Here is a 57,671-nt window from a genome sequence, read left to right on the forward strand (position 1 = left end):
AAGACCTGATCGCGAAGATTGATTGCTTCGTGCAGCAATACAACAAACACTGCAAGCCATTCATATGGACCGCCACCGCCGACTCGATCATCCAGAAACTGGAACGGCTTTGCAGGCGAATTAACGGGACGGCACACTAGCTGTTGGCTTTCTCCGGTTCCTCCAGCATTGCATTCGCCCGGGCGGTTCCGTAAACGATGGGCCAGGCACGCTCGAAATACGCCTTTGTTCCACGCCTCGCGAAACATGCTGACATCGCTTTGGCACGCGCTACGCGTTCCAGAGCGCTATTCATGAGTACGTCGGCGCGAGACATGGAGTGGGCAGCGGCAGCGACGCGGCGCTCGATTTCTTCGGCGATAGCTCGTTCTTCTTCGGCTCTGGCCTCATGGTTGGCGACGTCTGCCTGCAGCAGCAGGTCGCGGAGCTTCGCTGCGAGCTGCAGTACATCTCCCTTCACGAGAAAGCAGCTCGCGCCGGCGCGAAGGGCACGGGCCTCGTCATGCGGCCTCGTCGCGTCGGTATAGAAGAGCAGGGGCACGTGAGGATCGGTTTTTCGCATCTCGCGGCAAAGCGACGGCCCACTCCAATCAGGCAGCCAGTACTCCATAACGCATGCGTCGAAGCTTCTGGAATTCCACTGCCGCAGCGCTTCGCCTGCGTTAGCGGCGAAGACCAGTTCATAGCCGGCTAGCGCGGCCTGCAGGCGCCGTTGATCGTTCTCGTCGTCCTCGACGCAAAGCAGGGCGTGACGAAACAAGGCTTTTGGCATGGGAGCTTTATCCCGTTTGAATGCAACGGACGGTGCGTTGACCGGCGTAGTGCACGAGTCCTCGGCGCGAGCGATATCCGCGCGCACTCGCGCTCGCCACACATTGCCCGAAGGTCTCATAGCTATCGAGCGTTTCCTCATGCAGTCTGTCGTCGCGATAGCGCTCCCAGCGCCACCCGGCGAACCATTCGTACAGAAAGACCCACTCGTCGCCTGTGGCGCCACGCTTGCGCACGGAGCGCGGCTCGAAGCTCACGTCCGCGCGGCCCGGCGTGCGCCGGCGGCACGTTTCGCGGCTTTCTTCGAAGCCCTGGTGTCCAGAGCGACCTTGCACTCGTACCCCGCCTTGCGTGCGTCCTGGCAGCACTCGAAAAAATACTCGAAAGCGTCGCTGAGCGTTCCCGTGCCGTCTTCCGGACGCCATTGCCATGCAAAGCGATCACCGCCGGTGACAGCAACCGACACCACGAGCGCAACTTTCATCGGATCTCCGGGAGGAACCAGCCAGGCGACGTGTGTTCAGACGACAGTCGCGGCGGCCGTGAGGACGGGACGCACTATGTCACCGCAGCAGGACGCGGGCGACTGGGAAGATGGAAGGGGTAGACCGGGAAAATCCCGGGTGAGGCGAGTCGGAGGGGCGCTTACTCCGGTGCGTCTTCGCTGACCCAACCCTGGGAGAGGGCGTAGCGCAGGATCTCGGTGCGGTTTCGCAACCGCAGCTTTTCCGTGGCCGTGGCCTTGTACGATTCGACCGTTTTTATGCTGAGGCCAAGCTCGTTCGCGATCTCCTTGTTGCTGCGTCCCCACGCGATCGCGCGCAGCACCTCCTCTTCGCGAGCGGTCAGCATGGCCCGCTGCGACGCCGAGCGCTCCGATCCCTCGCGCGCGAACGCACGGTCGACGATGCCTCCGGCGAGGCTCGGCTCCACGTAGGTGCCTCCCGAGGCCACGACGCGAATCGCCCGAATCAGAGCTTCCCCGGCGCTTCTCTTGAGAACGTATCCCTGTGCGCCCGCCGCCAGCACGCTTCTCACATAGCCCGGACCGCTGTGGCGCGTAAGCGCCAGTACGTGCACGCGAGGACACCGTTCCCGAATGTTTGCCGTGGCCTCGGCCCCGCCGATATCGGGCATCGTGATGTCGAGCACTGCCACGTCCGGCTCGCGCTCGCACGCGAGTGATACGGCCTCCCGGCCGCTCCCTGCCTGCGCGACCACTTCCATGTCGGGCTGCGCATTGATGAGCATGGCAAGCCCGTCACGCAGAATGGCGTGGTCGTCGGCCAACAGTACGCGCAGCTTGCTCATGGTTCCACCGGCTGTGAGGAGCGAGGAAGCCGTACAAAAACTGTCGTGCCCCGCCCGGCTGCGACTCGATAGATAGGGTGCCGCCCGCGAGCGCCGCCCGCTCGCGCATCCCGGTAATGCCCAATCCTGTTCCGATGCCCGCTTCGCCGGCCGCAGGATCGAAGCCCCGGCCGTCGTCTTCGACGATGAGCGACACGAGGTCCGCGCGGCGCTCCAGCAGCAGACCGACTTCGTGCGCCCGCGCATGTTTCGCTACGTTGTTGAGCGCTTCCTGCGCGATGCGGTAGAGCGTCGTCTCGATATGCGGCTCGAGTCGTATCCTGTCCATACCCTGTGTCGTCAGATGGACCGCGACATCGAAGTGCCGCTGCCAGGTTCCAATGTACTCGGACAATGCGTCAACGAGCCCCAGATCGTCGAGCGCCGTCGGCCGGAGCTCCCAGACGATGAAATCGACATCCTGCTCGAGCTGCTTCCAGATGGACGCGAGGTCCGCGAGCTCCCGCTGCAGGGGCGCCGGCAGAAGCGGTGCCTCGCCCATTGCCGCGATCTTCAGCCCCAGCGCCGTCAGCTGCTGTCCGAGCTGATCGTGAAGCTCGCGCGAAATACGGCGGCATTCGCCTTCCTGCGCCTGGACGAGCCGGCCGAGAAGGCGCACGCGCATCTCCTCGGACTGCTTGCGCTCGATGATTTCACAGCGCAACGCTTCGTTGGTTTCGGCAAGATCGCGGGTGCGCTCCGCCCAGCGCACCTCGAGCTGCTCGCGCGCCTCGCGCAGCGACTCTTCGGCGCGCCGGCGCTCGGTGAGGTCCTGCGCGATCTTGGTGTAACCCAGCAGCCGCATCCCGTCCAGCAACGGCGCCAGAACGCCGCTGGCGTAAAAGCGCGAGCCGTCGCGGCGCATGTGCCAGCGCTCGTCGAGCGCCCGCCCCTGTTCGCGCGCCATTTGCATCTCCAGCAGGTGCGCGTTGCGCGCGCGATCCTCCGGCGTGAAGAGGATGGAGGCGTTCTGTCCGATGGCCTCCGTCTCGGCGTAGCCGAATATGTTCTCGGCGCCGGCGTTCCAGCTTTCGATGCGGCCGCTCGTATCCGTCGTGAAGATGGCATAGTCGGGCACGCTTTCGACGGTGAGGCGAAGCCGCTCTTCGCTGCGGCGTAACGCCTCCTCGGCGGCGCGGCGGGCCGTGATGTCCGTGAAAACGACCGCGACGCGGTCGCTGCCGCGGCCGCCGATTCGGCTCGCGTAGACGTCGAACCAGCGGTCGAGCGCGGCGGCGCGGCCTTCGAAGCGCACCGGCTCGCCCGTGGCAGCCACCTCGCCGTAGATCTGGAACCACTCCTCCTCGTGCCCGGGCGCGACCTCACGCATCAGCCTCCCCGCGGCGTTCGCGATTCCGCTTTGCTTGGCGAAAGCGGCATTGACTTCCCTGAAACGATAATCCAGAACCTTGCCCGCGCCGTCGCGGATGAGATCGAGGATGCAGAAGCCCTCGTCGATCGAGTCGAAGAGCGTCCGGTAGCGTTCCTCCGAATCGCGCAACGCGGCGTCGGCACGCGAGCGTTCGGTGATGTCGACGGCCATGCCGACGATGAAACGACGACCGTCGAGCAACGTGCCGGGCGAAGACGCGCTGAAGCTCCAGCGGCGATGTTCGCCGCTCTGCGTCGCAATTTCGAACTCGACGTCGAGCGAGCGTCGCGACCCGGCGAAGAGATCGTGCATATGCGCGCGAACCGCGTCGGCGCCCTCGCCGTAAGCGCGGGTGAGCCAGGCATCCACGGTGGGGACGTCCCGCAGCGCGTAGCCCGTAAGCTCGGTCCAGGTGCGGCTGATCTGCAGCACTTCGCCGTCCTCGGCATGCATGATCACGGGCACCGGCGCCTCCTCGATCGCCCGCCGGAACTGCTCCTCGCTCGCCCTCACGGCCGCCTCGGCACGCCGCCTCGCGGTAATGTCGACGAAAGTCAGCACTACGCCATCGATACGGTCGTCGGAGGTGCGATAAGGCATCAGGCGCGCGATGTAGGCGCCGCCGTTTGCCGATTCCACTTCGCGCTCGATCGTCTGCAGCGTTTCCGCGACGCTCGCGATGTTCGCCTCGAGCTGCGGATAGCGCAGCCGGTGGGTGATGTGCTCGATCGGTCGCCCGACGTCGTCCGGAATCAGATTGAACAGGGCGCGCATGCGCGGGGTGTAGAGCCTGATGCGTCCCTCGGCATCCAGAAACAGGGTCGCGATCTCGGTCGCATTCATGAGATTGCGCGCGTCGTTGTTCGCGTGCATCAGCTCCCGGACCTTGGCCTCGAGCTCCTCGTTGACCGTCATGAGCTGTTCGTTGAGCGATTCGAGCTCGCGCTGGCTGGCCTCGAGCTCTTCCGTGGTCACCCGCAGCTCCTCGTTCATCGCCTGCAGCTCTTCGTTCGAGGCCTGCAGCGACGACTCCGCGGCTGCACGGCTGACGAACGAGTCGTCGCGTTCCGAACTATCCTTCGACGCCATGGCGCGCCTTCGCAAGGTGAGGGGGTATCATAAGACAAGCACACAGCGCCGCTCGTCTGGGCGCTCTCAGCGGCCACAAGAGAACCGATATGGCAGTCGCGGAAGCCCGGAGGACCAGGATTCTTTGCGTGGAGGACTACGAGCCGACGCGCGGTGTGATGGCGGCGACACTGCGCGAACTGTACCCGGATTTCGCACGCGACGGCGAAGAGGCGCTGATCAGGATCGGATCGGCTGCCTACGACGCGTACGTGGTGGACCAGTGGCTGCCCGATTACAGCGGAATCCTGCTGTGCCGCGACATACGTCGGCTCGATCTCCACGTATCGATCGTGTTTTTTACCGTTGCGGATCGCGAAGAGATGCGGGACCGGGCGATGAAAGCCGGAGCGACCGCGTGTCTCACCACGACCGTCGACTACAGCGAGCTGCGCGAGCAGATCGCGAATTTGATTGCAGTCTCCGATGGCAAAGCCGAACCCGCGCGAAACGCCGCGGACGAAGCGCTCGCAGCCCTCAGGCGTCTCGGCAGGGCCGCCGACAAGGCGCAGGTGCGCGACGCCTACGTCGCGGCCGGCGGCACCTTGAGCCGCTTCGAGCGCTGGTGGAGCGAGTTGGCGGCGCGCCGTTAGCGCGCCGCGTGCGCACACGAAACGGCAGAGCGTCACGAGGTCAGCCGCGCGCGCCGAGGACCGCTATGGCTGGAACCGGACGAAATGCATGCCGGGCAGCCGATCTCAGTCGTAAACTGCTGTCTCACACTGCAGGAAGACGGCCTCGACGCGATGGATCATCACGACAGAAGATCCGACTCAGTGCGCCTGACGTGGGAGCACGCGGTCAGCGTGTGGAGTGATGCGCTATCGACATGGCGCCTTATTGCAAGGGCCGCACAATACCGCGGCAATCTTGCGGATGCGAAGCGTGCGCAAAACGAGATCGATCGATGCATCGCACAGGTCAGCCATGCGCAGGCGCTGCTACGCACCCTGAGCGCTAATTCCTGGGCCGAACGGTGCTTTTCCGCAACTCAAGCGGTATCGCCGCCCGAGTTACGACATGATTTCGCAGTTGTGGACGACGATCCGTTGGTATCGAAGCGATATCGCGCCTGCTCAGGACGAGCGGATATGCCATAGAGCAGCACGGCAGCGGCGCTGAAATGCTCGCCTCGCTTTTTCATTCGACGCCGCGTTGTGTGGTGCTCGACATCAACATGGACGGGCTTTCGGGCTTTGATGTTCGCGACGCACTTGGACGTGGCGGTTACCGCATCCCTATAATTTTCGTCTCAGCCGATCAGGTCGATTGGACCGCGCAACACGCCTTCGGCGAAGACGTCGTTGCATGCCTGCGTAAGCCTGTGGACGACGTCGTTCTGTTGGAAGCTGCCTCCACCGCGCTTCGGCGCACGAACTTCGCTGTCGGCAGGTACGCGAAGTAGCGCCAATCCGAGGCGGACACTATCTATCGCCGGCGGCGTCGTCTAATACCCGCGGCGTAGACGCCGCAGCGGAATCGCCCGTATAGTCGCCGTGACTGCAACTCGGATGCCTGCACGAGCGTGGATCGCACAACCGGCGAACTCGCCTGGATCGGAGGCGGCGCGCTGTTCCGCGCGGTTCTGCTCGCGCTCGCGCTGCTCCTGGCGCTCGTGCCGTCCGCGACGGGCGCCGCGAGCAAGGTCCTGATCGTCTTCGATGAAGACAACGATCTGCCCGGGCTCGCCGTCATCAATCGCAGCCTGCGCGAAGGCTTCACCGCGGAGCTCAAGGGCGAGGTCGAGCTCTACAGCGAATCGCTGAACCTGTCGCAGTTCACGTCTCCTGACCACGACGCTATCCTGCTCGAAAACTTCCGGCGCAAATACGCCGGCACGCGGCTCGACCTCGTCGTAGCGGTGCTCGGGCCTTCGCTCGATTTCCTGCTGCGCCATCGAGACACGCTGTTGCCAGGCGTCCCGATCGTCTTCTGCGGTGTGGAAGCTTCGGAACTGAAGGGGCGACTTCCCGCGCGGGACGTGACCGGTGTGCTGCTGCACCGCAGTTTCGCGCCGACGATCGACATCGCGCTCAAGCTTCAGCCGCAGGCGCGTCATCTCTACGTCGTCGGAGGCAGCTCCGGTTTCGATCGGCATCTCCAGGACACCGCCCGCCGCGAGCTCGCCGCGTTCGACACGCGGCTGTCGATCGAATATCTGACGGCGTTGCCGATGCGCGAGCTCATCCACACGCTTCAACGGCTGCCACCGAACAGCGTCGTGCTGTTTCTCACGATGCTCGCGGACGGGGAGGGCCGGTCCTTCATACCTCACGATGCGCTTGCAGAGATCGCGAGAGCCGCAAACGCTCCGGTTTATGTCGCGGTCGACCAATTCGTGGGGCGGGGGGCGGTCGGCGGGCACGTCTACAGCCTTGCAAAGCATGGGCGGTACGCGGCGCAGATGGGCGTGCGTATCCTGCGCGGGCAGCCCGCGGCGAACATTCCGATCGTCGAGCCGGAAGACCACGCCGTCGTCTTCGATTCGCGTGCGCTCGAGCGCTGGGGACTCGACGACGAGCGGCTGCCGCCGGGAAGTCTCATCGCCTACCGCGCGCCATCGGCGTGGGAGCAGTACAAGTGGTATGTCGCGGCCGGGATTACGCTCATCATGCTCGAGGGGGTGCTGATCGCCGGTCTGCTCGTCAATCGCGCGCAGCGGCGACGCGCCGAGGCTGCGGCGCGGGAAAGCGAAGCGCGCAGTCGGAGGGCGGAAGACGAGGCCCGGACACAGCGCGAGGAGCTGGCGCACGCCCTGAGGGTGTCCACGCTGGGCGAGCTCGCGGCGTCGATTGCCCACGAGCTCGCGCAGCCGCTGACCGCCATACTTGCCAACGCGCAGGCGGCGCGGCGACAGGCAGCGTCAGGTCATGCGCACGCGAAGCGGGATCGGGACGAGGCGCTGGACGACATTGTCGAGGCCGCCATGCGTGCCGACGATACGATCAAGCGATTGCGCAGCCTGTTTCGCAGGGAGCGCACCGAGCGCGTGACCGTCGACGTCGACGCTCTCGTGGAGGACGTGCTCCGCCTCCTGCGCAGCGACTTCATCAGCCGTCAGATACGCGTGCGATTCGTGCGGGGGCAAGAGCCGAGCCCTGTGTCGGGCGATCCGGTGCAGCTGCGACAGGTCCTGCTCAATCTGCTGGTGAATGCCGCGGACGCGATCGGCGCTGCGGGCGCGGAGCCGCGGCAAATCGAGGTCGAGGTGGCCGAACGGGATGGAGCCCACATCGTCATCCGGATTCACGACACGGGCGCGGGCGTGCCGGACCACGAGCTGGAGCGGATCTTCGAGCATTATGTGAGCAGCAAGCCGCACGGGCTCGGCATGGGGCTCGCAATCAGCCGGTCGATCGTCGAAGCGCACGGGGGCCGCATCTGGGCGACGCGCAACACCGATCGCGGCCTGACGCTGCATGTCGAGCTGCCTCGGCTGCGCAGCGCGCCGAGCCTAACAGGCCACGCCACTACGGGTCCCGAATGACCAGGACAGGTGCTTGGCGGTGACCCTTCGCACCGCGCGCTCGCGGGGTTGGGCCGTGCGACTTTCGCGTGCACGTCGCTGACGTGTGCTTTTGACCCGGCGCGGCGGGGTAACTTCGGGGGTAACTCGTCCCGAACGTGCGGTAATAGAATTGCTGCATCAAGTGCTTGTGGGATGAATTGGATTGAGACCCCCGCCTCCAGTCAGATCAGGGCGCTAGCACGCCTCTGCTTATCAGCGGCTTTGTTTCCGTCGAAGGCACACTCGACTGCGGAACATCGCTCTCGTGATCGGTGCGGCTTGCGTTGGCTATGTGGCGCGAGAAGTGCCTCCCGTTCTGTTGAACCGTGTTCTTCGCCTCGATGTGAGTATTGTGCTTGTCGCCGAGGCATGTTCGAGCTGCGTCTACGCGACACCATGTAAAAGCCCCCGATCATCGGCGGGTTTCGAGTGGCGCGCGAAGTGCGGGAGGCTCGAGCAGCGATAGCGCTGCGACATGGTTCGGCACTGCGCCATCCGAGATGCTGCCGTGAAGCGACGGCGGTAGGGCAGCGCGAGGCTTCGGATGCCACCCTCTTCGCCATCACTTCCCATAAGTCATTGCAGTCACAAGCTTCTTGTTCGCCACCAGTGCGTGACTTACAAATTGCCCTACAACTTTTGTGGCCCTTTGTGACCGTTATCGCTAGACGGCTCATATCTATGTCCCGGTCTCATCGGCGAAATCGATGTCGAGGAACAGGCTGTTGCGGACCGCAAACGGCCACATGTTCTCGGACTCTTCAATGACGCCTTTGATCGCGCGCGCGAGCAACGCCCATGCGTTTGCATCACGCTTCTTCCAGCTGACGATCAGTAGCGTGTACACGTCGAGGTGCTGCAGCCTGGTTACGCGGTAGGCGACCAGGTCGATCTCTCGTACAGTCTCCTCAGAATCGTCTACGTAATACTTGTTGCTAATGACTGTCCACGCCGCTCGCTTCAAAATCTGAGGGATCCCGTTCTCTAGAACGAAGCCTGTCTTCCGAATCTCTGCGGCGAACGGAAGAATGATCATCTGCGACGCGTTACGAGAACACTACGGTCAATCTTCCATGATCCTTCGTTCGAGCCCGTTCTTTCACCACAATTTCGACATCGCGGCCAAGACGGGTAAGACAGTCCAACAGCCGACGCTCAGGGACACCGCGAAAGCCGCCGCGCAGGCTTCGACAAGCTGGGTTGCGTTAAGCCTAGCAGAGTCGCTACCTCAGTTTGCGTGAGTCCTCTGTGATCGATGATCTCGGCAATCTTGCTGACGAGCTGCGCCTTGATCAGCATCTCGTTGGCATCGTCGTAAGCGAGCGCGCATCAGCGTATGTCTGCTAGCGTACAGACGCCGGGCCGGTAGAGGCATAAAGTCGGGAGAGTGTGCCTCGGCGCACACTACTTCCTGTAGGCCGGGCCTCCCCTCGCGGCATATCGCCACGCCGCCAAGAACTCCTCGAGCGGAGTTCGTCTCCATCTCGATCCAGCATCTTCGCCTGCGCAAATTTTCGCGCAGTGATCTTATTCGCGCGCGCTATAGCGATGCCGCGGCATATGCATGCAACGCGTTACGGGAGCAAAGACATTGCGACAACCAGTACCTGCTTCAAAGCCGGCGATACTCTGCGTCGACAAAGATCCGATCACAATAGCTGAGTACGAGGCGCTGTTCGGCGAGCACTACGAACCCGTCATTGCGCATTCGGCGAGCGAAGCCATGACCCTCCTTTCTCGACGGACCTTCGATCTTTATATTCTGGAATTCTGGCTCGACGGTTGGACCGGGCCGGCATTGTGCGGCGACATACATGATAGTGATCCTCACGCGCCGATCCTGTTCTGTACAAGTGCGCCGAGTGAGCGTGACCGGGACCGCGCAATCCGTGCCGCGGGGCCGCGCGCAACCGTGTGTTGAAGGGGCGGCGCGGCCGAGCTGCGAGCATTAATGGTGCAACACTAGTGGTTCGCGCGAACGCACATGGCCGCTATGCGCGCTTTGTCGCGTGTCGCGTCGCGCCAGCATGAGGACCGGGAACTCCGGTCTCGCACGTTTGGTGCGTGACGGACTCGTCACACGGCAGGCGTCTGCCACCATCGCTCGAATCTCGAGCGCGTGCCGCCTGCCTGCAGATACGCGGTACGAACTCGATTTTCAGCGAGTCTCCTGACCGTGTCGGGGTTGTTCCCGCCCCTTGGCGCCTTGGAATAAGCCAGCTTGATCGTTTGCCACGCCTCGGCAGCGGCTGCGACTGCGTCCGCCTGGCGCGAGGCCATAGCGCTTAGCACCATGGCCAGCGTGTCACGCAAGACCGAATAATCGTCGCTTTTTCGCAGAAACGCGTTTCCGCCCGCGTAGCGCTCGCTCTTCGATGGCGACGTCGTCCGCGACGGTCCAGAACACGATCGGCACGTGGGGATCGTTCCCGCGTATCTGGCGGCAGAGTAGGATTCCGTTGTAATCCGGCAACCAGAGATCGAGCACGTACGCGTCAAATGCCGAGGCATTACTCGCGCGTATGGCGTCCTCACCACTGCGGGCCTCGACGGCGGCATAGTCGCGCAGAGCGCGCGCCAGCACGTGCCGCGTGGCTTCGTCGTCATCTACGTAGAGAACGCGCGCACGTGAATCGACCGTCGAGTCCATTAGCCGCTCTGGGCCGCCACAGCGCCTCGCCCGCTAATTGCACCCGGCCCGGCAGGGAGGTCAAAAGATGTCGACTTGCAAGAATTGCGCGCGGCAGCGGGGAAGGCCCGCGCAAACGACACCGCAGGCGCAAGAAGCGACGCTGTGGCGCACCGTTGCTCACTTGCCACGCCCGATTTAAGCCTCGCAGTGCCGACGGTGCATGGCTCAGGCCGTGCTGTCGGGGCGCGGCTCAGTGGTCGATGCCGGCGGCGCGGCCGCTTCACCTGCCGCGGTGTTGCCGCTGCCGGACTTGCGAAGACGTTTTTCTTCCTTCTTCTGCTTCTTGGCAAGGTCACGTTGGCGTTTAGCGAATTCATAATTTGGTTTCGGCATCTATTGATCCAGGTCTAGTCGTTTTCCGCCTGGGGCGGAAGGTCCGGTCGCGTAGGTGAGTTCAACCTCATATCCATGCTGACGTGCATCCGTCAGACAATCGTGGTACAGCTCGAACGCACGTGCACTAGCGTCGGCACCCTCTAGCGCTCGCCAATGCCATGAGTAACCGGAGCCGCCGGGAACGGGGGCGTCATATACCTGCGCTCGCCTCATGCGCGTTGCTCGGCGGCGATGTTCGCGCGTTCCATTCGATTATGTCCTCTCCAGGGCATCAAGCCGAAAAGCAAAAAAGCCGGGGCTAACCCCGGCTCTCAGAGGTTCCGGCTGTATCTACTACGCCGCTTGGATGTTGCTCGCCTGGTCCTTGCCTCGATTGCCGGTCGTCACCTCGAACGACACCCGCTGGCCTTCGCGGAGCGTCTTGAAGCCTTGCATGCTGATCGAAGAGAAGTGCGCGAACAGATCCTCGCCGCCGGCGTCGGGCGTGATGAAGCCGAAGCCTTTGGCGTCGTTGAACCACTTAACAGTACCTGTAACCAATTTTTGAAGTTCCATAGAAAGGGCTGAGCCCGAATACCGAGTCCGTAACCGCGCTAGACGTCAGACGGCGCCAGTGCTTCGATAGCAGAAACGAACAAGGTGCCGCACAGTAGTGGCTTCGGCGGGATGCGTCAACGTACATCGCTCGTCAGAGTTGCACATGAAGTCCCGAACATTGTCGATTCGCCTGGCTCATTGCCGATCACTCGCGGCCAGAACGTGCCTCACATGTGGACGAGCAGGACCGAAGGGAGGCCCCGAATCACGCTATCGCGCGCCCAAGAGCAGACGCGAGACCCGGAACTCCGACGGTTTCGTTAGGCACTCGTGTCCACCCGCGGCGAGTGCGCGCTCACGCCATTCGCGTTCGCGTACATATGCGGACACGACAATAATTCGAGGCAGGTCCTGCGTGAACAGCTCGCACAGCCGCCGAGTGGCCGTGATGCCGTCCGTAACCGGCATCTGCAAGTCGAGCAGTATTGCGTCGGGGCGGCGCGCATGCAATATCTACCGCCTTGGCCCCGTTGCAGGCCATGTCGACGGAGTGGCCCGTCGTTTCGAGCAAGACCCGCGCGGTGTACCGAGTATGCGGTTCGTCGTCCACGATGAGAACGTGCATCTACAGGGCAGATGCGGACGCGCTAGTTTTGCGGCGGCCGGTGCAGCCGACTGACTCGGCCAACGACGCGGTGTGGCTGCACATACCGAACCTCACGCCGTTAGAGCGAAGTAAAGCCGCAAGTCCGAAACGCGGGAGCCCACGCTACGCACGGCGGTGGTGAGCTCCGCAAACGTGACATGAAAGCGCTCGAGCCAGAACTCGCACTCATGCTCGGCGCTGACGTCGACGCGGTCGCGGTCTTGATCTATTTGATGCGGGCGATGATGTTCCATGAGAGTTGTCCTTTCGGCGCAGGTTGCGAAGGCGTGAGCTAGCGCAAGCGCCGTGCCGGCGGTCGCTGCACACGATTTGTGACAATGAAGGAGATCGGACGCGAGCAACGCAACAGAGTAGACTCCGCGCACGCTCCACCCTCCGTGACGGCCCTCGGAAGCCGTCCACTTCCCGCAGGTTCACCCGCTCCAGCAACCCGCCCACGCCGGCCCGCCACGACTTTCGTGCAGGCGCTTGCGCGCGCCTGGACCGCGCCGCTTCGCGTCGCCGGATCGCGAAAGGAACTCCTATGGCACACCTAACGAAGCACATATCCCGCCGTCCGCTGGATCGCGCAGTCGGCCCGCTCGTAGCTGATGTCGACCGCTATCTCCGTAAGGAGGCATGATGGCCATCCGCGAACGGCTCACCGCTTGGAGCGCGGGGAGCGTCAGAACCTGGCTGCACTTCTCGCTCGGTGCGACCTTATTGGTCGTCATCGCGACCAGCATCGATTTTGCAAACACCGCGGCGCGCGGCTCGTTCGGCGCCGAGGCGTTGAGATCCTTCCTATTCGCGCTCGAGCTGGTCGCGAGTGCTGCCTTTGTCGCGACACTCCCATGGGGCGTGCTCCGTCTTATCAGGGGCAAACTTGCTGCGCCGTACTTCGGCGATTGGGTGCTGTGGAACGCGTACGTAGTCGTCGCGCTCGTCCTGATGTTGCGCCTTCTGCGCTAAAAAACGGGCCCGCGATGACGGGATCACAGGTTCTAGGCCATCCAAAGAAAGAAACCAAATGCAATTGAACCCCCAACTGAAAGAGCTGCTACTGCAGGCCCTCGAACATGAGCGAGGAGGCGAGCTCGTCTACGACACGGCGATATCGTGCGCCATCAATGAGGATCTCGAAGAGAAGTGGGAAGACTATCTCGAGCAGACCGAACGTCACGTCGAGATACTTACCGAGGTCTGCGAGGCGTTGGACATCGATCCGGACGAGATGACGCCGGGCCGCCGTATCGTGCAGCACAACGGCGACGCCATGGTGATGGCGATGAAGATGGCGGCCGATGGCGGCGACCGGGCCGCGGCTCAGCTCGTAGCCTGCGACTGCGTCATGCTCGCGGAGACACGTGACCACTTCAACTGGGAGCTGATCGGCGAATGCGCGCGAGCGCTCGCTGGGGTCGAGCGGGCGGTGCTCATGAAGGCCTACGAGCAGGTGCAGTACGACGAGGAAGAGCACCTGTACCACAGTCAAGACTGGTGCCGTGAGCTCTGGCTGGACTCCCTCGGCCTCGAGGCCGTTCTGCCGCCGCGGCTCGAGACGTATGGCGGAGGCGCGCCGGATGATGGAGAAGGCGCGGACGAACGCAACGCCTAAACTCCGGTGGAGGTGCATCGCGGACGGCACACGCGAAACGTTGAGGATGTCGCAATTGCCGTTCAAGACGCGAGAAGAGTGCGTTCGAGACGCCATCAGGCACGGGTGCGTCAGTGGCGGGCATGATACCAACGATTCCGCGTGCTATTCAGCGGGAAGCAGTCGTGATTGAAGGCGGCCAGCCATCGCGCTCGCTTTCGCGGGAGGAAATGCCCTCGCGCGTACGCCGCAGGCGCTTACCAGGCGCTCCACGAGCGTGGTTATCTTCCGCAGCTGGTTCCGGCGCATCGATCGGCTGTCACCGGCGGCATCATTGCGGGTAATCCGACAGCACATAGGCTCGAGAAGCTCCGGGAATTCTGGCGCCAGGCGGCCGCAGGAACTGCCATCGGCTTTGCGCCAGCGGCCGGTAGGTCCCGCGAGGCCTACAACCTGATGCACGTTCCAGGCGCTGACTATTCAGCGACACCTGGTGTGCAAACCATTCGCCTCTTGTTCGAAGATCCGCAGGACGTTAGCCGAATCGTGCTTCGCTTCGATGAAAGTGCTGTCACGCGTACGCAGGAATTCTCGCTGCGCTGGTCGCAGGGGTACGGGCGCGTTGAAGGAAATCGTCCGTCAGCAGTGGAACTTCAGCCCGGGTGGCGCCACATCCGAGCTGGAAGACTCCGGGCTGACCGCGAAGGCGCCCGCGTGTTAGAGCTGACCATTATGCCGCGCATGCCGCGCCCGAGCGTTCTCGGCGCGCTGCGGGCGAGGTCGCGCGGCTCTGACGTACATCGCGAGCGTACCTAAATTGGTTAAATGCCTCGTCTCTATTCCCACGATCAACGATTCGCATCTCGCGATCCCCTCACGCGCTGCGGCATACTCGACGGCGGAGCTCGCGGTCTCGAAGCGATCGAACCAGGTCCGCCGCCTGGCGAGCAACTGAGCAATGGTGTGCCGGCACGCTGCATGGTCGAAAAATGCGTCGCGCTGGGTTAGTGCAGGTAACGTGAGGTCCATGGCGCCCTTGCGAGTGCGCGCACGCAGCGCCTCGACGAAGCGTCGGGCGAGCCGCAGTGCGAGTGCTACCTGAAGCGGGAGGTGCGGCGCGAAACCCCTGGACCTTTCAAAGGGCTTCTTCTCGGGCGGGAGCCCGGCGGATCGAGGAAGAGCGAGAAGACTCTCCTGAGACTACGCGCTGCGGAGGGCGACGTCAAAGCATCGCCAATGTTGACACTGACACGCAACGTGGCTTCGACGGTAAGCTGGCGTGGGCTCGGCGGTTCCCACGATGATGGTATTCACCGACTGCGGCCTGCCGCAGCCGTGTGGAGAGGAACGCGCAAACGCCGTGAGCACCTTGATGACACTGCACGGAGCGCGTACGCAAATGCTTATCCGCATACGGCGCGGCGAATCATGTGCTCTTCAGCATCCGGTGAAGATCGAACACACCGCCGCTAACGAGGGCTGGTGCGAACTCCGACGAGCTTGTAACTCCACGTCAACACGTCTTTCGCCGGGGCGGCGCCCTTGCCGTAGTACAGCGCGCCGCCGACCTGCCGTTCGTCCTGCGGGTCCACCGTGACGGGGATGTGCGCAATCGCGTCGCCGATCTCCCGACAGGCTTGCCCGGGCGCACGCGGGCAGTCCTGCAGCTTCACCTCGACGCTGATGCCGGTTACGCGCAGTGCTGTAGATCGGTTGAGGAGGCGTCCGGAAAGCTCATAGGTCTCGTCGAAAGTGCGCCGCACAGTTACATCCTGCAGCACGATTTCCGAGGCGGATATGCTCTCGAGCCCCAGCTGCCGCACGCGTTGCTGGTCGGTGTAGAGCCAGGCGGCGGCCGCCACTGCCGCCACGAGCACGGCCGACGCGACCTTCCGAAAGCCTGCGATGAACAAGACCGCGACGACGATAAGCGGTCCAATCAGCCAAAACATGTGTTTGCCTCAGGTATCGAAGACGAACCGCCGCGGTACGGCGGTTTTATATGCAGAGAACGTGCAGGACGGGTCGCTCAGCAGGCGGGTGTCGACCTGATCTGCGCTCCGGGTGTGCGTGCGCTGGAGAGGTAACGCTCGTCCATGTCGGTGATGCTAACACCGACGTTCGGGACCTTACGGAAGTATCGGCCGCGACGGCAGTATGGAAGAAAGGGTTCGGTATTTGAGGACGCAGGGGTGAGGCCGCACCGTTCCAACATCCTGGCGCCTCACTCAGGCGCCGACGCCTGTCCTGTTGCCTTGCGTTGGGCGCGCTGTATCTGCTCGACGGCGGCGCGAGTCCATCGCGGCGAGCACTGGGGTTCGTCGCTCGCGCCCGCCGACGGCGGCGCCGTTCGTGCGCAGCGGACGCCTGCGCGCGCTGGCGATCTCGAGCGCCAGGCGATCTGCGGCATGGCCCGATGTGCCGACGGTCGCGGAATCGGGTTATCCGGGCTACGTCGCGGTCGGCTGGGCCGAGGTGTTCGCGCCTGCCGGCGTTCCCAGAACACTCCCGCCGCGTATCAACGCCGATATCAACCGCACGTTGGCATCACCGGATACGCGCGATCGGCAAAAGCCCCAGTGCGTGACGGCCGGCGCGGCGCGCCGGGAAGCCTATTCGGGCTTGATACCCGCCGCGTCGGCCACCTTCCGCCACTTGTCGATCTCGCGCTTCAGGAACTCCTGCGTCTGCTGCGGCGTGAGAATGAGCGGCTCCATCGCGAGGGTGTCGAGGCGGGTCTTGTAATCGGGGCTCGCGACGACCGCGCGATGCACCTCGGTCAGCCGCGCGATCAAGGCGCTCGACGTTTTGGCCGGCACCGCGACCCCGAACCACGTGCTCGCGACGATATCGGGATAGCCGAGCTCGGCGAAGGTCGGCACGTCCGGAATGGGCGCGAGGCGCTTGGGGTTCGACACCGCGAGCGCGACGCCTTTACCGCTCTTCACGTGCGGCAGGATGACCGACAGGTCGTTGATCACCAGGTCGACCTCGCCGCCGAGCAGCGCGATCACCGAAGGTCCGCCGCCCTTGTACGGGACGTGCTGGATGTCGATGCCCGTGTGCAATCTGAACAGCTCGACAGTCATCTGGATGATCGTGCCGGTGCCGGCGGAGCCGTAACGCAGCTTGCCCGGCTCCTTCTTCGCGAGGGCGATCAGATCTTTCGCCGTCTTGGCCGGAAAGCCCGCGCGCACCATCAGCACGTGAGGCCCGTTCGACGCGAGCCCGATGAAACGGAAATCTCGCACGATGTCGTACGGAATGTTCTTGAGCACGACCTGGTTCACCGCGAACGTGCTGGTCGAGCCGAAAAGAACCGTATATCCGTCGGGGTTGGAGGTTGCGACGATGTTGGCGCCGAGCGTGCCCGAAGCGCCCGGCCGGCTGTCCACGAGCACCTGTTGGCCCCAGTGCGCGGTGAGCTTCTCCGCGTAGAGCCGACCCAGGATGTCCGTGGGCCCGCCCGCAGCGAACGGCACGACCAGCCGCACCGGCCGGGTCGGATAGCTCTCTCCAGCCCACGCCGGGGCCGCGAGCAACACCGCTCCCGCCAAGGCCGCGCCCACACGAGCCGACGACTTTCTGAACATTGGATCTTCCTCCTCACTTTTGTTAGCGATACGACATTAAGATTGTCATACAATCGTGTCAAGCATCAGCCCCAGGGAGCCGTTCATGACCATCGAACTGAGGCGCGTCGACGAGTTTGCGCTGATTACGCTGAATCGTCCCGACGCTCTCAATGCGCTGTCGTTCTCGCTGCTCGCCGACTTCAGTCGGACGCTGGACGAAGTGGCGCACACCGACGCTCGCGCTCTGCTGATCATCGGCGCGGGCCCCAAGGCATTTTGCGCGGGTGCGGATATCAAGGAGCTCATGGGGCGCTCGCTCACGCAGCAGAAGCGCGGCGCCGCGCTGGGGCAGGAGACGTTCGCGAAGATCGAGCGATTGCCGATGCCGTCGGTCGCGATCATCAACGGCTATGCGTTCGGCGGCGGTCTCGAGCTCGCGCTCGCGTGCACCGTGCGCCTCGCGACCCGCGGCGCGAAGATGGGCCTGCCCGAGATCAAGCTCGGTCTCATTCCCGGCTACGGCGGCACGCAAAGGCTGCCGCGCGCGGTCGGCGAAGCGCGAGCGATCGACCTGATCATGACGGGGCGCACGATCGACGGCGAGGAAGCGCATCGAATCGGGCTCGTGCAGTCGCTCATCGAGGGCGACCCCCTCGAGCAGGCGATGGCGTACGCTCGCCAGTTCTCGGGCTACAGCCTGCCGGTGCTCGGTTTTGCGCGCGAAGCGGTCGGCCGCGCGCTCACGACACCGCTCGCGGAAGGCTTCAGGATCGAAGCCGATCTCGCGACGCTCGCGTACCAGACGCAAGACGCCGCCGAAGGCATGGCGGCTTTCGTCGGGAAGCGCAAGCCCGTATTCAAGGACGAGTGACGTTCATTCAGTCCGCCCGCGCGGACGCGCATTTTCAAAACAAGGACGAGGGCTCTCGTCCGCCAAACGAGGAGAATCATGATGCGTATCGTCGTCAGCAGCTTTCTCTTTGCAGCCGGGGCCGGCCTTGCGCTCACCGCCGATGCCCAGAGCTATCCGACGCGCCCCATCCGCTTCATCGTTCCGTTCGCCCCCGGCGGAACGAGCGATCTGGTCGCGCGCGTCGTGGGCGCCAAGATCGGCGAGGGCGTCGGTCAGACCGTCGTGGTGGACAACCGCGCGGGCGCCGGCAGCACGATCGGAAGCCACCTCGCGGCGACCGCGCCCCCCGACGGCTACACGATCCTCGTCTCGCACATCGGGCTTGCGATCAACGAGACGCTTTTCGCAAGGCTTCCTTACGATGCACTGAAACAGCTCACGGCGATCGCAAGGATCGGCAGCACGCCCAACGCCGTGGTCGTGAAGAATGCGCTGCCGGTGAAAACGATGCAGGATTTCGTCGCGCTCGCCAAGAAAGAGCCGGGCAAGCTCGACTACGGCTCCGGCGGCGTCGGCAGCACGGGGCATCTGTCGGTCGCGCTCCTGGAATACGTCGGCGGCCTGAAGTTCAACCACGTCCCGTACAAAGGAGGCGGTCCTTCGGTCACCGCCACGGCCGCCGGCCAGGTTCACTTCGCCATTCCCGCGCTGCCGACCGCGGCACCGCACATCAAGGCGGGCAGGGTGCGCATCCTGGCGGTCACGGGCGCCAAGCGCTCACCTTCGATGCCGGATGTGCCGACGGTGACCGAAGCGGCCGTACCGGGCTATGAGTTCGACTCGTGGTTCGGGATATTCGCGCCCGCGGGCACGCCTCCGGCGATCATCTCGCGCCTGAACAAGGTGATCGTGACCGCGCTCGGCACCGCCGAGCTGCGCGATCAACTGAGCCGCGCCGGCCTCGATCCCGAGCCTTCGACCCCGGAGGAAATGGGCAAGATCCTGCGCACCGATGTGGCGAAGTGGGCCAAGATCATCAAAGCCGCCGGAATTCCGATCAATCAGTAGCCCGGCAACGTCGGCGTAGCCGCATGCGTGGCGTCGATCACGGCTGATTGACGCGCACCCGCTCGAGCACGGCGCCGATCTCGGCCTCGCGCTCGAGCGCCCATAGCGTATCGAGCAGCCCTTCGCTCGCGCTCTCTTCCATGCGGCCGCGGCAGAGCGCGCGGTATTTCCGGTTGACTTCGTCGTCGCTCAGCGGGTTCTCGAGGTGGCCTTTGGGGTAGCTCCCGCTCTCGACGAAGCGCTTTCCCGATTTCGTGACGACGGTGATGCGGTTCATCATGGCGACCGGGAACGCCCGGGTGAACTCGGGGTTGTCGCTGACGCGGATGCGGTTCATGAGAGGACGCAGCGCGGGGTCGGCGATGCGCGCCGGGGTGAACATGTCGAGCGAGACCGATCCGTCCTGGAGCGCCGCCGCGAGCATGTAGGGCAGGCTGTGGTCGGCGGTCTCGCGCGTCTTCGGATCCCACTTCTCGCGCTCGCTGCCGATCTCGCTCCACGCGAGGTTGTAGGTCTCGACATGGACCTCCTCGATGTCTTCGGGGGCGACTTTCGCGCGGATCTCGAGCGCGAGGCCCATCGGGATCTGCGAGTGGTACTCGGTGGGGAAGAACTTGATGCCGGTGCGCTCGACGCCCGAGCCGCGCGGATGCCTGCCGAGCTCGCCCAACGTGAAAGGCCGCGTGACCTGATCCCATACGCCGTGCTTGCCTTCGAACGCGGCGGTCGGCGCGGTCATGCCTTCGTTCGCGAGCAGCGCGGCGAAAACCCCTCCGCGCGCCGAAGCCGCGCACGCGCAGCCTTTCCACATCGTCAGCTCGCCGCTGCGGGTCTGTCGCGTCGGCACGTTGGGACCGGCGGCGAGGGCGATCGCGTTGCCCATACGCTCGAGATCCAGGCCCAGCAGCTTGCCTGCGCCCACCGCGGCCGCGAACACGACGAAGTAACCGTGGTCCCAGCCCTTGTCGCGCAGCGAAGTCGCGTCGCAGAGCGCGTTGTAAACCTCGTAGGCCGCGATCATCGCGACCAGGGTCTGTCTGCCGTCCAGTCGAAAGGCGTCCGCGACTGCCAACGCCGCCGGCAGCGCGTCGCTCGGATGGCCTTCGCCGACCGAGGTGTAAGTGTCGTTGAAATCGAGGTAGCGGATCGTCACCGAGTTCGCGAACGTCGCCGCTTCCATCGAGGTGAGCGCGCCCGAACCGAGCACGCGCGCGGGCGGCGTGCCATTCGTTTTCGCCGCGAGCTTGCGCGCGATCGCCGACGGCGCGCCGTGGTAACCGCCGACGGCGCAGCCGATCGCATCGACCAGTAGCTTCTTCGCGGTATGGATCGCTTCCGGTGTGAGGTCTTCGTAACGCAGCGCGGTGACGTAGCGCGCGATCTGTTCGGTCGTCTTGTCCATTACTCCCCTTTGATGCCTGCCGCCTTGACCACTTTGCTCCAGCGCGCGAGCTCGGTGCGTATGCGTGTGGTGAGCGCTTCGCCGCCGGCTTCCACCGAGCCGGCCTCGATCCCCAGCGTTTCGAGCCGGGACTGCATCGCCTTGTCGCGCAGCGCCTTGTCGGTCGCCTCGCGCAGCGTATCGTTGACCTCCTTGCGCGTGTGCGCCGGCGTGAAGAGGCCGAACCACGTGACCGCTTCGTAATTCGGTATACCTTGCTCGGCCACCGAGGGGACCTCGGGCAGCAGCGACGAGCGCTTCGCGGCGATCACCGCGATCGGCTTGATGCGGTTCGACCGGATATACCCGAGCACCGATGCGATCGTGGTGAACGAAAGCTCGACCTGACCGCCCATGACGTCGATGAGGGCCGGCCCCGCGCCCTTGTAAGGCACCATGATGTAATTGACGCCCGCGATGCTCTTCAGGAGCTCGCCGGCGAGGTGAGGCGCGGCGCCCGTGCCGCCGTTGGCGATCGCGAGCTTGCCGGGCGACGCCTTGGCGCGGTTGATGATCTCGCGCACGTCCTTGCCGTCGAACTTCGGGCTCGCGACCAGCACGACCGGCGACACGCCCAGCAGCGCGAGCGGCACGAAATCGGTCTCGGGGTTGTACGGCGCACCGCCGTAGATCGAAGGGGAGATCGTGAGCTCGGCGGAGGTGCCGACGAGCAGGGTGTGACCGTCGGGGTTCGCCTTGGCGACGAGATTCGCGCCGATCATCGCGCCGCCGCCGGGGCGGTTGTCGACGATGAACGGCTTGCCGAACTGATCGGTGAAGCGCTCGGCGAGCACCCGCCCGATGATGTCGGTCCCGCCGCCGGGGGAGAAGGGAACGATCATGCGCACCGGGCGCTCGGGGTAGCCGGCGGCCCGGACGCCGCCGCCGAGCGTTGCGAGAAGAATCCCGACCGCGACTTGCAGGTAACGCGACATCTCGTGCTCCTTTGTTTACATCTCGACCCGCAGCCGGTTTATCTTGGCTTCGTCGAGCGTTACGCCGAGCCCGGGCTTGTCCGGCACCTGCACCCGGTGCCCGTGCACTTCGAGCGGATCGGACACGATGTCCTCGGCGAGCGCGCCGCAGATCCCCGCGGAGAACGGCCCCTCGAGCAACGGCCCCGGCCACGCGGCGGCGAGATGCGCGACCGACGCGGTGGCGATGCTCGTGCAGGGATGGTTGCCCGGATAGATGCGCATGCCCGCCGCGTCAGCGATGTGCCAGAGCTTGCGCGAGTACCAGAGCCCGCCGTTCTTGGCGACCTTGGTTTGCACGACGGTCGCCGCGCGCTTGCAGATCACGTGCAGCAGATCGTGGTCGTTGGCGACGCACTCGTCGGTCATGATCGGGATGTCGACGCGCCGCGCGAGCTCGGCCATGCCGTCGACGTCGTGCAGCGGCAGGAGCTGCTCGGCGGCGTCGATGTCGTAAGGCTCGATGCGCTTCAGAAGCTTCAGCGCGCCGTCGAAACCCATGCCGGCGTTCGCGTCGACGCGGATGATCGCGCCCGGTCCGAAGCGCTCGCGGATGCCGCGCACGTTGGCGACGTCGGCTTCGAGATCGAGGCCGACCTTGACCGTGAAACTGCGAAACCCGCGCGCTTGGAAGTCCGCTGCGCCGTCGAGCGTCTCTTCGAGCGTGGGTTTGATGTAGAGCACCGCGCAGCCGCCGACCTCCGAGCGGTACTTGCCGCCGAGGAGCTGGTACACCGGCACGCCGAGGATCTTGCCCTGGAGGTCGAACAGCGCATCGCCGACCGGCGCCTGCGCGTAATAGCTGTGCCAGCTCGCCTCGTCGCACGCTTTCATGATGCGCGCGATCTCGAAAGGGGAGCGCCCGACGATGTGCGGCGCGAAGTGGTCCTCGATCACGCGTATCAGGCTCGAGAGCGTTTCGGCGCTGCCTTGCCTGCGCCACGCCTGTGTCTCGCCGATGCCCACGAAGCCTTCGTTCGTGTGCAGGCGCACGATCACGACCTCGACGTAAGGACGCGCCGCCCCGCTCGCGATCTTCACGGGCGTGGTGAGCGGAACGCGCAGCGGCAGGGTCTCGACGCGGGTGATGCGGACTTCGCTTCCGCTCCCCGCGGCAGCGGCGGCGTCGTGTACGAGCGGCGCGTTCATGGCGCTTCTCCGGGTATCAGTGCGCGGGCAGCGAGTAATCCTGCGGTATGCGGCATTGCGTGACGCGCACGGTGCGATTGGGAGCGGGGGTATTGCGGCTGCGGCCGATGAAGCGGGGAACGCCGTCGGTGACGACGCCGGCGACCGCCGCGATGTCGCCGTTACGCAAGGCGTCGAGCGCGTTGTCCTTGGAGCCGCCGACGCACGCGTCGAGGATGACGACGTCGGCGTCGCGCCCTTCGCGCAGAAAGCCCGAGTTGATGCCGTAGACCCGCGCATTGTTGCCGGTCGCGGCGGCGATCGCGTGCTCGACCGGCATGTCGGTCAGGCTCGCGAGATACGTGATCATGTACATCATGCCGAGCGGCATGACGCCGCTGCCCGTGGGCGTATCGGTGGCGATGAGGAAGCGGTCGAACTGGTCGACCTTGCGCACCATGTCCGCGAGCATCAGCGTGGTCCGGAGGTTGCCCGCGATGCACACTTGCAGCGCGACGTCGCTTTCGTTGACGATGCGCGGATAGTTGTCGTCGGGCATGGCGACCGGCCCGCCGTTCACGTGGAACGAGACGTGGGGGCGCATGCGGATCAGATGGTCCGCCCAGATGCCCGAGGAGCCGGGGATCGACGAGCCGCCGGTATGGACCGTCGTGATCATGCCGTGCTTGCGTGCCCAGCCGACCATCGGCGCGTAATCGTACGGCGTCTCGACCGCCCCGAAACCCGCCTTCGCGAGCCACACGCCCGCCTTCGCGCAGTCTTCGAAATCCTGCTCGACCAGGCCCGGCTCCATGATGATCGAGCCGGCGTACACCCGCATGCCGCCCGGACGGAAGTGGTCGAAGCATTTCTTCGCCGCGATCGCGAGCGCTTTCACGCCTTGCGGGTCCTTCGGCCGCCCGGGTACGTGAACTTCGGAGGCGCCGATCGCGGTCGTCACGCCGCCGTGGACGTAGCTTTCGAGGAAGCCGACCGTCTTCTGGCGCGGCGTGTAATCGCCGAAGGTGTTGTGGACCTGCGAATCGATGAGGCCGGGAATCGCGACCGCACCGTCGGCGTCGATGACGACGTCGCACTGCTCGACGTCGCGCGCGGCGACGGTGCCGACCGCGCTGATCTTTCCCTCCTGCATCAGGATGGAATCGCCTTTGACGTAGGGGTCGCGCCAGTCGCCCGAGACGATGGCGCCGAGGTTCACGATCGCCGTTTTCATGGTGATGCCTCCGTTGATCAGGACAGGCCGTCGAGGCCTTTCGCGCGGCTCTTCTCCAGTCCGCCCACGCGCGCGTTGAGGCGCCCGCGGTTGGCGAGGCAGACGATCACCGCGATCTCGTCGGGCTGAGGCGCATCCGGCAGCATGATCGTCATTCCGTCGTAATGCGAGCGCACGTACAGCGCATCCTTGTAGGCGAGGGGAACGTCAATCGGCGTCCCCGGCGCGGCGCGCTTGGTGAACGAGGAGATCCACGCGGTGCCGCCGCCGAGCGCTTTACGCAGCGGATCGGCGAACGTCGTGGTGAGCACTGCGTTCCCGTGCTCCTGTTCGCCGGACGTGCCCACGATGGCGGCCTTGCCGTAGCTTTCCCCGTGGAAAGGTTCCATCGCGCGCACCGCGAGCGCCGCGAGCTCGCGGCCCAGGTCGGCGCTCGCCTCGATCAGCGGCTTCAGGTCCTCGACGTAGCCGCCGGCGTAGGGATTCTCGATGACGGCGATCGCCGCGACTTTGCGCAGCGGGGTCTCGCTCGCGCGTCCTGCCTCGATCGTCCTGTGCTCGACGAGCGTATGAAAGCTCCTCACGCGAATATCCAACTCGTACCTCCCTTGCGTGCCGTCTTGATTGTTTGACGCGTTACAGGACCGACATTATGATTGTCATACAATCCTGTCAAGGCATATACGCCACCAACTGCCGCGCGGGAGATGAGGAGGAACGGTGGATAGAACGACCGCGCACCTCGCGGAGTACGCGACCGGCCTGCGCTACGAGCACCTCACGACCGACGCCGTGCGCGCGACCGAGACGCTCCTGCTCGATTCGATCGGCTGTGCGATCGGCGGTTATCACAGCGAGCCCGCGCGCATTGCGCGCCGCATCGCCGCGCGTGCGAGCAGCACGCCGCCGGCGACCGTCTGGGGCTCCGGTGCGTCGAGCTCGGTGGAAGCCGCGGCTTTCGCGAACGGCGTCATGGTCCGCTACCTCGACTTCAACGACACCTACATGTCGCTGGAAGTCGCGCACCCCAGCGATTTCATTCCGGCGATACTCGCGGTCGCCGAGGCCCATCACAAGAGCGGCCGCGACGCGCTGCTCGCGATCGTCGCGGCGGTCGAAGTGTTCGCGAGCTTCGCGGACTCGTGCAACCTGTTCAACAAGGGCTACGACCACGGGTTCTACATCTCGCTCGGGGCGACCGCGGGCCTCGGCAACCTGCTCGGGCTCGACCGTGAGCGCATGGCGAACGCCATCGCGCTCACGTGCGCGGCCAACGTGCCCATCCGCCAGACCCGCAGCGGCGCGCTGACGATGTGGAAAGGCTGTGCGGCGCCTCACGCCGCGCGAGCGTCGGTCACCGCGACCGAGCTTGCGCGTGAAGGCATGACCGGACCTTCGGCGATATTCGAAGGCCGCCACGGCGTCCGGGACCAGGTCACCGGTCCCTTCGAGCTCGCGCCGTTCGGGGGCAACGGCGCGCCCTACGCCGTGGAGAGAACCGGCATCAAGTTCTTCCCGACCGAGTACAACTCGCTGCTGCCGCTCGAGCTCATCCTGAAGCTGCGCGAGCACGTCAAAGCCGACGACGTCGAATCGATACACGTCGAGACGTATCACTTCACCTATACCGAGATCGGGAGCGAGCCCGAGAAGTGGCGGCCGACCACCCGCGAGACCGCCGATCACAGCCTGCCGTACATGCTCGCGGTGGCGCTCTCCGACGGCGACATCTCGGTCGCTTCGTTCAGCGAGGAGCGCATCCGCGACCCGAAGCTGCCGCCGCTCATGGACCGTATCCGCATCAGCGAGAACGAGGAGTTCACGCGCAAGTGCCCGGAATCGATGGAGTGCCGCATCGAGGTGGTCGACACGCGAGGACGGCGTTTCGTCGAAGCCGGAAGCCATCCCAAAGGCCACGCGAAGAACCCGATGAGCGAGGCCGAGGTCGAGACCAAGTTCCGCAAGCTCTGTGCGGGGCTGGTCACGGACGCTCGGCGCGACGCGATCGAGGAGGCGGTGTGGAGCCTCGGGGACGCGCGCGACATCGGCGACGTGCTGAATCTGATTCGCCTCGACATCCAGGGAGAGCCCGCATGAGCCGCGCGCCAGCTGCTTTGGTCGCAATCTTTTGCATTGCGCTGTCGATTTCCGCCCATGCCGCCGAGTGGGTCGCGAGCAAGCCGATACGTCTCATCCTCCCTTATGCGCCCGGCGGGACCACCGACCTCATCGCACGCATCGTCGCGGGGCCGCTCTCGAACGAGCTCGGCCAGCAGATCGTCATCGACAACCGCGGCGGAGGCGGCGGTCTGATCGCGATGTCGCTGATCGCGCGCGCCCAGCCCGATGGTTACACGATGGGCCTGCCTGCGCTCTCCGCGCACGCCGCGAATGCAACGCTGCTGCGCAAGTCGCTCGGCTACGACACCGAAAAGGATTTCACGCCGGTGACTTTCGTCGGCATCTCGCCGCTCGTTCTCGTCGTGAACGCCACGAATCCGGCCCAGTCGGTCGAGCAGCTCGTCGCGCGCGCGAAAGAGAGCGGAAAACCGGTGAGCTTCGCGTCCGGGGGGATCGGACTTGCGGCGCACATCGCCGGGGAGCTGGTCAAGCTCCAGTCCAGGGGCGCGAGCATGATCCACGTGCCCTATAAAGGCGGCGGCCCTGCGGCCGCGGGGGTGATGGGCGGACAGGTCGACATGCTGTTCGCGCCCGTCGGTTCGGTGCTGGGCCTCGTGCGCGGCGGCAAGCTTCGCGCGATCGGCGTCGCGAGCCGCGAGCGATCGCCGAAGTTTGCGGGCACGCCGACGCTGATCGAATCCGGCTATCCCAATTTCGTCATGGCCGAATCGTGGGGGCTGCTCGGTCCCGGAGGCTTGCCCGGCGCGCCCGCTCGCAGGCTGCACGAAGCGATGGGCGCGGTTCTCAAGCAGCCCGACGTGGTGAAGCGTCTCGACGAGCAGGGCGTGGAGATCTCCACGTCGAGCCCTCAACAGCTCCGGGACTACATTCACGCCGAGATCAGGAAATACCACGACGTGATCGTCGCGGCGAATATCAAGGTGGAGTGAGGGTGCAATGAATTCATACGACGTCGTCGTGGTCGGCGCGGGCAATGCGGCAATGGCCGCGGCGCTGACCGCGCGTCAGCACGGCGCGCGCGTGATCGTTCTCGAGGCCGCCGATCCCGACAACGCCGGCGGCAACACGCGGTATGCCGCGGGTCAGACGCGCACCACGTATCGCGGGGTCGAAGACCTGCTCGAGATCGTTCCCGATCTCACGCGCGAGGAGATCGCCTCGTCGGACTTCGGCCAATACCTGCGCGAGGATTTCCTCGAGGACGTCGGCCGGCTCACGCAATATCGCTGCAATCCCGAGCTGGTCGAGGCGCTCGTCGACGGGAGCCATGCGACGTTGAAGTGGATGCGCGAGCAGGGCGTGCGCTTCCAGGCGAGCTACGGGCGGCAGGCGGTCAAGGTCGACGGCCGCTACAAGTTCTGGGGCGGCCTGCCGTGCGAGATCTGGGGCGGCGGGCCCGGTCTGCTCGACGCGTACTATGCCGCGGCGGCGAAAGCGGGGATCGAGATCCGCCATCACACGCATGCGCTCGATCTCATCCTCGACTCGCGCCGGGTCGTCGGCGTGCGCTGTGCTTCGCGCGGCGACACGTTCGACGTGCGGGCGAAGGCGGTGGTGCTCGCGTGCGGGGGATTCGAAGCGAACGCCGAGATGCGCGCGCGCTATCTCGGTCCCAACTGGGACCTCGCCAAAGTGCGGGGCACGAAGTTCAACACCGGGCAGGGCCTGAACATGGCGCTGCGCATCGGCGCGAGCGCGGCCGGTCACTGGTCGGGCGCGCACTCGACGTGCTGGGACCTGAACTCTCCCGAAACCGGCGATCTTCGCGTCGGCGACGGCTACCAGAAGTTCAGCTATCCGATCGGCGTCATGATCAATGCGCGGGGCGAGCGCTTCGTCGACGAAGGCGCGGATCTGCAGGTCTACACCTATTCGCGCATAGGCCGCGAGATCCTCGCGCAGCCGGGGATGCTCGCGTGGCAGGTGTTCGACCAGCGCGCGGTGCCGCTGCTGCTGCGGGAGTACCGCATCCGCGAGGTCACCAAGGTCACCGCGCCCACGCTGGAAGCGCTCGCGGACAAGCTGGAAGGCGTCGACTCGAAAGCGTTCCTGAAGACGATGGCCGCGTACAACGCCGCGGTGCCGCCGGGCGAGCCGCAGATCAACATCTCGGTGCGCGACGGGCGTGCGACGAAGGGCCTTGCGCTTCCCAAGTCCAACTGGGCGTACCGCATCGATCGCGGCCCGTTCGAAGCGTATGCGGTCACCACCGGTATCACGTTCACCTTCGGCGGCTTGCGCATCACGCCGCGGGCACAGGTCGTCGATGCGGCATGGGAGCCGATCCGCGGCCTCTATGCGGCCGGAGAGATCGTCGGCGGTATTTTCTTCAACGGCTATCCGGGCGGCACCGGGCTGGTGTCGGGCGCCGTGTTCGGGCGCATCGCCGGCCGCGAAGCGGCGGCCAATCAGGGATGAGTCATCGCCAGCCGACTCCGGCAGGAACGCCGTGGCGATCCGCAACGTGCGCGCTTTTCGGCCGCGCCGGGATTGCTTCGTCGCTGTCGCTCCTCGCAATGACAATTTGTTGAATGGAGGCATCGAAGTGAGAATCGTCGCAACGCTCGTTTTATCAGTGCTGGCGTCCGCGCCGGCCCTTTCCCATGCCGCGGAAACATGGCCGCAGCGGCCGCTGCGCCTCGTCGTGCCGGTGCCGCCGGGCGGCGCGTCCGATTTCACCGCTCGCATCCTCGGCGCCAAGCTCGGCGAGCTCCTCGGGCAGCAGATCGTGGTCGAGAATCGCGGCGGCGCCGCCGGCACGATCGCCAGCGATCTCGTCGCGCAGGCGACGCCCGACGGGCACACGCTGCTGTTCTCGTCGAGCACGACCCACGGCATCGCGCCGTCGGTCTACCGCAAGCTGCCGTACGACCCGATGAAGAGCTTCACCCACATCGCGCTCGTCAATACGATTCCGGCGGTGATGGTGGTGCACCAGTCGGTGCCGGCGAAGACCGTGAAGGAATTCGTCGCGCTCGCGAAGCAGAAGCCCCTGCTGTTCGGCTCGTCCGGCGCCGGCAGTCCGCCCCACCTCCTGGGCGAGCTCTTCAAGATGAAGACCGGCGCGCCGCTGACGCACGTGCCGTACAAGGGCAGCGGCCCCGCGGTGATCGAGCTCGCGGGCGGGCAGCTCCATGCGATGTTCGACGGGCTGCCTTCGCTGCTCGGCAACATCAAGGCCGGGAAGCTGCGTCCGCTCGCGGCGGCCAGCGCCAAGCGCTCGACCGTGCTTCCGGACCTCCCGACGATGGCCGAAGCGGGGTATCCCGGCGTCGAAGGCGGTCTGTGGTTCGGCATCTCGGGGCCCGCCGGCGTGCCGCCGGCGATCTCGGACACGCTCAGCAAGGCGGTGTTCACGGCCGTGGCGCAGGACGACGTGAAAGAGCGCTTCGCGAGCGTGGGCGGATTCTCCTCGCCGCTGGGCCCGAAGGATTACACCGAGTACATCCGCAAGGACATCGCGAAATGGGCGCCGGTCGTGAAAGCGGCGGGCGCGACGGTCGACTGACGCGCATCGGTGTCTACTCTGCTCGACAGGATCTGGTCGCGGCATACGGTCGCGACGCTCGGCGAGGAGTCGCTGCTCTACGTCGACCGCAACTTCGTGCACGAGGAATCGACGCAGGCGTTCGAAGCGCTGGCGGACGAGGGACGGCCGCTTTCCAGACCCGGCCAGAACGTCGCGTTCTGCGACCACTACGCGCCGACGCGCGGACGCGAGCGCGGGGTCGGTGCGATCGCCGACGCCGAAGTGCGTGAAATGATCGTGCAGCTCGAAGCGAACGCGGTGCGTCATCGACTGCGTCATTTCGGAATGGCGCACGATCAGCAGGGGATCATGCACGTCGTCGGACCGGAGCTCGGGCTCGTTCTGCCGGGATTCGTCATCACCGGGTCGGACTCCCACGCCTGCACCAACGGCGCGTTCGGCGCGCTCGCGTTCGGCGTGGGACAGTCGGAGCTGCGCCAGGTGTTCTTCACGCAGACCGTTTGGAAGCGCAAGCCCAAGGCGATGCGCATCGCCATCGAAGGCTCGCTCGGCGCCGGCGTGAGCGCCAAGGACGCGGTGCTGCACGTCATCGCTGCGATCGGCGCGAACGGCGGCAGCGGCTACGCGCTGGAGTTCGCGGGAAGCTGCGTGAGAAGCATGAGCATGGAAGCGCGCATGACCTTGTGCAACATGTCGATCGAAGCCGGCTCGCAGGCGGGCATGGTCGCTCCCGACGCGACGACGGTCATGTTCCTCGAAGAGCGCAGCGCTTTGCGCGACACGCGGTTGTGGAACAGCGCGGTCGAGGCGTGGCTCGCGCTTCATCCGCGTCCGGACGCGCATTACGACCGCGACGTCCATATCGACGCCGCAGCGGTGCAGCCCACCGTGACGTGGGGCACCAGCCTCGACGATTCGGTCGCCGTCGACGGCTGCGTGCCCGATCCTGCGACCGTGGAAGACGGCGAGCGCCGCGCGCGCATGCAACGGGCGCTCGACTACATGGGGCTCGCGGCAGGCACCGCGGTATCGGACATCGCGATCGATCTCGTATTCATCGGCTCGTGCTCGAACTCGCGCCTCGACGACCTGCGCAGCGCCGCGCGTGTCGTCGAAGGACGGCGTGCGCGCGTGCCGGCGGTCGTCTCGCCGGGATCGCGCAGCGTCAAGCGCGCCGCGGAAGCCGAGGGACTCGACGCGGTCTTCACGGCCGCGGGATTCGAATGGCGCGATTCGGGCTGCTCGATGTGCGTCGGGTCGAACGGCGACGTCGTGCAGCGGGGCAAGCGCTGCGCGTCGACGTCTCCGCGCAACTTCGAAGGACGGCAGGGGCCGGGGGCGCGCACCCACGTGATGAGCCCCGCGATGGCGGCTGCGGCGGCGGTGACCGGCCGCATCACCGACGTCAGAAAATTATTGGGAGAAGCCTAGATGAGCGAGATTTCCGTCAAGACCGCGAACGGCGCGTGCCGTATCGAGCTGAACCGGCCCGAGTGCGGCAACCTCGTCACGAGCGAGATGGTGGCGGCGCTCTCCGAGGTGCTGCGCGGCATCGGCTCCGATGTGAAGCTCGTCGTCATCGCGGGCGGCGGACCGGACTTCTGCAAGGGCCGCGACTATCAGGCCGCGCCCGAAAGCGCGACGGCCGGCCGCGCGACGCCGAGCGCGCTGGCGATCCGCGAGCGCATGACCGGACCGATGGTGAGTCTCTACGGGGTGCTGCGCGACCTCCCGGTCGCAACGCTGTCGGTCGTGCAGGGGGCGGCCTATGGTTTCGGCTGCGCCCTCGCAGGCGCCTGCGACATGACGCTCGCCGCCGACAGCGCGCGCTTTCGCCTTCCTGAAATGGGACGCGGCCTGCCGCCGACGCTGGCGATGTCCGCGCTATGGGACCGCCTGTCGCCGCGCACGATCGGCTACCTGGTGTACTCGACCGCCGAGCTCTCCGCGAGCGATGCCCTGGCGATCGGTCTCGCCAACAGCGTGGTGCCGGGTGCCGAGCTCGACGCGCGGGCGGCGGCGCTCGTCGGGACGATCTGCAATCAGCCGTTGGACGCGATCCGCGCGGTCAAGGAATACCTGAAGGAGGCGCCGGCGATGCCCGCATCGGGACGCGGCGGTTTTGGCGCGAGCCTCTTCGCGGGCGTGCTGTCGTCGCGGTAACGAATTCAGAGCAAGGGGGGCAGGTATGAAGGTGCTCGAAACCACCGACGTGGTGGTCGTTGGAACCGGCAACGCGGCATCGTGCGCGGCGCTCGCGGCGCGCGAAGCCGGCGCCGCGGTGCTGATGATCGACGCCGCCGGCGAGGACGACCGCGGCGGCAACACCGCTTACGCCGGCGGCCAGATGCGCGTCGCGTTCAACGGCGTCGACGATCTCGTCAAGGTGATCGGCGGTCTCACCGAGGACGACATCCGCAATACCGATTTCGGCGTGTATACCGCGTCCGACTTCTTCGACGACATGGCGCGAGTGACGCAATATCGCTGCAATGCCGAGCTGGTCGAGTCGGTGATCGAGGCGAGCCTCGACACCCTAGTCTGGCTGCGCGGCAAAGGCGTGCGCTTCGAGGCCGCTTTCGGCCGCCAGGCGTCCAAAGTCGACGGCCGCATGAAGTTCTGGGGCGGTCTCCCGTGCATCGTCTGGGGCGGCGGACAGGGCCTCATCGATGCGCTGCACGCGCGCGCCGCGAGCGAGGGGATCCGCACGCTTTACGAGACACCGGCCGTCGGGCTGTTGCGCGACGGGACGCGCATCGCCGGCGTGCAGGTCCTGCATAAAGGCGAGGCGTGCGAGATCCGTGCGCGGGCGGTGGTGCTCGCCTGCGGCGGGTTCGAAGCGAACACCGAGATGCGCACGCGCTACCTGGGTCCGAACTGGGAGCTCGCGAAAGTCCGCGGCACCCGTTTCAACACCGGCGCGGGCTTGCGCATGGCGCTCGACGTGGGGGCGCGCTCCTACGGTCACTGGTCGTGCGCGCATTCGAGCTGCTGGGAGCTCAACGCGCCCGAATACGGCGACCCGGTCGTCAAAGGCGCGTATCAGAAGCACAGCTATCCGTTCGGCATCATGGTGAACGCGCGCGGCGAACGCTTCGTCGACGAGGGCGCGGACTTCCAGACGCTCACGTACGCGCGCTTCGGCCGCGAAGTTCTCGCGCAGCCCGGCCATTTCGCGTGGCAGGTTTTCGACCAGCGCGCGATTCCTCTGCTGCGCGAGACCTATCGCATCCGCCAGGTGACGAAAGTGCAGGCGCCGACGCTCGAAGAGCTCGCGCACAAGATGGAAGGCGTCGACGCCGAGGGCTTTCTGCGCACCGTCGAAGCGTTCAACGGCGCAGCACCTCGTACCGAAGCGCCGTACGTCTCCAGCATCAAGGACGGCCTCGCAACCGCCGGCCTCGCGTTGCCGAAGTCGAACTGGGCGCGCCCGGTCGATCGCGGGCCGTTCGAGGCGTATGCGGTCACCGCCGGGATCACCTTCACGTTCGGCGGCCTGAAGATCGCGACCGGCGCCGAAGTCGAGGACGACGCAGGCAAATCGATACCCGGGCTCTACACCGCCGGCGAGATGGTCGGCGGTCTCTTCTATCACAACTACCCCAGCGGGACCGGGCTCACCTGCGGCGCGGTGCTCGGCCGCACCGCGGGGCGCGGCGCAGCCCGATTCGCGAGGAGCTTCTGAGGAGCCGGGCCTATGCCTGAACCGTTCCAGCGGCTGACCGCGGTCGCCGTGCCGCTCGACGACGCGAACATCGACACGGGGCGTATTTTTCCGTCGCGTTTCCTGCGCAAGCCTCGTTCGGCGGGGTATCACAACTTTCTCTTTCGCGACGCGAGGTTCGATCCGGACGGCAACGAGCGCCCCGATTTCATTCTGAATCGCGCGCCTTATCGCGCCGCACGGATCGCCGTGACCGGTCCCAATTTCGCGTGCGGTTCGTCGCGCGAATCGGCGGTCTATGCCTTCGTGGACGCGGGCTTCCGCTGCATCGTCGCGGCGAGCTTCGGTGAGATCTTCTTCAGCAACTGTTTTCGCAACGGCCTGCTGCCGGTCGTGCTCCCGGCGCAGGACGTCATCGCCCTGCGGCAGCAGTTGCACGAACGTCCCGGCGCCGGGATGACCGTCGATCTCGAGGCGCAGACGGTGTGCGGCCCCGACGGCCGCGAGCTTCATTTCGACATCGATTCGGCGCGCATGCTTCGTCTCGTCAAAGGACTGGACGACGCCGCGCTCGCGCTCGAATACGTCGCGCAGATCGAGGCTTTCGAGACGCGCCATTTCAAATGCTGGCCGTGGGCCGCCGCGCGGTGAGCGCGCGACGGCTGCGTGCGGGAGTGGAGATTTGAAAGGGATACTGTTCTCGCAGATGGAGCCGCCGCCGGCGCTGGAGGCGGAGTTCAACGACTGGTACGAGACCGAGCACATCCCGGTGCGCCTCGCGCTCGCAGGCTTCGATCGCGCCGTGCGTTACCGGGAGCAGGGCGTCGACCGCAAATATCTCGCGATCTACGAGATCGGCGATATGGCGGTGCTCGACAGCCCGGGCTACCACGTGGTGAAGACGCAGCCGTCGGTGCGGACCGCTTCGATGCTGAAAGCGGTGCGCGGCTTCACCCGCTATACGTGTACCGAGATCTGCGATTCGTCCGGCGGCGGCACGCAGCGCGGGCACCTCACCGCGCTGACTTACGTCGTGGAGCCGGGCCGCGAATCGGCGTTCGACGCCGCCTGCCGCGGAGGCGGCACCGGCCTGCGTGCGTACAAGGTGATCTCCGCGGACGGCGGTCCGTGGACGCACATCGTGCTGCGCGCCACCGGGGGCGACGACGCGCCGATTGCGGGATTCGAGCCGGCGGCGCGCTGGCGTTACGACCCGATCTCGGCGCACGAGGGCCGGGCGTCATGACCGTTCTCGTCACCGGCGGCTCGGGTTTCGTCGGCGTCAATGTCGTCCAGGCGCTCCTCGAGCGGGGGGAAGACGTCGTGTCGCTCGATGCCGGCGATCTGCCCGCGGGCGCGGCCGAAGCCCTCGCGCGCCACAAAACCCGGCTCACGCTCGAGCGCGGCAGCGTCCTCGACGCCGCTGCGCTGCGCCGCGTTTTCGAACGTTACACGATCGACCGCGTGCTGCACGCGGCCGCGGTGACCTCCGGCCCGGCCCGGGAAGGGCGCGATCCCGCGAGCATCGTCGACGTCAACCTGCACGGCACGATCAACGTGCTCGACTGCGCCCGTGCGCACGGCGTGAAGCGCGTGCTGTACGTCGGGTCGGGCGCGGCGTACGGCGAATCGCTCTACCGGTTGCCGCGGCTCTACGAGACCACGCCGTCGATTCCGACCACCCTCTACAGCATCACCAAGCATGCCGCCGAGCGCATGTGCATGCGGCTGAAAGCGCTCTGGGACATCGACGTGGCGTGCGTGCGCCTCGGCACGGTCATCGGCCCGTGGGAGCGCGACACCGGTGCGCGTGACAATTTCGGCACGCATTCGCAGCTCGCCGCGATGGCGGCGGCGGGCAAGCGCGCAATCCTCACGAGCCGCGAGATCCGGCGCGACTGGGTCTACAGCGGCGACGTGGCGCAGGCGCTGGCGGGGCTGCTCCTCGCGCCGTCGCTGCGGTACGCGCTCTACAACGTCTCTTCGGGCGTCGCATGGCATGCGCCGATCGCGCGCTGGTGCGACGCGCTCGCACGCACGTTTCCCCGTTTCATGTTCACGACCGCGGGCGCGAACGAAGACGCGAACATCTGGTACACCGATCGGGATCGCGGGCTCATGGACACCGGCAGGCTCGAGCAGGAAATCGGGTTCGCAGCCACATCGATGGAAACGGCTTACGCCGAATACCTCGAGTGGATCGTGCGCACGCCCCGGTTCTACGCATGAACGGCAAAGGAAGATCGCATGTGGATACGAATCGTATGCGCGCTGATCCTCACGCAGGTCGGGCTTGCAGCAGCCGCGGATAGCCGCTATCCGAACCGCCCGATCCGGTTGATCGTCGGTTTCCCCGCCGGCTCCACCGACGATTACAACGCGCGCGTCATCGGCCCGAAGCTGACCGAACGTCTGGGCCAGCCGGTGATCGTCGACAATCGGTCGGGAGCTTCGGGCCACCTTGCTGCGGAGCTCGCCGCGCACGCGAGCCCCGATGGCTACACGCTGATGCTCGCCGGAACGCTGACGCTGGCTTCGAGCGTGACGCTCTATCCCAAGCTCGGCTACGACCTGCTGAACGATTTCGCGTACGTGTCCACCGTCTCCTCGGGGGCGAACGTGCTGATGGCGCATCCGTCGATACCCGTCAGGACGTTTTCCGAGTTCGTGACCCTGGTGCGTACCAAGCCCGCTTCGGTCCGCTACGGTTCGGCGGGTTTGGCGAGCACCGGTCATCTCGCGATGGAGCTGCTCCTCGGCCGCATCGGCGCCCAGGTTCTGCACGTGCCTTACAAGGGCGGGGCGGGCGCGGCGGTCGCGCTCGCGGGCGGCGAGGTACAGCTCGGTTTCACGAGCATTCCGGCGGGAATGCCGCTCATCCAGTCGAAGCGCCTGACCGCGCTCGCGGTCACGGGCCCCAAGCGCAGCGCGGCGCTGCCCGATGTGCCGACCGTCGCCGAATCGGGATATCCGGGCTATGACGTCAGGAACATCTTCGGCGTGTTCGCGCCCGCCGGCACCGCGGCGTCGGTGGTGAATCTGCTCAGCGCCGAGCTGCGAGCGATCGTCGCGACGGACGACGTCAAGGCGAAGTTCGCGTCGCAGGGCGTGGACCCTGTATCGAGCACGCCCGCCGAGCACAAGGCGCTCATGGAGGCGGAAGTGAAGCAATGGGCGCGCGTCGTGAAGGACGCGAAGATCACGCTGCAATGAGCGCAGGGCGTCGACGCGAGCGCTTCGGGGGCGATCAATGATGACTCGGGCATTGCTGGTGCTCACCGCCTGTCTCGCCGGCGTCGCGTCGGCGCAATCCTATCCGGGCAAGCCGATACGCATGCTGGTCAGCGCGCCCGCGGGCAGCGGTGCGGATATCGTGGCGCGGCTGGTCGGGCAGAAGATGAGCGAAGCCCTCGGCCAGCAGATCGTCATCGACAATCGCGGTGGGGCCGGCGGGACGATCGCCACCGACCTGACGGCGAAAGCGAGCCCCGACGGTTACACGGTCATGATGGTGACCGCGGGACATACCATCAATCCCAGCGTCTTCATCAAGCTGCCGTACGATCCGGTGAAAGACCTCGCGGCGGTGACGATGCTTTCCTCGACGCCGTACCTCTTCGTCGCGCATCCGTCGTTTCCTGCGAAGAGCGTGGCCGAAGTGATCGCGCTGGCGAAGGCGAAACCGCGCCAGCTCAACTACGCGGCCGGCGGAGTGGCGGTGGGCTCTCATCTGGCGGGCGAGCTGTTCAAGATGAGGACCGGCACGGAGATCGTGAACGTGCCGTACAAGGGCGCGCCGCAAGCGACGACCGACGTCGTCGCCGGGCAGGTTCAGATGGCGTTCATCACCATGCCCACTGCGCTGCCGCTGGTGCGGGCCGGAAAGCTGCGGGCGCTGGCGGTCACCAGCGCAAAGCGCGTCGCGGCCACACCCGAGTTTCCGGCGCTGGCCGAAACGGTGCCGAACTTCGACGTCCGAACGTGGCAGGGCCTGCTGGCGCCTGCCGGCACGCCGCCGGCCATCATTGCGAGATTGCACGAAACCGCGGTGAAAGGCGTGACGTCCGCCGAAGTCGTCACGGCGCTGACGGCGCAAGGTTACGAGGCCGTCGGCAACTCTCCGGGGGAGTTCGACAAGCTCATCAGGAACGAGATCGCGATGTGGCGAGCGGTCGTGAAGGCTGCCGGCATACCGCCCATGTAAGACAGGGAGCGAGGACATGACAACCAGGAACGGCAACACCATCACGCTCATGGCCGGAGGCGACATCGGCCCGGTATACGAGCCCACCGAGCAGTTCGCCGAGCTGATCGCGCCGGTGCTGAAGCAGGCGGATCTGCGCCTGGGACAGTGCGAGCGTGTGTACTCCGAGCGCGGCGACGATCCGCAGTTCATCTACGGCCCCGGCGGTCATCACGCGCGCCAGCATCCGCGCATGGCGGGGGTGTGGAACGCGGCCGGCATCGACATCGTCTCGATGGCGAGCAACCATTCGATGGACTGGGGTCCGGATGCCTTGCTCGATACGGTCGACCTGTTCCGCGGCATGGGCAAGCACGTGATCGGCGCGGGGCGCGACGGCGAGGAAGCGCGCAAGCCCGCGATCATCGAGCGCAACGGGGTCACGATCGCGGTGCTGTCGTACTGCTCGGTGTTGCGGGACGGCCAGGCGGCAGGTGAGGCAAAGGCCGGTGTAGCGCCTGCACGAGCCCATACCTACTATCACGCCGAGGAATTCCAGCCCGGCGCGCCTCCGAAGATCATCACGACGCCGTACAAGGAAGACGTCGAAGCTCTGCAGGAGGACATCAGGAAGGCGAAGCAACAGGCGGACGTGGTGATCCTGTCGATCCACTGGGGGCTGCGGCACGTCGCCAAGACGCTGTGCACCTACCAGCAGCCCATCGCGCATGCGGCGATCGACGCAGGCGCCGACCTGATACTCGGACACCACGCGCACTCCATCAAGGCGATCGAGGTCTACAAGGGCAAGGTGTGCTTCTACAGCATCGGCAATTTCATGCAGACCGGATCCAAGAGCCGCTCGACCGGGACGTTCGACTGGAACCTGATCTGGTATCAGATCGAGCCCGAGTGCCAGCCGCCGCTCGGCATGTACAACTTTCCCGCGCATTGCCGCAAGACCATGGTGGCGAAGGCGGTGATCGGGAAGCAGGGGGTCGAGCGCGTGTCGTTTCTGCCTGCGTACATCAACCATCGCGCACAGCCGTATGTGGTCGGGGCCGACGATCCGAAGTTCCAGGAGATACTCGATTACACCGAGTGGGTCTCGGACCAGCATCCTCACAAGTTTCGCGTCGAAGGCGATGAAGTCGTCGTCGAGACATCACTCTGAAGGCCAATGACATGAGCTTTACGAAAACGCTCTCGAAGTGGATCGCCGACCTGCGTTACGAACGTCTTCCAGAGCCCGTTCTGCCGTGGGTCAAGGCGGCCGTGCTGGATTATTTCGCGGTAGCGCTGGCAGGGTGCAAAGCCGAAGGCCTGGCGATCGTCCGCAAGTATGTCGAGTCCCAATACGCCCGGGGAGACGCGACGCTCATCGGCGAGCGGACGCGCATGTCCGAAGAGGCGGCTGCGTTCTTCAACGGCACCATGGCGCACTGGGAGGAGTACGACGACGCCACCTTCGGCATGGCCGGTCATCCGAGCGTGGTGATCATGCCCGCGCTGTTCGCGGCGGCCGAGACCCGCGGCGCCGACGGCAAACGATTCGCGGCAGCCTACGTCGCCGGGTTCGAGACGTGCGCCAAGGTGGGCCGGCTGATCAATCCGCAATCGATCGTGCTGGGCTACCACCCGACGGCCGTCATCGGCACCCTGGGCGCGGCCGCGGCCGTGTCGAACCTGCTCGGATTCGATGCCGCCGCGACCGAGAACGCGCTGGGCATCGCCGCGAGCTATTCGTCGGGCCTGCGGCCCCAGCTCGGCTTCATGGTGAAACCGCTGCACGCCGGGCTCGCCGCCCGCGGCGGGCTCGCGGCGGCGCTCCTGACCCAGAACGGATTCGGCAGCGCTCGCGACCTCATCGAAGGCCGGCACGGATTCGCCAACGTGTTCTCGGGCGGCAAGCCGAACGACTTCGAATCGATCGGAGCGAAGATCGGCAACCCGCTCGAAATCCTCGATCCGGGCATCGCGTTCAAGATCTTCCCTTCCAATTTCCATACGCAGGCCGGGATCGTCGCGACGCTGCAGATGGTGAAGGAAGAGGGCATCCGCGCCCAGGACGTCGAGCGCGTTCGTTGTCTGGGCAACCACATGATCCAGCATTCGCTGTGGAACGACGACCCGCAGAGCGGGCTGGAAGGCAAGCTGAGCCTGCACTACTGCATCGCGGCCGCGCTGGTCGACGGCCAGGTCGAAGTGGAGCAGTTCCGCGAAGACCGCGTGCACGATCCCCTCATGCGCGACGTCATCCGGCGCGTGTCGATCGAGCCCCATCCGGACATGGCGAAGCTCGACTTCACCAAGGGCAAGGATTTCCTCGGGATGGAAGTGGTCATCGAGCTCAAGAACGGCCGCACCGTGTCGCGGCACATCAAATCGGGGTTCTCGGTTCCGGGCCTCGAAGGCAGCGAATTGCATCCGGCCCTGATCGACAAGTTCACGCGAAATGCGAAGCGCGTGCTTCCCGCGGCCGCGATCGACGACTGCGTCACGCGCGTGCGGACGCTCGAGCACGCGAAGAACATGCGCGAGCTCCTGCAGCCGCTCGGAACCTCGGGAGAACCGGCATGACCCAGGACCTGCATGCGCTCGGCGTCGCTGAAGCCGCGCAGCTCATTGCGGCGCGCAAGGTGTCACCGCTCGAGTATGCCGATGCACTGCTCGCACGGACCGAAACGTTCGATCCGCAACTGGATGCCTACATCACGGTGACGGCGGATCACGCGCGCGCACAGGCGCGGCGCGCCGAGGCCGAGATCTCGGCGGGTCACTACCGCGGCCCGCTGCACGGCATACCGTTCGCGCTCAAGGACATTTACGCGACCAGGGGCGTTCTCACGTCCGGCGGTTCCAGGGTATGCAAAGACAATGTCCCGGGCGAGGACGCCACGACCACGCGCAAGCTGCACGAGGCGGGCGCGGTGCTGCTCGGCAAGACGCAAACTCACGAATTCGCGCACGGCGGCGTGTCGTTCGACGTGCTGCGGCCGCCGTCACGAAATCCCTGGAACCTCGAGCACGCGACCGGAGGCTCGTCGAGCGGCTCGGGCGCGGCGCTCGCCGCCGGCCTCGTGCCGGCGGCGATGGGTTCCGATACCGGAGGCTCCATCAGGAACCCCGCGTCCCATTGCGGCATCACCGGTTTCATGCCGACCTACGGGCTCGTGAGCCGCGCCGGCGTGATGCCCAATTCGTTCACGTTCGACCATTGCGGACCGATGGCGCGCAGCGTCGAAGACTGCGCCATCCTGCTGCAGGCCATCGCCGGTTTCGATGCGCGTGACGCGGGCAGCATCGAGCAGGAGATTCCGGACTACCGGGCGCGGCTCGCCGGCGGCATCGAGGGCCTCAGGGTCGGCGTGCTGCGCCATTACTGGGAGGAAGACGTGCCGGCGCACGAAGACCACCGGCGCGCGCTCGAAGACGCGATCGGTGTTTTCGCGAGCCTCGGAGCGAGACTCGAGGATTGCCGCGCGCGCCCGGTCCGCGAGTATTCGGACGTCAAGGTGGTCATCGCCGAGACCGAGCTCTTCGCCATTCACCAGGATGAGCTCATCGCGCGGCCGGGGGACTTCGGCAAGGACTTCCTCGGTCGTGTCCTGCCCGCCTGCCTGTTCCAGTCGGTCGATTACGTGCAGGCCTTGCGCGAGCACCGGCGCCTCGTTGCAGAGATGGCGCCGCTGTACCAGAAATACGACGTGCTGCTCACCTGCGGCCTGGGGCCGGCACCGCGTCTCGACTCGTGGCGCACCAGGAACTTCTGGACCGGAAACAACGTGTGCACGCCTTCCAATGTGGTGCGCAACCCGGTGCTCATGCTGCCGTGCGGCTTTTCGCGCACGGGGCTGCCGCTCGGGCTTCAGGTCATCGGGCGTCCGCTGGACGATGCGACCGTGCTGCGCGCCGGGCACGCCTATCAGACCGCGACCGACTGGCACAAACGGCGCCCCGATCTGGTCGCCGGAAAGCCGCAGCCTGCCGTAGATAAGACGGCGAACGAGCCGGGAACACCGGACGTAGACGCGGCCACGCGCGCCCACGTGGAGAAGATGGCCCGTCGGGCCGGCCTCGATCTGAACGAACGGCAATGGGCGATAGTGCTCGAATGCGCGCCGTATGCCATCGAGATGGCGGCGCGGATACGCAAGCCGCGCGACCGCGCGGAGGAGCCCTCGCTCGTGTTCCGCTTCGCCGCGGGAAAGGCCTGATCGCGTTGACACTGCTGTCGTGCAACATTATGATTGTCATACAATCTTCCAGCGAAGCATCACTCCATGGATCTCAAAGTCGAGCCCCAGACGGTACAGGTACAAACGGCGAACAAGCTGCGTGACGCGATCATGTCCGGGTACTTCAAGCCCGGACAGCGCCTGGTCGAGGCGGAGCTCTGCGAGCGCATGGAAGTGAGCCGCACGTCGATGCGCGAAGCACTGCGGCGCCTGGAAGCGGAAAAGCTGATCTCGATCATTCCCAATCGCGGACCGTCGGTCGCCGAGATCACCTGGGAAGAAGCCAAGGCCATTTACGACGTGCGCGCGATACTCGAAGGCGAAGCGGCGGCGCTGTTCGCCGGACGCGCGACGCCCGAGGAGAAACGGGCGATGGCGCAGGCGCTGACCGCATTCACCGAAGCATCGGAGGCGAACGACGCGATGGGCCGCCTGACCGCAACCAGCCGGTTCTACGAAGTGATGCTGCAGGGCTGCGGCAACACCATCATCCGCGAGCTGCTGCAGGGACTCGTGGCGCGCATCAACTTTCTGCGGTCGCGTTCGATGTCGCGCCCGGGGCGCGACAAATACAGCGCCGCCGAGATGCGCCGCATCCTCAAAGCGATCGAAAAGAAGGACGCGACGGGGGCGCGTACCGCGGCGGTGGAGCACGTCCGCGCCGCGTGCGCGGCGGCGGAAGCGGTGTTCGAGCCGCGGCGCGCCGCGTGATTCGACGCGTATGAAGCGAGCGGCGCTCGCGGTATCGGTTGCCGCCATGGCAACGGCCATCGCCGCGCATGCGCAATCGTATCCGGAGAAGCCGGTGCGCGTGATCGTGCCGTTCGCACCGGGCGGCAGCACGGACATCGTCGCGCGCATCACTTCGCAGAAGCTCTCCGAGCGCCTCAAGCAGACGGTCGTCATCGACAATCGCGGAGGCGGCGGGGGCAACATCGGCTCGGACCTGGTGGCCAAGGCGCCCCCGGACGGTTACCTCCTGTTGATCGGCACCGTAGGCAGTCTCACGATCAACCCGAGCCTCTACAGGAAAATGCCGTACGACCCTTTGAAGGAGCTGTCGCCGGTCGCGTACCTCGGGTCGACGCCGAACATCCTCGTCGTTCACCCGTCGCTGCCGGTCAGATCGGTGCGCGAGCTGATCTCGCTCGCGGGATCGAAGCCGGGTCAGCTCAACTACGCTTCGGCAGGCACCGGCGGCTCGGTTCATCTCGCGGCCGAGCTGTTCAAGAGTCTTGCCAAAGTGGACATCCTGGGCGTGCCTTACAAGGGCTCGGGGCCCGCACTGATCGATCTCATCGGCGGCCAGACGCATCTCATGTTCTCGACGATGCCGCCGGCGCTGCCGCACGTGAAGAGCGGCAGGCTGCGCGCGCTCGGCATGACGGGCGCGAAGCGCTCGCCGCTCGTGCCCGACCTGCCGACGATCGCCGAATCCGGCTTGGCCGGCTACGAGATCACGCAATGGTGGGGATTGCTCGGACCGGCCGGACTGCCGAGCGCGATCGTCACGCGGCTCAATGCCGAAGTGAACGCGCTGCTGCAGCAGCCGGACGTGAAAGAGCGGCTCACCGCCGACGGCGCGGAGCTGGCGCCGAACACGCCGGCGTGGTTCGCGGCTTATATGAAAGCCGAAGTGGCCAAATGGGCGCAGGTCGTGCGCGCCTCCGGCGCGACGGTCGATTGAAGCCGCGGCCTTTGTCGCCGCGCGAGGCCGCGTTCAGGAAAGTCGTGCCCCACCTGGTGCGCAACGACGAGATCGAGATCCACAGGCGCTGACCGCGTGGACGGAACATCGAAGGACACATCGGTGGAACCCTGCTTTCTCACCGCTGCACAAGCTGCGGCGCGCATCCGCGACGGGACGCTCACGAGCGAAGCGCTGGTGAGATCGTGTCTCGAGCGGATCGCCCAGCGCGACGCCGACGTGCGCGCCTGGACCTACCTCGATCCGGCGCAAGCCATCGCCCAGGCGCGCGAGCTCGACAAGCGTCCGATCACGGGTCCTCTGCACGGACTGCCGTTCGGCGTGAAGGACGTCATCGACACGGCAGACATGCCGACCGGCCAGAACTCGCCGCAATACCGGGGGCACCGGCCGAGCAAGGACGCCGGATGCATTACGGTCGTGCGCCACTGCGGCGCGCTCATCCTGGGCAAGACCGATACGGTCGAGTTCGCGGCGGGCGGGCGCAAGGCGTTGACGCGCAACCCGCACAACCTGGCGCATACGCCGGGCGGATCGTCGTCGGGGTCGGGCGCCGCGGTCGGCGATTACATGGTTCCGCTCGCTTTCGGCACGCAGACCGGCGGCTCGCATATCCGCCCTGCGTCGTTCAACGGCATCTATGCGCTCAAACCGACCTGGGGAGCGGTCAGCCGCGAGGGCGCCAAGCTGCTCTCCGCGATGTGCGACACGATCGGCTGGTACGGTCGCTCGGTCGCCGACCTCGAGCTGGTCGCCCGGGCGTTCCGGCTGCGCGACCTGGCCGCGCAGGCGCCGGTGACGCTCCGTGGTCTGCGTGTCGCGATGTGCAGAACGCCGTACTGGAGCCAGGCGGAACCGCCGGCACAGCAGGCGCTCGTGACGGCGGCGGAGCGGTTGCACGAGGCCGGCGCCGCTGTCGACGAGCTCGAGCTGCCGCCGCGCTTCGGCGGGCTCGACGGGGCGCAGCGCACGATTGCCCGCGGGGAGGGCGGCGCGGCGTTCCTGCCGGAGCTGCTCGCGCACGGCGAGCGCGTGCACCGCGAGTTCCGCGACATGGCCGAGAACAGGCACGGCATCACCGGCGCGATGATGGTCGAGGCCTACGACCTCGTCGCAGAATGCGCCAGGACGTTCGAGTCTCTCGCGGCGAAATTCGACGCGGTCGTGACGCCGTCCGCGCCGGGAGAAGCGCCGGAAGGACTGCACACCACCGGTGACTTCATCTTCAACGGCCTGTGGACCGCGATGCACATGCCGTGTCTCGCCGTTCCGTGCATCAAGGGTCCGAAGGGGCTTCCCGTCGGCGTACAGGTCGTGGGTGCACGCTACGCGGACGCTCGCCTGCTGGCGGTTGCAGCGGCGATGGCGCCTGCCATCGACACCGGAGCGTCCATATGAAGCTGAAAGGTTAGGAACGCCGTGCGAGCCCACGGGCGCCTCGTCTTGGTTTCCAAATCGAAGAAAGGAATATCCGGATGCGTACCAACAGGACAAAAGCAAAGATCGCCGCGGGCCAGTGCGCCATCGGGGTGAGCGTGGCCTTCCCGTCGCCCGACCTGGTCGAGCTCTGCGCGGCGGTCGGCTTCGACTTCGTCTCGTTCGACTGCGAGCACGAGCCGATGAACAACGAGCAGGTCGTGCACTGCATACGCGCGGCGGAGTCCTTCGACATCACCCCGATCGTTCGCCTGCCGCGCAACCCGGACTTCGTCCTGCGATTTCTCAACGCGGGCGCGCAGGGCATACACGTGCCCAGGTGCAGCTCCGCGGCGGACCTGCAGGAGGTCGTGAAATGGACGCGCTTCCATCCGCTCGGCGAGCGCACCTTCTACAACCGCGGACGCTCCGGCAACTACACCGTCGGTCTCCCCGACACGGCCGAGTGGGCGCAGGCGATGAACCGGGAGCTGCTGGTGATCTGCATGATCGAGGAGGTGAAGGCGCTCGACAAGCTGGACGAGATGCTCGCGGTGCCGGGGGTCGACGTGATCCATGTCGGCCACATGGACCTGTGGCAGTCGATGGGCATGCCGCCCGGCATGAAGGGCGTCTTCGAGCAGATCGACGAGATCGCCAGGCGTGTCGTCCCCAGCGGCAAGTTCATGAGCCACACGATCCGTCTCACCGATGACGCGGTGGACCGCATGGGCCACTACATGGGCATCGGCTCGAAGCTGTTCACGGTCTCGCCGATGGATTTCCTGCGGCACGGCGGCGTGAAGCTGACGACGGCGGTCCGCGAGATGGAGAAGAAGGTCGCCGCGGGCCGCTCGAAATAGCCTGCGGCCCGAGCCACACCCAAAGGAAAGTCGATATATGCATGGGCAGGACGATCACCGAAAAGATACTCGCCCGCGCGTCGGGTGATGCCCGGTGACTATGTAAAGTCGGCCGCAGAGCGTTCGGCCGTCGGTACCAGTCGTCGGCTATGATGCGGTGATGAGCGAACGCGACGACGCCATCGAAGTCCACAACCTGACCGTCAAAGGTCTCGCTGACGCGGTTGTCGTGCACCTCGAGGCGGGAAATTTCCAGGAGGCTCTCCGAGCGCTCGAGCAGGCCGTCGCCGCCTGCGAATCTCACCCGTCATTCGCCAAGTTCGCCACGAGTCACTGCAAGATCGTGGAGCAGATCGTGTCTGCCTGCGCTCAACTTGCATCGAGGCGCAATGAGGTCGAGATCATGAGGAAGGCCCGCGATCTCTCTGACCGCATGCACGTGCTCGACAGCAGCGAGCTGCACTGAGATGAGCCGATATACGTGGAGCCGCTTTTTTTGAGCGGAACAGGCTCAATGCAGGCGCTCCGAGGCTAGGCGTCGAAGAGGCGTATCGAGAGACTGGCCACCCTTCAACACCTGGCTATCCCGAACATTCCCGCGGATCGTGAAGCTGCGACGGATGTCAGTGCAATCGCGGCCGATTGCACTAAGAATCCAGTTGTATACAATGGAGCACAGAGCGGCGACAGCCGCCGATCGAGCGCCCGGACCCGCCGCGTGGTCGCGGCCGATGCGCGCGCCCATGTCGTATCAGGAGGAGGATTCATGGCACACCTTAGGCGAACCGCGCTCTTGCTCGCCTGCTTTTCCACCGCCGCCGCAGCGCAGGGGCCGGCTCCAGGCGCCGGCTCGACCGGCTTTCCGCAAAAGCCGCTGCGAATCATCGTCAGCTCGGCTCCGGGCGGTGGGCAGGACCTGACGATCAGACCCATCGCGCAGATCCTTGCGGAGAAGCTCGGCGTCGCGGTCGTCGTCGACAACCGCGGCGGGGCATCCGGAATCATCGCGATGGACGTCACGCGGCAAGCCGCACCCGATGGTTACACGTTGCTCGCAGGCGCCACATCGGTGAGCCTGATGGGCGTCACCAAGGTCTCCTACGACATCCGCAAGGTGTTCGATCCGGTCGTGCACCTGACGTCTCAACCGTATCTCTTCGTCGTGCATCCATCGGTGCCGGTCAGGACGCCCAACGAATTCGTGACGCTGGCAAAGTCGAAACCGGGCGTGCTCACGTACGGCACCTCGGGTCCGGGAAGTCTTCACAACCTGGGCATGGACCTGTTCCAGTCGGTCACGGGTACGAAGCTCGTTCACGTGCCCTACAAGGGGAGCGGTCCCGCGCTGATCGATCTGCTGGGCGGGCAGATCAATCTCATGTTCACCAGCACGACGTCCGGCGCCGCACCTATCAGGAGCGGAAAGCTGCGAGCGCTCGCGATCACCAGTCGGGAGCGCGTCCGCGCGTATCCGGAGCTTCCGACTCTCGCGGAAACCGTGGCGCCGGGTTACGAGCTTGGAAACATCTATTACCTGCTGGCGCCGGGCGGCACACCCCAACCGGTGCTGCACACGCTCAACGCCGAGATTTCCCGTATCGCCAACTCGCCCGAAATCCGCGACAGGCTGGCGGCGGAAGGTGCGAACCCGGCCCCTCCGCAGAGCGTGGAGCAGTTTCGCGCGCAGTTCGTCCGGGAGGTCGACAAGTGGCAGCAGGTCACGAAGCGCGCCCACGCGAAGCCATAGAACGGTTGCGGTAACGCCGCCGCGACCGTCGCGGCATCGCCTCGAGACTCGGAGACACTACACATGACGACATCGCCCGGAAGTAACGGCGCCGAAATTTCCTTCATCGGCACAGGCGACTGCGGCCCGGTTCACGGGCCCGCCGACGGGTTCCCCATCGAGCGCTACACGGAGCTCGTGCGTCCGACTTTGCAAAGTGTCGACCTGAAATTCTCGAATTGCGAACGCCAGTATTCCGACCGCGGCGCCAACGCACGCTCGGCCGACGACAGTCAGCCGCACGGACGCCAGCCGCCCGAGATGGCGAAGATCTTCACCGATTGCGGTTTCGACGCGGTGACGATCGCGAATAACCACATGTACGACTTCGGTCCGGAAGCGCTGCTCGATACGCGCAAGCTGCTGCTCGACAAAGGTATTGCCGTCACGGGTGCGGGGCGCGATCTCGACGAAGCGCGCGAGCCGGCGATCGTCGAGCGCAACGGCATCAAGGTCGGTTTCCTCGGTTACTGCTCGGTCATTCCCAAGGGCGGTGAAGCTGCGCCGGGCAAAGTCGGCATCGCGCCGCTCCGCGTGCAGACGGAATATGACCTGCGCGGACCTCACGCGGCCCCACGCGTGATCACGCGTCCCGATGACCGCGATATGACGATGATCCTCGACGACGTGGCGCGGCTGCGCCGGGAGGTGGACATCGTCGTGCTCGCGTTTCACTGGGGCGTCATCTGGGCGCCCCGGGTGATCGCCGACTACCAGGTGATCGCCGCCCACGCCTGTATCGACGCCGGAGCCGATCTGATCCTCGGCCATCACGCGCACGTGCCCAAGGCGATCGAGGTTTACAAAGGCAAGGCGATCTTCTACAGCCTCAGCAACTTCTGCATGACGAAGCCGTTCCCATCGCCCAAGTGGAGCGAAACCCCCTGGATGCACGGCGCGCTCCGCAACTATGCAGACCAGGACCCCGAGTACCCGCTCCTGCCGTATGGGCGCGACGCGAAGCGTTCGCTGCTGGCCAAGGCCACCTTCGGTCGTGACGGGGTGAGAAACGTCTCTTTCCTGCCGATGATGATCGACAAACAGTACCGCCCCGAGGTCCTGCGCGCGGGCGATCCGAGGTTCGACGACATGGTGGCGTACATGGATTGGGCCTCGGACGGGTTCGACCACGTCTTCACGCCGCGCGGCGACGAAGTGCTGGTGACTGCATAGGAGAGCTCCCTCATGAGCACATCGTCCATGACCGCGCAAAGCGCCGACCGGATCCAGTCGAAGTTGAGCGGATATGCCGCGCGGCTGTCGTATGCAGACCTCGACGAGGAAACCATACATGCGGCCACGACGCGCGTGATCGACACGCTCGCCGCCCTCATCGGCGGGTTTTCGGGCGAACCGTGCCGCATGACGCGCGAGCTCGCGGCAGGCATGCCGCAGGCGAGCGGCGCGACCGTCATCGGCACGAGCCTGAAAACTTCGCCCGACCTCGCCGCGTTCGTGAACGGAACGACGGCGCGGTACGTCGAGATGAACGACGTCTACCACTGGCCCGGCAGCAGCGGCGGACATCCGAGCGACGTTCTGATGCCGATCCTGGCGGCAGCAGAGTATGCGCGAGCGAATGGACGCGACTTCATCACCGCCGTGGTGCTGGGCTACGAGATCTATTTGCGGATGTCCGATGCGGTAAAGACGCCCGGTTTCGATTGCGCGAATTTCTGCTGCATGGGCGCGGCGCTCGGCGCCGGCAAGCTGCTTGGACTGGATGCCGAGCGCCTCGCGCAGTGCCTGTCGATGGCGGTCGTGCCGAACAACGCACTCAATCAGGCGCGGACCGGGCATCTATCGATGTGGAAGGCAGTCGCCGCAGGCCAGGCGGGGCGCGCCGGCGTTTTCGCGGCGCTGCTCGCGCACGCCGGGATGAAAGGCCCGCACGCGCCTTTCGAGGGCAAGGCAGGCTGGTGCGACCATGTGGCGCGGCGGCGCTTTACGCTCGGCGCGTTCGGCGGAGCCGGGACGCCGTTCAAGATCCGGGACACGTCGATCAAGCCGCGCGCCTCGTGCGCGACGACGATCTCGTCGATTCTCGCGGCGGAGAAAGCGGGCACGGCGCTCGCGACCACGGCAGAGATCGAAAGCGTAACGGTGGAGGTCTACGAGCGCGCGAAGATCGGCATGGGCACCGGAGAGCACCATTGGAACCCGGACTCCAGAGAGACCGCCGATCACAGCATCCCGTATGTCGTCGCAGCGGCGCTGATCGATAAGCGCGTGTCGCCGGCGTCGTTCGCAGACGAGCGGCTGTGGAGCCCCGAGCTGCGCGCGCTGCTCCCGAAAATCGAGGTGATCGCTAACGAGGAATTCACCGCGGCGTACGAGCGCGTACCGGTGGAGCATCGCACACGCGTGTCCGTGCTGCTGAAGAGCGGCGAGCGCAGGACGGGTTACGCCGGCGGCGAGCAGGGTGACCTGTCTCAACCCAAGAGCGACCGGGAGATCGAGGAGAAATTCCGTTCGTTGACCGGAGACCGCCTGGGTGCGCAACGCGCAGACGCGGCGCTGGCTGCGCTGTGGAGACTCGATTCGATGTCCGATGTTTCGGAGATCGCCGACCTCGTGAGGTTCGATCGATGAAGCTGGCCTTCGCGTTGTTGTCGATCCCGGTCGCGATGTCATGGACCGCCGGCGCTGTTCATGCGCAACAAGCGTACCCCTCGAAACCCATCCGGGTACTCGTCGGTTCTCCTCCCGGAAGCGGCAGCGATGTCATCGCGCGAGCCATCACGCAGAAGCTTTCAGAGCGGCTGGGCCAGCAGTGCGTCGCCGACAATCGTCCCGGCGCTGCGGGCGGCGTCGCCCTGGAGATGCTGGCGAATGCACCCGCCGACGGGTACACGATCGGTACGCTCAGCGGGCAGAACGTTTCGGGCATGGTCATGAAGACGATCTCGGTCGACATTCCGAAAGCGCTCACGCCGATCACCCTGATGATCTCGCAACCGTACGTCCTGGTGGTGACGCCGGCGCTGCCCGTGACCTCGGTGAAGGAGCTGATCGCGTACGCCAAGACCAAGCCGCTCGCCTATGCATCGAGCGGTATCGGCTCGACCGTTCACCTCGGCATGGAAATGCTCAAGATGATGGCGGGTATCGACATGACCCACGTGCCCTACAAGGGTAGCGGACTGTCCATGGTCGACCTCATGGGCGGGCGCGTCCAGGCGGCTATCACCAACATGCTGACTGCAGCGCCGTTGGTACGCAGCGGCAGGATCCGGGCGCTGGCGGTCACCACATCGAAACGCTCGCCGGCAATGCCGGACCTTCCGACCGTTGCCGAAGCCGGGGTCCCCGGCTACGAAGTGCGCAGCTGGTACGGGCTGGTGGCGCCGAAGGGGGCGCCGGCCGCGGTGGTTTCGACGCTGAACCGTGCGGTTGGCGCCGTGATGGCTGCACCGGAGGTTCACGAAAGACTCGTGGCTGACGGAGCGGAAGTGGCGGAAGCGAATTCGCCCGAACAGTTTCGAGCATTGATCGCGTCGGAGATCGCGCGGTGGACCAGCTTCCGCAGCCGCGCGAAGGTCAACCTGGATTGAAGATGAAAGCGATTGCGACATGACAGTGAACGGGGCGAATGAGCCGGTGTTCGAAGTGGTATGGCCCGGCAGCCGGCGCGCTGCAAGCGACATCGCACAGACGGCCCCGCTCTCCGATTTGAACGGCAAGGTGATCGCCGAGGTCTGGGACCGGGTGTTTCGCGGGGACCAGATGTTTCCTCACGTGCGAAACATCATCAAGCGCCGGTTTCCGCAGGTCGCCTTCGTCGATCACGATGAATTTGGTGACATTTTCGGATGGAACGAGCGCGAAGTCATCGCGAGACTGCCGGAGCTCCTTAGAAAACACAGGGCGGACGCCGCCATCGTCGGTGTCGGGGCTTGAGGAGCCTGCACGCCCGCCGTGTTGCGGGCAGCAGCGGTAGCGGAAAAGTGCGGAATACGTACGGCTTCGATCGTCGCGTCGGCCTTCCTGGGATTGGCCGCGCACACCTCGAAAGGTCTCGGCGTTCCGAACCTGGCGATTGCCGAGTACCCGGGCGTTCCGATGACCGACGATGAGCATGCGCTGCGTCGGAAGGTCGAGAACGACCTGGCGCCCCGGATCGTTGCGGGTTTGGCGAAGCCGGTGAGTACTGCCGGCAGCGTTGAAGCGGCGGCCGGACCTCGCGAGATCGTGGCCAGAGGCGGGCTCGATCAGATCCTGCGCACGTTTCACGACAGGCAATGGTCCGACGGCCTGCCCATCGTTCCCCCCACCCCGGATCGCGTGGAGGCGTTCTTCGAGTTCACCGAGCGGGCGGCCGATGAAGTGATCGGTACCCTGCCGGTCGAAAGCCGCGAAGCGTCGCTGTGGAGCATCGCCGTAAACGGCGTCATGGCGGGCTGTGAGCCACGCTACATGCCGATCCTGATCGCGGTGGTCGAGTGCATCTCCGATCCGGCCTTCCGCCTGCAGGACGCCGGCGCTACGCCGGGCTGGGAACCGCTGGTCATCGTCAGCGGGCCGATCGCAAAGGCGCTGGACTTTAACTCCGGCGCCGGCGCGTTACGCGTGGGGCGCCAGGCCAACACCAGCATCGGCCGCTTCCTTCGGCTTTACCTGCGCAATGTCTGTGGCTTCCGGATCTCCCCCGGAGAAGGCGACAAGGCGTGCATAGGCTCCGCGTTCAACGTCGCGCTGGCGGAGAACGAGGACGCCGTGCAGGAGCTCGGCTGGCCGCCGTTTTCCGCCGACCGTGGCTTTGCGGCCGGCGAAAACGCCGTCACGGTGCAGAGCGTCGTCTCCGCCAGCCCGCCCACATACAGTGCCGGCAGCTCCGCACTCGATCACGCTTCGATTCACAAGGACGTGATCTGCGAAGGCTTCAAGTACTGGGCATTCCTCGGGATCAAACGAACGAAGTGGAGCGCGTTATTCGTGATGAGCCCCTCGGTCGCGAAGGTGATCGCGTCCCAGTGGAGCAAGGACGACTATCGGAGATACCTGGCCGAGAACGTGCGGATGCCCGTCAGCGAGATGATGAGGTTCGCAAGAAATCTGAGCAACACGACCTTCAGCGTCGAAGACATGGTAGAGCAGGGCGCGCTGCCCCCGGCCTACGCCGAATCGGCCGATCCGGATCGACGGGTCCCGATATTCATCGACCCTTCCAGCATAAACATCGTCGTCGCCGGAGACCCCGGCCGGAATCAGACCCGGGGCTACATGAACAATCATCAACAGGGGTGGCCCGTGAGCAAACGCGTGGTGTTGCCCAAGGGCTGGAGGTGATCGGATGAACCTTTATCGAACCGGCGCAATCGCGTCCGGCCTGCTCGCGCTGTCCAGTGTCATTGGAACCGCGCATGCGGCGTCCTCGGCTCAGGAGCGCTATCCGGACAAGCCGATCCGCTTCGTCCTCGCGAATGCGCCGGCAAGCTCGGCAGACATTCTCGTTCGTATTCTTTCAGACAGGCTTGCGGAACAAATGAAGCAGCCTGTCGTCGTCGACACCCGACCGGGGGGCAGTGGAATCATCGGCACGGCCATAGCGAAGTCGGCGCCTGCCGACGGTTACACGCTGCTGCAGGCCGGCAATGTCTTCACGACGATTACCGCTTTGCGCAAAGACCTGCCGTTCAATGTCGACACCGATTTCATAGCGCTCACGAAAATAGCGTGGGTGGCCAATGTGCTGGCCGTCTACGGCGGTTTGAACGTGAACAGCGTGCCGGACCTCATTCGGCTCGCGAAAGCCAAACCGAATACGCTGAACTACGGCTCTGCAGGCATCGCATCGCCGTCGCATCTCAGCGCCGCTCTGCTGGACGTGCTCGCCGGGATCAGGACAGTGCACATCCCCTACAAGGGCACGGCTCAAGCGCTGACGGACACGATGACGGGGCAGCTTCAGTTTCTGATCACTTCACCGCTTGTCGTGGCACCGCACGCGAATTCAGGCCGCATCAGAGTCATCGCGACGACCGGGCCCACGCGCGATCGGCTCTTCCCCAATCTGCCGACCGTGCGCGAGAGTGTGCCCGGCTATGAGATGACCCAGTGGTGGGGTGTTGCAGTACCGGCGAACACCCCGCCGCGCATCGTCTCGAAGCTGCACGAGGAGATCTGCAAGGCGCTCCAGGACCCCGACACGCGAAGCGCCATGGCGAAATACGGTGCGACGGCTGATCCTCAATCGATGGCCGAGTTCGCTGCATTCATCAAGTCCGAACGTGCACGCGTCGGAGATCTGATCAAGCGGGCGGGCATTGCCGGCACCGAGTAAACCTCACATGGACGTCAAAATGACTGGATCTTACGATGTAATCGTCGTCGGTGGCGGTAACGCGGCGTTGTGCTCCGCCCTGGCCGCGAGCGACCGGGGCGCCAGGGTGCTCGTGCTCGAACGCGCTCCGGAGGAGCAGCGGGGCGGAAACACCGCTTTTACCGGCGGCGGCATGCGCATGGTGCACAACGGGCTGGAGACCGTGCTGACGGTCGTGCCCGACCTATCGGAGTCGGAGAAGGCGAACACGGACTTCGGCAGCTATTCGGCTGAGCAGTATTTCGACGATCTCGGACGGCTGACGCAGTACTACTGCGATCCCGACCTTGCCGAGACACTGGTCAACAACAGCACGTCGACCGTGCAGTGGCTTCATTCCAAAGGCGTCAAGTTTCTGCCCTTTTACGGCAGCTACTCGGTGGTCAAGAACGGCCGCCGCGTGTTCTTCGGCGGTACGGTGGTTTACGCCTCTGGCGGTGGGCAGGGGCTGGTCGACGCGGAGATGAAGAGTGCGCGCAAGGCGGGTGTCGAAATCCGCTTCGATCACCGCGTCATGTCGCTGGTGGAGGATGCCTCCGGAGTCCAGGGCGTGCGCGTGCGCTCGAACGGCACCGAATCCGAAATACGCGCGAAGTGCGTCGTGCTCGCGTGCGGCGGGTTCGAGGCGAACCGCGAAATGCGCGCGCGCTATCTGGGTACGGGCTGGGACATGGCCACGGTGCGCGGCACGCGCTACAACACGGGCGACGGCCTGCGCATGGCGCTCGACGTCGGCGCGCAGCCGTACGGTCAGTGGTCGGGCTGCCATGCGGTTGCATGGGAGCGCAACGCCCCCCAGTTCGGCGACCTGAACAAAACAGCGGAGCCGTACCGCCACAGTTACCCGTGGGGGATCATGGTCAACGCGAACGGCAAGCGCTTCGTCGACGAGGGCGCGGATTTTCGCAACTACACCTACGCCAAATACGGGCGCGTGGTGCTCGAGCAGCCGGGCAGCTTCGCCTGGCAGGTGTTCGACTCGCAGGTGCTGCACCTCCTGCGCGACGAGTACAAGCTGCGCGGCGCGACCAAGGTCCGCGCCGACACTCTGGAAGAGCTGGTCGAGAAAATGCAGGACGTGAATCCGGCCGGATTCCTCGAGTCGGTGCGCGAATTCAATGCCGCAGTGAAGAAAGAGGTGCCCTTCAATCCGGAGATCAAGGACGGGCGCCGCACGGTCGGCCTCGCCGTGGACAAGACGAATTGGGCGAACACCATCGAGAAACCGCCGTTCGAAGCGTACGGCGTCGGCTGCGGCATCACGTTCACCTTCGGCGGCGTCAAGATCGACACCGGGTGCCACGTGCTGGACATCGACGATCGGCCCGTCCCCGGCCTGTACGCGGCGGGCGAGATGGTGGGCGGGCTTTTTTATTTCAATTACCCCGGAAGCTCGGGGCTCATGTCGGGGGCCGTTTTCGGCCGCATTTCGGGTGACTCGGCGGGCGCGTACGCGACGTCGAAGTAGTGCATTCGCGAAGGGAGAGGCAATGACGGGATTCGTCCGGCGCGTAGTGACCGGCCACGACAAGGACGGCAAGGCCATCGTGCTGTCCGACGGCCTGGTCGAAAGGGTCTACACGAACCCCCTGAGGCCGGGGCATCGATCGAGCGATATCTGGGAAACGCGCGGAATGCCGGTATCGGTTTCCCGCGAAGAGCCCGATCCGGTGGCGGTCGTGAGCAGCTTCCTCTCGCCGCTGGGTGTGAAGATACGCATTTCGGAGCTCGAGCCGGAACCGGAGTCGGTGCGCAACATCGATCCGAAAGTGGCCGCCGAATGGTACCGAGACTCGGGCCACTCCTCGTCCTCGACGTTCGGGAAAGGCGGCCGTCATCCGTTGATGCATCGCACCGAGACGATCGATTACGCGGTCGTGCTGGAGGGGCAGATGACGCTCGTGATGGACGACTGCGAGATCGTGTTGAACGCCGGCGACGTGGTCGTTCAGCGGGGCACCAATCACGCCTGGAGCAATCGGTCGTCCGGGCGCGTTCGCATGCTGTACATCCTGATCGATGGACGTTTCGACGCGGAGCTCGCGAAGCTCCTGGCGCCTGGAGAGTAAGAGCATGGCGACCTCGTTGACGACAAAACCTGACGAGACCTCCGCGGATTCCGCGGGACGCGGCGCGACGCGCATGCTCGCGGCTCACGCGGCGACGCTGGCGTACGACGCGATTCCCGCGCAGGTGATCAGCCTCACCAAGCAATACCTGCTGGATACGCTCGGGGTGGCCATCGGCGCGAGCTCGTTGGCTCCGGAAGCGAAGATCATCGACGAATACGTGCGCGACTTCGGAGGCAGAGCCGAGAGCACCGTCCTGGGATTCGGCGGCAAGGCGCCGGCGGCGTGGGCGGCGTTCGTGAACGGCAGTCTCGGCCACATGCTCGACTACGACGACGTCGGCGACCACTGTCACTACGGCATTGCGACCGTGCCGGTCGCGTTCGCGATCGCCGAGAAACGCGGCGGCGCGAGCGGCCGCGACCTGCTCGCGGCGATCGTGGCAGGCACCGACGTTCATGCCCGTCTCGCCCAGTCGATCGACATTCCGGACTGGACGATGAGCGAAGGCTGGTTCGCGACCCAGCTGCTCGGCGGCCTTTCCGGCGCCGCGGTCGCCGCCAGGCTCATGGGCCTGGACGGCGAGGCGATCGAGAACGCTTTCGGGATCGCCTATACCCAGATGGGCGGCAGCCGTCAGATGGCCGTCAACGTCGCGACGCACCTGCGGTCCATGCAGGCGGGTTTTTCCGGACAAGCCGCGATCCTATCCGCGGAGCTCACCGCGCGCGGTATCGTGGGGTCTAAGGAAGTCATCGAGGGACGCTACGGGCTGTTCAGAAACTACGTGCGCACCTCCACGCCGCGCTGGAGCGTCATCCTCGACGGTCTCGGGTCGCGCTTTCCCGTGGTCGATACCCACTGCTTCAAGGTATGGCCGGCGTGCGCCGTGACGCGCCCCACGAATGCGGCGATGCTCGAGCTGCGCAGGAAACATTCGCTGCGGCCCGAAGATATCGCGTCGATCACCGTCGTCAGCAACGAAGGCGACAAGACGCATCTTCTATCGGTGCCCGTCGAGCTCAAGCGCCGGCCGCGAACGAGCATCGACGCCAAGTACAGCGTGCCCTTCACGCTGGCGGCGATGATGGTGCACGGCGACGTGCGCCTGCGTCACTACACGCCGGAAGCGCTCGACGATCCGGCGGTGCTCGACATGGCGGACCGCATCGATTTTCGCGCAGCGTCGGCAGCAGACGGAGGGGCGAAGGTGAAGATGACGCCGATCGTGGAAGTGAAGACCAGGGATGGACGGGCGCTAGCCCACCAGGTTCCGGGCGTGCCGGGAGACCCGAACAACCCCGTGAGCCAGGCTCTGCTGGAGGAGAAGTTTCGAGACTGCGTTTCGTTCGCGGTCAATCCCGTGAGCAAACGCAACGTGGAGAAGGTCATCGAGCTCGTCGCCGACCTCGAGAACGTACCGGATGCCACGGACGTGATGCGCCTCCTCGCCTAGTTCGCTTCGAGAGACTTCCATGACATCTCCAGCACCACGCGGCGGCGAGCGGAAAGCAGATTCGCTCCAGCGGTTTCTGACGAATTACGCATGCGGTCTGACTTACGACGCGATATCGCCGGCA

At 65.6% G+C, this 57,671-nt stretch carries 56 protein-coding genes and 1 pseudogene (1 of these 57 running past the window's edge); 41 read left to right on the forward strand and 16 right to left on the reverse strand.

What is annotated here, in order from left to right; translation table 11 throughout:
• The coding region (locus tag VHP37_22340) for an IS630 family transposase (protein ID HEX2829105.1) at nt 1–140 on the forward strand (140 nt) is incomplete at its 5' end.
• Here VHP37_22340 and VHP37_22345 read toward each other — a convergent pair.
• From VHP37_22345 to VHP37_22360, 4 genes are all read right to left on the reverse strand, one after another.
• Complete coding sequence (locus VHP37_22345; GenBank protein ID HEX2829106.1) at nt 137–772, reverse strand: response regulator; 636 nt, start codon at nt 770–772, stop codon at nt 137–139. The genes VHP37_22340 and VHP37_22345 overlap by 4 nt on opposite strands.
• Before the next feature lie 252 nt (nt 773–1,024).
• On the reverse strand, nt 1,025–1,255 hold the full coding sequence (locus VHP37_22350; GenBank protein HEX2829107.1) for a hypothetical protein: 231 nt from the start codon (nt 1,253–1,255) through the stop codon (nt 1,025–1,027).
• A gap of 161 nt (nt 1,256–1,416) precedes the next feature.
• Nucleotides 1,417–2,082, reverse strand: a complete 666-nt coding sequence (locus VHP37_22355) for a response regulator transcription factor (protein HEX2829108.1) — start codon at nt 2,080–2,082, stop codon at nt 1,417–1,419.
• Nucleotides 2,033–4,582 carry a PAS domain S-box protein gene (locus tag VHP37_22360; protein HEX2829109.1) on the reverse strand — a complete coding sequence of 850 codons (2,550 nt, stop codon included), beginning with the start codon at nt 4,580–4,582 and terminating at the stop codon, nt 2,033–2,035. Before VHP37_22360 ends, VHP37_22355 begins: the two co-directional genes overlap by 50 nt.
• A 128-nt stretch (nt 4,583–4,710) precedes the next feature.
• Here VHP37_22360 and VHP37_22365 point away from each other — a divergent pair, with 128 nt between their 5' ends.
• From VHP37_22365 to VHP37_22375, 3 genes are all read left to right on the forward strand, one after another.
• Nucleotides 4,711–5,214 carry a response regulator gene (locus tag VHP37_22365; protein ID HEX2829110.1) on the forward strand — a complete coding sequence of 168 codons (504 nt, stop codon included), beginning with the start codon at nt 4,711–4,713 and terminating at the stop codon, nt 5,212–5,214.
• Between the two features lie 470 nt (nt 5,215–5,684).
• Nucleotides 5,685–6,026 carry a response regulator gene (locus VHP37_22370; GenBank protein ID HEX2829111.1) on the forward strand — a complete coding sequence of 114 codons (342 nt, stop codon included), beginning with the start codon at nt 5,685–5,687 and terminating at the stop codon, nt 6,024–6,026.
• A gap of 120 nt (nt 6,027–6,146) precedes the next feature.
• Nucleotides 6,147–8,108 (forward strand): sensor histidine kinase, encoded by a 1,962-nt coding sequence (locus VHP37_22375; protein ID HEX2829112.1) that lies wholly within the window; start codon nt 6,147–6,149, stop codon nt 8,106–8,108.
• 700 nt (nt 8,109–8,808) lie between these two features.
• Here VHP37_22375 and VHP37_22380 read toward each other — a convergent pair.
• From VHP37_22380 to VHP37_22400, 5 genes are all read right to left on the reverse strand, one after another.
• Nucleotides 8,809–9,165 carry a hypothetical protein gene (locus VHP37_22380; protein ID HEX2829113.1) on the reverse strand — a complete coding sequence of 119 codons (357 nt, stop codon included), beginning with the start codon at nt 9,163–9,165 and terminating at the stop codon, nt 8,809–8,811.
• Between the two features lie 119 nt (nt 9,166–9,284).
• Nucleotides 9,285–9,428, reverse strand: a complete 144-nt coding sequence (locus VHP37_22385; protein HEX2829114.1) for an XRE family transcriptional regulator — start codon at nt 9,426–9,428, stop codon at nt 9,285–9,287.
• 1,006 nt (nt 9,429–10,434) lie between these two features.
• A complete protein-coding gene (locus VHP37_22390) occupies nt 10,435–10,779 on the reverse strand; it encodes a response regulator (protein ID HEX2829115.1) in 345 nt (114 codons plus the stop codon).
• Between the two features lie 207 nt (nt 10,780–10,986).
• Nucleotides 10,987–11,154 carry a hypothetical protein gene (locus tag VHP37_22395; GenBank protein ID HEX2829116.1) on the reverse strand — a complete coding sequence of 56 codons (168 nt, stop codon included), beginning with the start codon at nt 11,152–11,154 and terminating at the stop codon, nt 10,987–10,989.
• Between the two features lie 336 nt (nt 11,155–11,490).
• Nucleotides 11,491–11,697, reverse strand: coding sequence for a cold-shock protein (locus VHP37_22400; protein ID HEX2829117.1), 207 nt, complete (start codon nt 11,695–11,697; stop codon nt 11,491–11,493).
• An 801-nt stretch (nt 11,698–12,498) separates the two neighbouring features.
• Between VHP37_22400 and VHP37_22405 the strand changes: the two genes are divergently transcribed.
• From VHP37_22405 to VHP37_22415, 3 genes are all read left to right on the forward strand, one after another.
• Nucleotides 12,499–12,636 (forward strand): hypothetical protein, encoded by a 138-nt coding sequence (locus VHP37_22405; GenBank protein ID HEX2829118.1) that lies wholly within the window; start codon nt 12,499–12,501, stop codon nt 12,634–12,636.
• A gap of 346 nt (nt 12,637–12,982) precedes the next feature.
• Complete coding sequence (locus VHP37_22410; GenBank protein HEX2829119.1) at nt 12,983–13,312, forward strand: hypothetical protein; 330 nt, start codon at nt 12,983–12,985, stop codon at nt 13,310–13,312.
• A 58-nt stretch (nt 13,313–13,370) separates the two neighbouring features.
• On the forward strand, nt 13,371–13,958 hold the full coding sequence (locus VHP37_22415; GenBank protein ID HEX2829120.1) for a hypothetical protein: 588 nt from the start codon (nt 13,371–13,373) through the stop codon (nt 13,956–13,958).
• 1,448 nt (nt 13,959–15,406) lie between these two features.
• Here VHP37_22415 and VHP37_22420 read toward each other — a convergent pair.
• Nucleotides 15,407–15,889, reverse strand: coding sequence for a hypothetical protein (locus VHP37_22420; protein HEX2829121.1), 483 nt, complete (start codon nt 15,887–15,889; stop codon nt 15,407–15,409).
• 400 nt (nt 15,890–16,289) lie between these two features.
• Between VHP37_22420 and VHP37_22425 the strand changes: the two are divergent.
• Nucleotides 16,290–16,505, forward strand: a pseudogene (locus VHP37_22425) (tripartite tricarboxylate transporter substrate-binding protein).
• Between the two features lie 44 nt (nt 16,506–16,549).
• Here VHP37_22425 and VHP37_22430 read toward each other — a convergent pair.
• The gene (locus VHP37_22430; protein HEX2829122.1) at nt 16,550–17,530 is read right to left on the reverse strand and encodes a tripartite tricarboxylate transporter substrate binding protein; all 981 of its coding nucleotides are present in this window, start codon (nt 17,528–17,530) and stop codon (nt 16,550–16,552) included.
• 85 nt (nt 17,531–17,615) lie between these two features.
• Here VHP37_22430 and VHP37_22435 point away from each other — a divergent pair, with 85 nt between their 5' ends.
• Nucleotides 17,616–18,383, forward strand: a complete 768-nt coding sequence (locus tag VHP37_22435; GenBank protein ID HEX2829123.1) for an enoyl-CoA hydratase-related protein — start codon at nt 17,616–17,618, stop codon at nt 18,381–18,383.
• Nucleotides 18,384–18,464: 81 nt separating this feature from the next.
• Entirely contained in the window at nt 18,465–19,433 is a 969-nt protein-coding gene (locus VHP37_22440; GenBank protein ID HEX2829124.1) for a tripartite tricarboxylate transporter substrate binding protein, read from the forward strand.
• 37 nt (nt 19,434–19,470) lie between these two features.
• Here VHP37_22440 and VHP37_22445 read toward each other — a convergent pair whose 3' ends face one another.
• Genes VHP37_22445 through VHP37_22465 form a run of 5 tightly spaced genes read right to left on the reverse strand, consistent with a single transcriptional unit; the run spans nt 19,471 to nt 24,794 of the window.
• The gene (locus VHP37_22445; protein HEX2829125.1) at nt 19,471–20,835 is read right to left on the reverse strand and encodes an MmgE/PrpD family protein; all 1,365 of its coding nucleotides are present in this window, start codon (nt 20,833–20,835) and stop codon (nt 19,471–19,473) included.
• Nucleotides 20,835–21,809: a tripartite tricarboxylate transporter substrate binding protein gene (locus tag VHP37_22450; protein HEX2829126.1), complete on the reverse strand. Its 975-nt coding sequence runs from the start codon at nt 21,807–21,809 to the stop codon at nt 20,835–20,837. The genes VHP37_22445 and VHP37_22450 overlap by 1 nt, the downstream gene beginning before the upstream one ends.
• Nucleotides 21,810–21,824: 15 nt before the next feature.
• Nucleotides 21,825–22,997, reverse strand: coding sequence for a mandelate racemase/muconate lactonizing enzyme family protein (locus VHP37_22455; protein ID HEX2829127.1), 1,173 nt, complete (start codon nt 22,995–22,997; stop codon nt 21,825–21,827).
• A gap of 16 nt (nt 22,998–23,013) precedes the next feature.
• Nucleotides 23,014–24,210, reverse strand: coding sequence for an amidohydrolase family protein (locus VHP37_22460; GenBank protein ID HEX2829128.1), 1,197 nt, complete (start codon nt 24,208–24,210; stop codon nt 23,014–23,016).
• A gap of 17 nt (nt 24,211–24,227) precedes the next feature.
• Nucleotides 24,228–24,794, reverse strand: a complete 567-nt coding sequence (locus tag VHP37_22465; protein HEX2829129.1) for an amino acid synthesis family protein — start codon at nt 24,792–24,794, stop codon at nt 24,228–24,230.
• 136 nt (nt 24,795–24,930) lie between these two features.
• Between VHP37_22465 and VHP37_22470 the strand changes: the two genes are divergently transcribed.
• From VHP37_22470 to VHP37_22620, 31 genes are all read left to right on the forward strand, one after another.
• A complete protein-coding gene (locus VHP37_22470) occupies nt 24,931–26,307 on the forward strand; it encodes an MmgE/PrpD family protein (GenBank protein HEX2829130.1) in 1,377 nt (458 codons plus the stop codon).
• Nucleotides 26,304–27,281, forward strand: coding sequence for a tripartite tricarboxylate transporter substrate-binding protein (locus VHP37_22475; GenBank protein ID HEX2829131.1), 978 nt, complete (start codon nt 26,304–26,306; stop codon nt 27,279–27,281). Before VHP37_22470 ends, VHP37_22475 begins: the two co-directional genes overlap by 4 nt.
• 7 nt (nt 27,282–27,288) lie before the next feature.
• The gene (tcuA, locus tag VHP37_22480; protein HEX2829132.1) at nt 27,289–28,770 is read left to right on the forward strand and encodes an FAD-dependent tricarballylate dehydrogenase TcuA; all 1,482 of its coding nucleotides are present in this window, start codon (nt 27,289–27,291) and stop codon (nt 28,768–28,770) included.
• A 127-nt stretch (nt 28,771–28,897) separates the two neighbouring features.
• Nucleotides 28,898–29,860, forward strand: coding sequence for a tripartite tricarboxylate transporter substrate binding protein (locus tag VHP37_22485; GenBank protein ID HEX2829133.1), 963 nt, complete (start codon nt 28,898–28,900; stop codon nt 29,858–29,860).
• Nucleotides 29,861–29,869: 9 nt separating this feature from the next.
• The gene (locus tag VHP37_22490; protein ID HEX2829134.1) at nt 29,870–31,273 is read left to right on the forward strand and encodes a 3-isopropylmalate dehydratase large subunit; all 1,404 of its coding nucleotides are present in this window, start codon (nt 29,870–29,872) and stop codon (nt 31,271–31,273) included.
• Nucleotides 31,274–32,005, forward strand: a complete 732-nt coding sequence (locus VHP37_22495) for an enoyl-CoA hydratase/isomerase family protein (GenBank protein HEX2829135.1) — start codon at nt 31,274–31,276, stop codon at nt 32,003–32,005. It begins immediately after the preceding gene.
• Between the two features lie 25 nt (nt 32,006–32,030).
• Entirely contained in the window at nt 32,031–33,527 is a 1,497-nt protein-coding gene (gene tcuA, locus VHP37_22500) for an FAD-dependent tricarballylate dehydrogenase TcuA (protein HEX2829136.1), read from the forward strand.
• A gap of 12 nt (nt 33,528–33,539) precedes the next feature.
• Nucleotides 33,540–34,157 (forward strand): 3-isopropylmalate dehydratase small subunit, encoded by a 618-nt coding sequence (gene leuD / locus VHP37_22505; protein ID HEX2829137.1) that lies wholly within the window; start codon nt 33,540–33,542, stop codon nt 34,155–34,157.
• Between the two features lie 31 nt (nt 34,158–34,188).
• Entirely contained in the window at nt 34,189–34,752 is a 564-nt protein-coding gene (locus VHP37_22510; protein ID HEX2829138.1) for a hypothetical protein, read from the forward strand.
• Complete coding sequence (locus VHP37_22515) at nt 34,749–35,735, forward strand: NAD(P)-dependent oxidoreductase (GenBank protein ID HEX2829139.1); 987 nt, start codon at nt 34,749–34,751, stop codon at nt 35,733–35,735. The genes VHP37_22510 and VHP37_22515 overlap by 4 nt, the downstream gene beginning before the upstream one ends.
• Before the next feature lie 18 nt (nt 35,736–35,753).
• A complete protein-coding gene (locus tag VHP37_22520) occupies nt 35,754–36,719 on the forward strand; it encodes a tripartite tricarboxylate transporter substrate-binding protein (GenBank protein HEX2829140.1) in 966 nt (321 codons plus the stop codon).
• Nucleotides 36,720–36,759: 40 nt separating this feature from the next.
• Nucleotides 36,760–37,710: a tripartite tricarboxylate transporter substrate binding protein gene (locus VHP37_22525; protein ID HEX2829141.1), complete on the forward strand. Its 951-nt coding sequence runs from the start codon at nt 36,760–36,762 to the stop codon at nt 37,708–37,710.
• A 16-nt stretch (nt 37,711–37,726) separates the two neighbouring features.
• A complete protein-coding gene (locus tag VHP37_22530; protein ID HEX2829142.1) occupies nt 37,727–38,863 on the forward strand; it encodes a CapA family protein in 1,137 nt (378 codons plus the stop codon).
• Nucleotides 38,864–38,874: 11 nt separating this feature from the next.
• Nucleotides 38,875–40,269, forward strand: coding sequence for an MmgE/PrpD family protein (locus VHP37_22535; protein ID HEX2829143.1), 1,395 nt, complete (start codon nt 38,875–38,877; stop codon nt 40,267–40,269).
• A complete protein-coding gene (locus VHP37_22540) occupies nt 40,266–41,906 on the forward strand; it encodes an amidase (protein HEX2829144.1) in 1,641 nt (546 codons plus the stop codon). The genes VHP37_22535 and VHP37_22540 overlap by 4 nt, the downstream gene beginning before the upstream one ends.
• 66 nt (nt 41,907–41,972) lie before the next feature.
• Nucleotides 41,973–42,638, forward strand: a complete 666-nt coding sequence (locus VHP37_22545) for a GntR family transcriptional regulator (GenBank protein HEX2829145.1) — start codon at nt 41,973–41,975, stop codon at nt 42,636–42,638.
• A gap of 46 nt (nt 42,639–42,684) precedes the next feature.
• Nucleotides 42,685–43,614, forward strand: a complete 930-nt coding sequence (locus VHP37_22550) for a tripartite tricarboxylate transporter substrate binding protein (protein HEX2829146.1) — start codon at nt 42,685–42,687, stop codon at nt 43,612–43,614.
• Between the two features lie 123 nt (nt 43,615–43,737).
• A complete protein-coding gene (locus VHP37_22555) occupies nt 43,738–45,033 on the forward strand; it encodes an amidase (GenBank protein HEX2829147.1) in 1,296 nt (431 codons plus the stop codon).
• 77 nt (nt 45,034–45,110) lie between these two features.
• Nucleotides 45,111–45,914 (forward strand): aldolase/citrate lyase family protein, encoded by an 804-nt coding sequence (locus tag VHP37_22560; protein HEX2829148.1) that lies wholly within the window; start codon nt 45,111–45,113, stop codon nt 45,912–45,914.
• A 160-nt stretch (nt 45,915–46,074) separates the two neighbouring features.
• Nucleotides 46,075–46,380, forward strand: a complete 306-nt coding sequence (locus VHP37_22565; GenBank protein ID HEX2829149.1) for a hypothetical protein — start codon at nt 46,075–46,077, stop codon at nt 46,378–46,380.
• A 300-nt stretch (nt 46,381–46,680) separates the two neighbouring features.
• A complete protein-coding gene (locus VHP37_22570; GenBank protein HEX2829150.1) occupies nt 46,681–47,661 on the forward strand; it encodes a tripartite tricarboxylate transporter substrate-binding protein in 981 nt (326 codons plus the stop codon).
• A gap of 63 nt (nt 47,662–47,724) precedes the next feature.
• The gene (locus VHP37_22575; protein ID HEX2829151.1) at nt 47,725–48,873 is read left to right on the forward strand and encodes a CapA family protein; all 1,149 of its coding nucleotides are present in this window, start codon (nt 47,725–47,727) and stop codon (nt 48,871–48,873) included.
• A 12-nt stretch (nt 48,874–48,885) separates the two neighbouring features.
• Nucleotides 48,886–50,292 (forward strand): MmgE/PrpD family protein, encoded by a 1,407-nt coding sequence (locus VHP37_22580; protein HEX2829152.1) that lies wholly within the window; start codon nt 48,886–48,888, stop codon nt 50,290–50,292.
• Nucleotides 50,289–51,254, forward strand: a complete 966-nt coding sequence (locus VHP37_22585) for a tripartite tricarboxylate transporter substrate binding protein (GenBank protein HEX2829153.1) — start codon at nt 50,289–50,291, stop codon at nt 51,252–51,254. The genes VHP37_22580 and VHP37_22585 overlap by 4 nt, the downstream gene beginning before the upstream one ends.
• 19 nt (nt 51,255–51,273) lie before the next feature.
• A complete protein-coding gene (locus VHP37_22590; GenBank protein ID HEX2829154.1) occupies nt 51,274–51,600 on the forward strand; it encodes a hypothetical protein in 327 nt (108 codons plus the stop codon).
• An 18-nt stretch (nt 51,601–51,618) separates the two neighbouring features.
• On the forward strand, nt 51,619–52,989 hold the full coding sequence (locus VHP37_22595) for a hypothetical protein (GenBank protein HEX2829155.1): 1,371 nt from the start codon (nt 51,619–51,621) through the stop codon (nt 52,987–52,989).
• A gap of 4 nt (nt 52,990–52,993) precedes the next feature.
• Nucleotides 52,994–53,983, forward strand: coding sequence for a tripartite tricarboxylate transporter substrate-binding protein (locus VHP37_22600; protein HEX2829156.1), 990 nt, complete (start codon nt 52,994–52,996; stop codon nt 53,981–53,983).
• Between the two features lie 7 nt (nt 53,984–53,990).
• Nucleotides 53,991–55,490 (forward strand): FAD-dependent tricarballylate dehydrogenase TcuA, encoded by a 1,500-nt coding sequence (tcuA, locus tag VHP37_22605; protein ID HEX2829157.1) that lies wholly within the window; start codon nt 53,991–53,993, stop codon nt 55,488–55,490.
• A 22-nt stretch (nt 55,491–55,512) separates the two neighbouring features.
• Nucleotides 55,513–56,091 carry a cupin domain-containing protein gene (locus VHP37_22610; protein ID HEX2829158.1) on the forward strand — a complete coding sequence of 193 codons (579 nt, stop codon included), beginning with the start codon at nt 55,513–55,515 and terminating at the stop codon, nt 56,089–56,091.
• Between the two features lie 16 nt (nt 56,092–56,107).
• The gene (locus VHP37_22615; protein HEX2829159.1) at nt 56,108–57,547 is read left to right on the forward strand and encodes an MmgE/PrpD family protein; all 1,440 of its coding nucleotides are present in this window, start codon (nt 56,108–56,110) and stop codon (nt 57,545–57,547) included.
• A gap of 19 nt (nt 57,548–57,566) precedes the next feature.
• A protein-coding gene (locus VHP37_22620) for an MmgE/PrpD family protein (protein HEX2829160.1) crosses the window boundary here: on the forward strand, nt 57,567–57,671 show its beginning. 1,314 nt of this gene lie beyond the right edge of the window; only the first 105 of its 1,419 coding nucleotides appear in the window; it begins with the start codon at nt 57,567–57,569; the stop codon falls past the right edge of the window.

Source organism: Burkholderiales bacterium, from assembly GCA_036262035.1.
Taxonomy (GTDB): domain Bacteria; phylum Pseudomonadota; class Gammaproteobacteria; order Burkholderiales; family SG8-41; genus JAQGMV01.

Coding starts and splice junctions, on each gene's coding strand:
- VHP37_22345 (HEX2829106.1), bottom strand. CDS start 772: ATGCCAAAAGCCTTGTTTCGTCACGCCCTGCTTTGCGTCGAGGACGAC.
- VHP37_22350 (HEX2829107.1), bottom strand. CDS start 1,255: ATGAAAGTTGCGCTCGTGGTGTCGGTTGCTGTCACCGGCGGTGATCGC.
- VHP37_22355 (HEX2829108.1), bottom strand. CDS start 2,082: ATGAGCAAGCTGCGCGTACTGTTGGCCGACGACCACGCCATTCTGCGT.
- VHP37_22360 (HEX2829109.1), bottom strand. CDS start 4,582: ATGGCGTCGAAGGATAGTTCGGAACGCGACGACTCGTTCGTCAGCCGT.
- VHP37_22380 (HEX2829113.1), bottom strand. CDS start 9,165: ATGATCATTCTTCCGTTCGCCGCAGAGATTCGGAAGACAGGCTTCGTT.
- VHP37_22385 (HEX2829114.1), bottom strand. CDS start 9,428: ATGCTGATCAAGGCGCAGCTCGTCAGCAAGATTGCCGAGATCATCGAT.
- VHP37_22390 (HEX2829115.1), bottom strand. CDS start 10,779: ATGGACTCGACGGTCGATTCACGTGCGCGCGTTCTCTACGTAGATGAC.
- VHP37_22395 (HEX2829116.1), bottom strand. CDS start 11,154: ATGCCGAAACCAAATTATGAATTCGCTAAACGCCAACGTGACCTTGCC.
- VHP37_22405 (HEX2829118.1), top strand. CDS start 12,499: ATGAAAGCGCTCGAGCCAGAACTCGCACTCATGCTCGGCGCTGACGTC.
- VHP37_22410 (HEX2829119.1), top strand. CDS start 12,983: ATGGCCATCCGCGAACGGCTCACCGCTTGGAGCGCGGGGAGCGTCAGA.
- VHP37_22415 (HEX2829120.1), top strand. CDS start 13,371: ATGCAATTGAACCCCCAACTGAAAGAGCTGCTACTGCAGGCCCTCGAA.
- VHP37_22420 (HEX2829121.1), bottom strand. CDS start 15,889: ATGTTTTGGCTGATTGGACCGCTTATCGTCGTCGCGGTCTTGTTCATC.
- VHP37_22430 (HEX2829122.1), bottom strand. CDS start 17,530: ATGTTCAGAAAGTCGTCGGCTCGTGTGGGCGCGGCCTTGGCGGGAGCG.
- VHP37_22435 (HEX2829123.1), top strand. CDS start 17,616: ATGACCATCGAACTGAGGCGCGTCGACGAGTTTGCGCTGATTACGCTG.
- VHP37_22440 (HEX2829124.1), top strand. CDS start 18,465: ATGCGTATCGTCGTCAGCAGCTTTCTCTTTGCAGCCGGGGCCGGCCTT.
- VHP37_22445 (HEX2829125.1), bottom strand. CDS start 20,835: ATGGACAAGACGACCGAACAGATCGCGCGCTACGTCACCGCGCTGCGT.
- VHP37_22450 (HEX2829126.1), bottom strand. CDS start 21,809: ATGTCGCGTTACCTGCAAGTCGCGGTCGGGATTCTTCTCGCAACGCTC.
- VHP37_22455 (HEX2829127.1), bottom strand. CDS start 22,997: ATGAACGCGCCGCTCGTACACGACGCCGCCGCTGCCGCGGGGAGCGGA.
- VHP37_22460 (HEX2829128.1), bottom strand. CDS start 24,210: ATGAAAACGGCGATCGTGAACCTCGGCGCCATCGTCTCGGGCGACTGG.
- VHP37_22475 (HEX2829131.1), top strand. CDS start 26,304: ATGAGCCGCGCGCCAGCTGCTTTGGTCGCAATCTTTTGCATTGCGCTG.
- tcuA (HEX2829132.1), top strand. CDS start 27,289: ATGAATTCATACGACGTCGTCGTGGTCGGCGCGGGCAATGCGGCAATG.
- VHP37_22495 (HEX2829135.1), top strand. CDS start 31,274: ATGAGCGAGATTTCCGTCAAGACCGCGAACGGCGCGTGCCGTATCGAG.
- tcuA (HEX2829136.1), top strand. CDS start 32,031: ATGAAGGTGCTCGAAACCACCGACGTGGTGGTCGTTGGAACCGGCAAC.
- leuD (HEX2829137.1), top strand. CDS start 33,540: ATGCCTGAACCGTTCCAGCGGCTGACCGCGGTCGCCGTGCCGCTCGAC.
- VHP37_22515 (HEX2829139.1), top strand. CDS start 34,749: ATGACCGTTCTCGTCACCGGCGGCTCGGGTTTCGTCGGCGTCAATGTC.
- VHP37_22520 (HEX2829140.1), top strand. CDS start 35,754: ATGTGGATACGAATCGTATGCGCGCTGATCCTCACGCAGGTCGGGCTT.
- VHP37_22525 (HEX2829141.1), top strand. CDS start 36,760: ATGACTCGGGCATTGCTGGTGCTCACCGCCTGTCTCGCCGGCGTCGCG.
- VHP37_22530 (HEX2829142.1), top strand. CDS start 37,727: ATGACAACCAGGAACGGCAACACCATCACGCTCATGGCCGGAGGCGAC.
- VHP37_22535 (HEX2829143.1), top strand. CDS start 38,875: ATGAGCTTTACGAAAACGCTCTCGAAGTGGATCGCCGACCTGCGTTAC.
- VHP37_22540 (HEX2829144.1), top strand. CDS start 40,266: ATGACCCAGGACCTGCATGCGCTCGGCGTCGCTGAAGCCGCGCAGCTC.
- VHP37_22545 (HEX2829145.1), top strand. CDS start 41,973: ATGGATCTCAAAGTCGAGCCCCAGACGGTACAGGTACAAACGGCGAAC.
- VHP37_22550 (HEX2829146.1), top strand. CDS start 42,685: ATGGCAACGGCCATCGCCGCGCATGCGCAATCGTATCCGGAGAAGCCG.
- VHP37_22560 (HEX2829148.1), top strand. CDS start 45,111: ATGCGTACCAACAGGACAAAAGCAAAGATCGCCGCGGGCCAGTGCGCC.
- VHP37_22565 (HEX2829149.1), top strand. CDS start 46,075: ATGAGCGAACGCGACGACGCCATCGAAGTCCACAACCTGACCGTCAAA.
- VHP37_22570 (HEX2829150.1), top strand. CDS start 46,681: ATGGCACACCTTAGGCGAACCGCGCTCTTGCTCGCCTGCTTTTCCACC.
- VHP37_22575 (HEX2829151.1), top strand. CDS start 47,725: ATGACGACATCGCCCGGAAGTAACGGCGCCGAAATTTCCTTCATCGGC.
- VHP37_22580 (HEX2829152.1), top strand. CDS start 48,886: ATGAGCACATCGTCCATGACCGCGCAAAGCGCCGACCGGATCCAGTCG.
- VHP37_22585 (HEX2829153.1), top strand. CDS start 50,289: ATGAAGCTGGCCTTCGCGTTGTTGTCGATCCCGGTCGCGATGTCATGG.
- VHP37_22590 (HEX2829154.1), top strand. CDS start 51,274: ATGACAGTGAACGGGGCGAATGAGCCGGTGTTCGAAGTGGTATGGCCC.
- VHP37_22600 (HEX2829156.1), top strand. CDS start 52,994: ATGAACCTTTATCGAACCGGCGCAATCGCGTCCGGCCTGCTCGCGCTG.
- tcuA (HEX2829157.1), top strand. CDS start 53,991: ATGGACGTCAAAATGACTGGATCTTACGATGTAATCGTCGTCGGTGGC.
- VHP37_22610 (HEX2829158.1), top strand. CDS start 55,513: ATGACGGGATTCGTCCGGCGCGTAGTGACCGGCCACGACAAGGACGGC.